This is a genomic window from Methanocorpusculum sp. GPch4 (genome assembly GCF_012062385.1).
Taxonomy (GTDB): Archaea; Halobacteriota; Methanomicrobia; order Methanomicrobiales; family Methanocorpusculaceae; genus Methanocorpusculum; species Methanocorpusculum parvum.
This window is the reverse complement of sequence record NZ_SIJA01000076.1, coordinates 1-55,708: the sequence shown is the minus strand read 5'-3', so window position 1 is coordinate 55,708 and position 55,708 is coordinate 1. Positions and strand designations below refer to the sequence as shown.

General features: G+C 52.6%; 56 protein-coding genes, 3 tRNA genes and 1 other RNA gene (1 of these 60 cut by a window edge). 31 read left to right on the top strand and 29 right to left on the bottom strand.

Annotation, left to right across the window (positions count from 1 at the left end; translation table 11 throughout):
- A protein-coding gene (locus tag EYA77_RS06820) for a DNA polymerase sliding clamp (RefSeq protein WP_042699802.1) crosses the window boundary here: on the bottom strand, positions 1 to 715 show its 5' portion. The gene continues 29 nt to the left of window position 1, outside the view; 715 of the gene's 744 nt are visible here — the first part of the coding sequence; its start codon is at positions 713 to 715; its stop codon lies off the left edge, out of view.
- Positions 716 to 820: 105 nt separating this feature from the next.
- On the opposite strand from EYA77_RS06820, the gene EYA77_RS06815 reads away from it, so the two are divergent.
- The 4 genes from EYA77_RS06815 (at position 821) to EYA77_RS06800 (ending at position 4,503) form a co-directional block, all read left to right on the top strand.
- Positions 821 to 1,432: an RlmE family RNA methyltransferase gene (locus EYA77_RS06815; RefSeq protein WP_042699799.1), complete on the top strand. Its 612-nt coding sequence runs from the start codon at positions 821 to 823 to the stop codon at positions 1,430 to 1,432.
- On the top strand, positions 1,407 to 2,372 hold the full coding sequence (moaA, locus tag EYA77_RS06810; RefSeq protein WP_042699796.1) for a GTP 3',8-cyclase MoaA: 966 nt from the start codon (positions 1,407 to 1,409) through the stop codon (positions 2,370 to 2,372). Before EYA77_RS06815 ends, moaA begins: the two co-directional genes overlap by 26 nt.
- 187 nt (positions 2,373 to 2,559) lie before the next feature.
- Complete coding sequence (locus EYA77_RS06805) at positions 2,560 to 4,248, top strand: AMP-binding protein (protein WP_095642097.1); 1,689 nt, start codon at positions 2,560 to 2,562, stop codon at positions 4,246 to 4,248.
- 170 nt (positions 4,249 to 4,418) lie between these two features.
- Positions 4,419 to 4,503 (top strand) — tRNA-Leu (locus EYA77_RS06800).
- An 82-nt stretch (positions 4,504 to 4,585) separates the two neighbouring features.
- On the opposite strand, the gene EYA77_RS06795 is transcribed toward EYA77_RS06800, so the two are convergent.
- The 3 genes from EYA77_RS06795 to EYA77_RS06785 are packed head-to-tail and all read right to left on the bottom strand — an operon-like array spanning position 4,586 to position 8,681.
- The gene (locus EYA77_RS06795; protein WP_245241216.1) at positions 4,586 to 6,460 is read right to left on the bottom strand and encodes an ABC transporter ATP-binding protein; all 1,875 of its coding nucleotides are present in this window, start codon (positions 6,458 to 6,460) and stop codon (positions 4,586 to 4,588) included.
- A gap of 44 nt (positions 6,461 to 6,504) precedes the next feature.
- Entirely contained in the window at positions 6,505 to 8,241 is a 1,737-nt protein-coding gene (locus EYA77_RS06790; RefSeq protein ID WP_167816293.1) for an ABC transporter ATP-binding protein, read from the bottom strand.
- Positions 8,238 to 8,681, bottom strand: coding sequence for a MarR family winged helix-turn-helix transcriptional regulator (locus EYA77_RS06785; protein ID WP_042699787.1), 444 nt, complete (start codon positions 8,679 to 8,681; stop codon positions 8,238 to 8,240). Before EYA77_RS06785 ends, EYA77_RS06790 begins: the two co-directional genes overlap by 4 nt.
- A gap of 732 nt (positions 8,682 to 9,413) precedes the next feature.
- On the opposite strand from EYA77_RS06785, the gene EYA77_RS06780 reads away from it, so the two are divergent.
- Entirely contained in the window at positions 9,414 to 10,187 is a 774-nt protein-coding gene (locus EYA77_RS06780; protein WP_167816292.1) for a hypothetical protein, read from the top strand.
- 696 nt (positions 10,188 to 10,883) lie between these two features.
- On the opposite strand, the gene glnA is transcribed toward EYA77_RS06780, so the two are convergent.
- Entirely contained in the window at positions 10,884 to 12,269 is a 1,386-nt protein-coding gene (gene glnA / locus EYA77_RS06775) for a type I glutamate--ammonia ligase (RefSeq protein WP_167816291.1), read from the bottom strand.
- A 118-nt stretch (positions 12,270 to 12,387) separates the two neighbouring features.
- Here glnA and EYA77_RS06770 point away from each other — a divergent pair, with 118 nt between their 5' ends.
- The 6 genes from EYA77_RS06770 to EYA77_RS06745 all read left to right on the top strand — a co-directional run bounded on the left by EYA77_RS06770 (position 12,388) and on the right by EYA77_RS06745 (position 16,765).
- Positions 12,388 to 12,789, top strand: a complete 402-nt coding sequence (locus EYA77_RS06770; RefSeq protein ID WP_167816290.1) for a pyridoxamine 5'-phosphate oxidase family protein — start codon at positions 12,388 to 12,390, stop codon at positions 12,787 to 12,789.
- A 132-nt stretch (positions 12,790 to 12,921) separates the two neighbouring features.
- Positions 12,922 to 13,563, top strand: coding sequence for a DUF2150 family protein (locus EYA77_RS06765; protein ID WP_167816289.1), 642 nt, complete (start codon positions 12,922 to 12,924; stop codon positions 13,561 to 13,563).
- Positions 13,560 to 14,012, top strand: a complete 453-nt coding sequence (locus tag EYA77_RS06760; RefSeq protein ID WP_052320001.1) for a DUF5814 domain-containing protein — start codon at positions 13,560 to 13,562, stop codon at positions 14,010 to 14,012. Before EYA77_RS06765 ends, EYA77_RS06760 begins: the two co-directional genes overlap by 4 nt.
- A gap of 85 nt (positions 14,013 to 14,097) precedes the next feature.
- Entirely contained in the window at positions 14,098 to 14,607 is a 510-nt protein-coding gene (locus EYA77_RS06755) for a hypothetical protein (protein ID WP_167816288.1), read from the top strand.
- A complete protein-coding gene (locus tag EYA77_RS06750) occupies positions 14,604 to 15,791 on the top strand; it encodes a M20 family metallopeptidase (protein ID WP_167816287.1) in 1,188 nt (395 codons plus the stop codon). Before EYA77_RS06755 ends, EYA77_RS06750 begins: the two co-directional genes overlap by 4 nt.
- Positions 15,791 to 16,765: an archaeosine biosynthesis radical SAM protein RaSEA gene (locus EYA77_RS06745; RefSeq protein ID WP_167816286.1), complete on the top strand. Its 975-nt coding sequence runs from the start codon at positions 15,791 to 15,793 to the stop codon at positions 16,763 to 16,765. The genes EYA77_RS06750 and EYA77_RS06745 overlap by 1 nt, the downstream gene beginning before the upstream one ends.
- 474 nt (positions 16,766 to 17,239) lie before the next feature.
- Here the strand turns inward: EYA77_RS06745 and map are convergent, their stop codons facing one another.
- On the bottom strand, positions 17,240 to 18,115 hold the full coding sequence (map, locus tag EYA77_RS06740) for a type II methionyl aminopeptidase (protein ID WP_167816285.1): 876 nt from the start codon (positions 18,113 to 18,115) through the stop codon (positions 17,240 to 17,242).
- A gap of 4 nt (positions 18,116 to 18,119) precedes the next feature.
- Entirely contained in the window at positions 18,120 to 19,253 is a 1,134-nt protein-coding gene (locus EYA77_RS06735) for a Xaa-Pro peptidase family protein (RefSeq protein ID WP_167816284.1), read from the bottom strand.
- A 65-nt stretch (positions 19,254 to 19,318) separates the two neighbouring features.
- Between EYA77_RS06735 and EYA77_RS06730 the strand changes: the two genes are divergently transcribed.
- The 7 genes from EYA77_RS06730 (at position 19,319) to EYA77_RS06700 (ending at position 23,560) form a co-directional block, all read left to right on the top strand.
- Positions 19,319 to 19,675 (top strand): hypothetical protein, encoded by a 357-nt coding sequence (locus EYA77_RS06730; protein ID WP_167816283.1) that lies wholly within the window; start codon positions 19,319 to 19,321, stop codon positions 19,673 to 19,675.
- The gene (locus EYA77_RS06725; protein WP_042699760.1) at positions 19,675 to 19,977 is read left to right on the top strand and encodes a hypothetical protein; all 303 of its coding nucleotides are present in this window, start codon (positions 19,675 to 19,677) and stop codon (positions 19,975 to 19,977) included. Before EYA77_RS06730 ends, EYA77_RS06725 begins: the two co-directional genes overlap by 1 nt.
- Positions 19,978 to 20,022: 45 nt before the next feature.
- A tRNA-Asn gene (locus EYA77_RS06720) sits at positions 20,023 to 20,095 on the top strand.
- 175 nt (positions 20,096 to 20,270) lie between these two features.
- Positions 20,271 to 20,342 (top strand) — tRNA-Ile (locus EYA77_RS06715).
- A 194-nt stretch (positions 20,343 to 20,536) separates the two neighbouring features.
- The gene (locus tag EYA77_RS06710) at positions 20,537 to 21,763 is read left to right on the top strand and encodes a M23 family metallopeptidase (RefSeq protein WP_167816282.1); all 1,227 of its coding nucleotides are present in this window, start codon (positions 20,537 to 20,539) and stop codon (positions 21,761 to 21,763) included.
- A gap of 506 nt (positions 21,764 to 22,269) precedes the next feature.
- Positions 22,270 to 22,582: signal recognition particle sRNA (ffs, locus tag EYA77_RS06705), an RNA gene on the top strand.
- A gap of 18 nt (positions 22,583 to 22,600) precedes the next feature.
- The gene (locus tag EYA77_RS06700) at positions 22,601 to 23,560 is read left to right on the top strand and encodes a malate dehydrogenase (RefSeq protein ID WP_042699757.1); all 960 of its coding nucleotides are present in this window, start codon (positions 22,601 to 22,603) and stop codon (positions 23,558 to 23,560) included.
- A 5-nt stretch (positions 23,561 to 23,565) separates the two neighbouring features.
- On the opposite strand, the gene radB is transcribed toward EYA77_RS06700, so the two are convergent.
- Together radB and larC are read right to left on the bottom strand one after the other, a co-directional pair.
- A complete protein-coding gene (radB, locus tag EYA77_RS06695) occupies positions 23,566 to 24,270 on the bottom strand; it encodes a DNA repair and recombination protein RadB (RefSeq protein ID WP_095642336.1) in 705 nt (234 codons plus the stop codon).
- On the bottom strand, positions 24,255 to 25,418 hold the full coding sequence (gene larC, locus EYA77_RS06690; protein ID WP_167816281.1) for a nickel pincer cofactor biosynthesis protein LarC: 1,164 nt from the start codon (positions 25,416 to 25,418) through the stop codon (positions 24,255 to 24,257). The genes radB and larC overlap by 16 nt, the downstream gene beginning before the upstream one ends.
- 437 nt (positions 25,419 to 25,855) lie before the next feature.
- Between larC and EYA77_RS06685 the strand changes: the two genes are divergently transcribed.
- From EYA77_RS06685 to EYA77_RS06675, 3 genes are read left to right on the top strand one after another with little or no spacing between them, the layout of a single operon-like run.
- Complete coding sequence (locus tag EYA77_RS06685; RefSeq protein ID WP_167816280.1) at positions 25,856 to 26,899, top strand: flippase-like domain-containing protein; 1,044 nt, start codon at positions 25,856 to 25,858, stop codon at positions 26,897 to 26,899.
- Between the two features lie 36 nt (positions 26,900 to 26,935).
- A complete protein-coding gene (locus EYA77_RS06680) occupies positions 26,936 to 27,979 on the top strand; it encodes a flippase-like domain-containing protein (protein ID WP_042698621.1) in 1,044 nt (347 codons plus the stop codon).
- On the top strand, positions 27,972 to 28,793 hold the full coding sequence (locus tag EYA77_RS06675; protein ID WP_167816279.1) for an FkbM family methyltransferase: 822 nt from the start codon (positions 27,972 to 27,974) through the stop codon (positions 28,791 to 28,793). The genes EYA77_RS06680 and EYA77_RS06675 overlap by 8 nt, the downstream gene beginning before the upstream one ends.
- Before the next feature lie 23 nt (positions 28,794 to 28,816).
- On the opposite strand, the gene EYA77_RS06670 is transcribed toward EYA77_RS06675, so the two are convergent.
- Both EYA77_RS06670 and EYA77_RS06665 read right to left on the bottom strand, forming a co-directional pair.
- The gene (locus EYA77_RS06670; protein WP_042698268.1) at positions 28,817 to 30,079 is read right to left on the bottom strand and encodes a hemolysin family protein; all 1,263 of its coding nucleotides are present in this window, start codon (positions 30,077 to 30,079) and stop codon (positions 28,817 to 28,819) included.
- Between the two features lie 91 nt (positions 30,080 to 30,170).
- Positions 30,171 to 31,013 carry a sugar phosphate isomerase/epimerase gene (locus EYA77_RS06665; RefSeq protein WP_042698271.1) on the bottom strand — a complete coding sequence of 281 codons (843 nt, stop codon included), beginning with the start codon at positions 31,011 to 31,013 and terminating at the stop codon, positions 30,171 to 30,173.
- A gap of 42 nt (positions 31,014 to 31,055) precedes the next feature.
- Here EYA77_RS06665 and xseA point away from each other — a divergent pair, with 42 nt between their 5' ends.
- Positions 31,056 to 32,432: an exodeoxyribonuclease VII large subunit gene (gene xseA / locus EYA77_RS06660; protein WP_167816278.1), complete on the top strand. Its 1,377-nt coding sequence runs from the start codon at positions 31,056 to 31,058 to the stop codon at positions 32,430 to 32,432.
- Entirely contained in the window at positions 32,429 to 32,638 is a 210-nt protein-coding gene (gene xseB, locus EYA77_RS06655; RefSeq protein WP_042698274.1) for an exodeoxyribonuclease VII small subunit, read from the top strand. The genes xseA and xseB overlap by 4 nt, the downstream gene beginning before the upstream one ends.
- Here the strand turns inward: xseB and EYA77_RS06650 are convergent.
- A complete protein-coding gene (locus EYA77_RS06650; RefSeq protein ID WP_167816372.1) occupies positions 32,604 to 33,032 on the bottom strand; it encodes a DUF371 domain-containing protein in 429 nt (142 codons plus the stop codon). The genes xseB and EYA77_RS06650 overlap by 35 nt on opposite strands.
- A 118-nt stretch (positions 33,033 to 33,150) precedes the next feature.
- On the opposite strand from EYA77_RS06650, the gene EYA77_RS06645 reads away from it, so the two are divergent.
- Positions 33,151 to 33,732 (top strand): HVO_0476 family zinc finger protein, encoded by a 582-nt coding sequence (locus EYA77_RS06645; protein WP_052319952.1) that lies wholly within the window; start codon positions 33,151 to 33,153, stop codon positions 33,730 to 33,732.
- A gap of 54 nt (positions 33,733 to 33,786) precedes the next feature.
- Here the strand turns inward: EYA77_RS06645 and EYA77_RS06640 are convergent, their stop codons facing one another.
- From EYA77_RS06640 to EYA77_RS06630, 3 genes are read right to left on the bottom strand one after another with little or no spacing between them, the layout of a single operon-like run.
- Positions 33,787 to 34,533: an MIP/aquaporin family protein gene (locus tag EYA77_RS06640; RefSeq protein WP_167816277.1), complete on the bottom strand. Its 747-nt coding sequence runs from the start codon at positions 34,531 to 34,533 to the stop codon at positions 33,787 to 33,789.
- Positions 34,533 to 34,745, bottom strand: coding sequence for a DUF2180 family protein (locus tag EYA77_RS06635; RefSeq protein ID WP_095641812.1), 213 nt, complete (start codon positions 34,743 to 34,745; stop codon positions 34,533 to 34,535). Before EYA77_RS06635 ends, EYA77_RS06640 begins: the two co-directional genes overlap by 1 nt.
- Positions 34,746 to 36,245 carry a DUF2193 domain-containing protein gene (locus EYA77_RS06630; RefSeq protein WP_167816276.1) on the bottom strand — a complete coding sequence of 500 codons (1,500 nt, stop codon included), beginning with the start codon at positions 36,243 to 36,245 and terminating at the stop codon, positions 34,746 to 34,748.
- 412 nt (positions 36,246 to 36,657) lie between these two features.
- Between EYA77_RS06630 and EYA77_RS06620 the strand changes: the two genes are divergently transcribed.
- Both EYA77_RS06620 and aglJ read left to right on the top strand, forming a co-directional pair.
- Positions 36,658 to 37,866, top strand: a complete 1,209-nt coding sequence (locus tag EYA77_RS06620; protein WP_167816274.1) for an argininosuccinate synthase — start codon at positions 36,658 to 36,660, stop codon at positions 37,864 to 37,866.
- Positions 37,867 to 37,869: 3 nt separating this feature from the next.
- A complete protein-coding gene (aglJ, locus tag EYA77_RS06615) occupies positions 37,870 to 38,799 on the top strand; it encodes an S-layer glycoprotein N-glycosyltransferase AglJ (protein ID WP_306463693.1) in 930 nt (309 codons plus the stop codon).
- Between the two features lie 6 nt (positions 38,800 to 38,805).
- On the opposite strand, the gene EYA77_RS06610 is transcribed toward aglJ, so the two are convergent.
- On the bottom strand, positions 38,806 to 39,456 hold the full coding sequence (locus tag EYA77_RS06610) for a hypothetical protein (protein ID WP_042698294.1): 651 nt from the start codon (positions 39,454 to 39,456) through the stop codon (positions 38,806 to 38,808).
- 135 nt (positions 39,457 to 39,591) lie between these two features.
- Here EYA77_RS06610 and EYA77_RS06605 point away from each other — a divergent pair, with 135 nt between their 5' ends.
- Together EYA77_RS06605 and EYA77_RS09955 are read left to right on the top strand one after the other, a co-directional pair.
- Positions 39,592 to 40,071 carry an Hsp20/alpha crystallin family protein gene (locus EYA77_RS06605; RefSeq protein ID WP_095641808.1) on the top strand — a complete coding sequence of 160 codons (480 nt, stop codon included), beginning with the start codon at positions 39,592 to 39,594 and terminating at the stop codon, positions 40,069 to 40,071.
- 91 nt (positions 40,072 to 40,162) lie between these two features.
- Positions 40,163 to 41,701 carry a CBS domain-containing protein gene (locus EYA77_RS09955; protein ID WP_306463692.1) on the top strand — a complete coding sequence of 513 codons (1,539 nt, stop codon included), beginning with the start codon at positions 40,163 to 40,165 and terminating at the stop codon, positions 41,699 to 41,701.
- Positions 41,702 to 41,721: 20 nt separating this feature from the next.
- Here the strand turns inward: EYA77_RS09955 and EYA77_RS06595 are convergent, their stop codons facing one another.
- The 10 genes from EYA77_RS06595 to EYA77_RS06550 are packed head-to-tail and all read right to left on the bottom strand — an operon-like array spanning position 41,722 to position 48,739.
- Positions 41,722 to 42,837 (bottom strand): endonuclease Q family protein, encoded by a 1,116-nt coding sequence (locus EYA77_RS06595; RefSeq protein WP_167816273.1) that lies wholly within the window; start codon positions 42,835 to 42,837, stop codon positions 41,722 to 41,724.
- A gap of 5 nt (positions 42,838 to 42,842) precedes the next feature.
- Positions 42,843 to 43,601 carry a proteasome assembly chaperone family protein gene (locus EYA77_RS06590; RefSeq protein ID WP_167816272.1) on the bottom strand — a complete coding sequence of 253 codons (759 nt, stop codon included), beginning with the start codon at positions 43,599 to 43,601 and terminating at the stop codon, positions 42,843 to 42,845.
- On the bottom strand, positions 43,589 to 43,750 hold the full coding sequence (locus tag EYA77_RS06585) for an RNA-protein complex protein Nop10 (RefSeq protein ID WP_081406651.1): 162 nt from the start codon (positions 43,748 to 43,750) through the stop codon (positions 43,589 to 43,591). The genes EYA77_RS06590 and EYA77_RS06585 overlap by 13 nt, the downstream gene beginning before the upstream one ends.
- Positions 43,751 to 43,764: 14 nt before the next feature.
- Positions 43,765 to 44,538, bottom strand: coding sequence for a translation initiation factor IF-2 subunit alpha (locus tag EYA77_RS06580; RefSeq protein ID WP_042698303.1), 774 nt, complete (start codon positions 44,536 to 44,538; stop codon positions 43,765 to 43,767).
- A 17-nt stretch (positions 44,539 to 44,555) separates the two neighbouring features.
- Positions 44,556 to 44,744: a 30S ribosomal protein S27e gene (locus EYA77_RS06575; RefSeq protein ID WP_042698306.1), complete on the bottom strand. Its 189-nt coding sequence runs from the start codon at positions 44,742 to 44,744 to the stop codon at positions 44,556 to 44,558.
- A 5-nt stretch (positions 44,745 to 44,749) separates the two neighbouring features.
- Entirely contained in the window at positions 44,750 to 45,028 is a 279-nt protein-coding gene (locus EYA77_RS06570) for a 50S ribosomal protein L44e (RefSeq protein ID WP_042698309.1), read from the bottom strand.
- Positions 45,029 to 45,069: 41 nt separating this feature from the next.
- Positions 45,070 to 45,762: a hypothetical protein gene (locus EYA77_RS06565; RefSeq protein ID WP_042698312.1), complete on the bottom strand. Its 693-nt coding sequence runs from the start codon at positions 45,760 to 45,762 to the stop codon at positions 45,070 to 45,072.
- On the bottom strand, positions 45,763 to 46,905 hold the full coding sequence (locus tag EYA77_RS06560; protein WP_167816271.1) for a DNA primase small subunit domain-containing protein: 1,143 nt from the start codon (positions 46,903 to 46,905) through the stop codon (positions 45,763 to 45,765).
- Complete coding sequence (locus EYA77_RS06555; RefSeq protein ID WP_167816270.1) at positions 46,902 to 48,464, bottom strand: tRNA uridine(34) 5-carboxymethylaminomethyl modification radical SAM/GNAT enzyme Elp3; 1,563 nt, start codon at positions 48,462 to 48,464, stop codon at positions 46,902 to 46,904. The genes EYA77_RS06560 and EYA77_RS06555 overlap by 4 nt, the downstream gene beginning before the upstream one ends.
- Before the next feature lie 11 nt (positions 48,465 to 48,475).
- Positions 48,476 to 48,739 carry a UPF0058 family protein gene (locus tag EYA77_RS06550; protein ID WP_081406652.1) on the bottom strand — a complete coding sequence of 88 codons (264 nt, stop codon included), beginning with the start codon at positions 48,737 to 48,739 and terminating at the stop codon, positions 48,476 to 48,478.
- A 230-nt stretch (positions 48,740 to 48,969) separates the two neighbouring features.
- On the opposite strand from EYA77_RS06550, the gene EYA77_RS06545 reads away from it, so the two are divergent.
- On the top strand, positions 48,970 to 49,836 hold the full coding sequence (locus EYA77_RS06545) for an ADP-ribosylglycohydrolase family protein (RefSeq protein ID WP_209315030.1): 867 nt from the start codon (positions 48,970 to 48,972) through the stop codon (positions 49,834 to 49,836).
- A gap of 13 nt (positions 49,837 to 49,849) precedes the next feature.
- Here EYA77_RS06545 and EYA77_RS06540 read toward each other — a convergent pair whose 3' ends face one another.
- Together EYA77_RS06540 and EYA77_RS06535 are read right to left on the bottom strand one after the other, a co-directional pair.
- Entirely contained in the window at positions 49,850 to 50,308 is a 459-nt protein-coding gene (locus tag EYA77_RS06540; RefSeq protein ID WP_042698326.1) for a UPF0179 family protein, read from the bottom strand.
- A 3-nt stretch (positions 50,309 to 50,311) separates the two neighbouring features.
- On the bottom strand, positions 50,312 to 51,394 hold the full coding sequence (locus tag EYA77_RS06535) for an NAD(P)-dependent glycerol-1-phosphate dehydrogenase (protein WP_167816269.1): 1,083 nt from the start codon (positions 51,392 to 51,394) through the stop codon (positions 50,312 to 50,314).
- Between the two features lie 14 nt (positions 51,395 to 51,408).
- On the opposite strand from EYA77_RS06535, the gene EYA77_RS06530 reads away from it, so the two are divergent.
- The gene (locus tag EYA77_RS06530) at positions 51,409 to 52,245 is read left to right on the top strand and encodes a DUF63 family protein (protein WP_042698332.1); all 837 of its coding nucleotides are present in this window, start codon (positions 51,409 to 51,411) and stop codon (positions 52,243 to 52,245) included.
- Between the two features lie 116 nt (positions 52,246 to 52,361).
- Complete coding sequence (locus tag EYA77_RS06525; RefSeq protein WP_042698335.1) at positions 52,362 to 53,540, top strand: NDP-sugar synthase; 1,179 nt, start codon at positions 52,362 to 52,364, stop codon at positions 53,538 to 53,540.
- A 9-nt stretch (positions 53,541 to 53,549) separates the two neighbouring features.
- Here EYA77_RS06525 and EYA77_RS06520 read toward each other — a convergent pair whose 3' ends face one another.
- Positions 53,550 to 54,674 (bottom strand): tetratricopeptide repeat protein, encoded by a 1,125-nt coding sequence (locus EYA77_RS06520; protein WP_209315029.1) that lies wholly within the window; start codon positions 54,672 to 54,674, stop codon positions 53,550 to 53,552.
- Positions 54,675 to 55,708: the final 1,034 nt, after the last annotated feature.

Below are 55,708 nucleotides of genomic sequence, written 5' to 3'. Positions count from 1 at the left end.
GATAGCCCACACTTCCTTTGCCGCCTGCATAGACGAAGGAAAACTGGACAGGATGATCAGTCCCCAGACGGATCTGCACCTTGTCCGCACGGCTGATGGATTTGCCCATATCCTTCAGATAGTCCAGAGAGAACAGGGATTTTGCATCGGCACAGGTGATATAATGGACATCTTCGCCGGCAAGCTCGCGTTTGATCCGGTCGGAATCACCGTCGGCATTCATCGTAAAAACGCAGGTCTCGGCAGAAACGGCAAGGGAGATCTTATCAGAAACCATCGCTGATGCCTTGATCGCATCATAGAACATGATGCCCGGTATCTCGAAGGTGGCAGGGAGGTTCAGGTTCGGCGCGTTCGGGTCTTTTCTGATGGTCTTTGTATCGAGGAGGGTTATTGAATATTCATACCCGCCGAAGCTGATCTTAAGTTTTTTGCCTGAGTCATCGAGTTCAAGAGAGACGATATCCGTCTTGCCGATCATCGACATCATCGATCTGATCTTTTCTATATCGAGACCTATTTCACAGGGTTCTGCCGCAAATGTGAGAAACGCCGACGCAGAGAGCTCTAATGAAACCATGGCCACATTGGACGTATCCACCGTGATCGTTCTGATTCCCTTCTCGTCAACGTGAAGACGGCATTCGTTTACCAGTGCTGAGACCGCATCGATGGTCTCCCGGAAAATATCTGCTTCGATTGTTGCTTTTAACATCAGTATAACCCCTTGACACACTCTCTTATACCAGCGTGACAAACTTTAATAGTATAATTATATCCGCGCTCATATAAGATATACGTTAAGTTGGGAGGAAAACACATGGGATCACAATGGACAAAAGATAATGTATATAGAAAAGCCATGCGGGATGGATATAGGGCCCGCTCGGCATACAAACTCATCGATATCAATGAACGATTCAACGTTATCCGGAACACGGACAATGTGGTGGATCTCGGCGCGGCCCCGGGAAGCTGGCTTCAGGTCTTAAAAACGATGACCGAAGGTCAGCTCTGCGGAGTTGACCTGAACCCGATCATCTCACTGGAAAATGTCATAACCATTACCGGGGATTTCACCGATCCGGCCGTTCAGGCAAAGGTCAGAGAAGCGATGCCGCTTGTGAATGTGGTGGTCTGCGATGCCTCACCCCACCTTTCCGGAGCAAAATCCTATGACCAGGCACGGGTCATGGGTCTGAACGAGGAAGCCCTCAACTTTGCCTCCACCCTGCTCAAACAGGGAGGGAATCTGGTCATGAAATCCTTCCAGGGTTCGGACTTCAACGAGCTTCTTGAACTGGTGAAAGAGAAGTTCTACTCGGTGCGGGTCATCCGTTCCACGGCGACCCGCCGGGGAAGTACCGAATGTTATATCATTGCAAAGAACTTCATTGGGGAAGGAAATGACGACAGAAAGAGACGCGAGTGAGATCCTAACTGACTCATACAACCGAACGATTTCAAATGTCAGGATAGCCGTGACCAGCGCGTGTGATCTCCGGTGTATCTACTGCCACAGAGAGGGGGAGGGGGACAACGGATGTACGCGGGATGAACGGACCTCCCAGATGACCCAGGAAGAGATCGCGGAGCTTATCGGCGTTTTTGCCGAACTTGGCGTCAGGACGATCAAACTCACCGGCGGAGAGCCGCTTCTCCGCCCCGATCTTCTGGATATCATCCGCTCCATCCCCCCCCACATCGAGTCGTCGCTGACAACAAACGGCACGCATCTTGCAAAACTCGCAGATCAGCTGAAAGCAGCAGGTCTTTCCCGGGTGAATGTAAGTCTTGACACTATGGACCGGGAAACCTACAAAAAGATCACCGGGCGTGACCGGCTGAAGGATGTTCTTGACGGGATCGATGCGGCACTCGCGGCAGGCCTCACACCGGTAAAACTGAACATGGTCGTCTTAAAAGGTATGAACGATCAGGAGATCGATGAGTTCCTGGCCTTTGTGCGTGCACGCGGGGAGAATCTCATTCTGCAGATCATCGAACTCATGGATATCAACGGATGGACCGACGATATGGATCCTGCCGTCCACGGAAATGCTCAACTCGTTGCCGATCTTGAAAAAGAGTTCGCCAAACATTCCTCGCAGGTGACGACCCGCCATATGCACCACAGGAGAAAATATCTGGTGAACGGCGCTCTTGTTGAGGTCGTCAGGCCGATGCACAATCCGGAGTTTTGTGCAAACTGCAACCGGCTGAGGGTGACCTCGGACGGGCTATTGAAGCCCTGCCTTCTCAAAACCGGAAACGAGGTCTCTATCCGCGGGCTGCACGGAGACGAGCTCAAGGCGGCGATCGGCGCTGCAGTGAAAAACCGCAGTCCGTATTTTTGTCCAGAAGAGAGCTGAGCTCTTCTTCTCTGTTTTTTCCAAAATCCTCTGCACGTGACGGGTTGAAGATCCGACAGTCAATACCAATCCACAGATGCTTACCGGTATCCAGTCTAAGAACTGACCCGCAAAAACTATGCCAAAACGCGTTTTTTCATCCATGCGTTAATTACGGGATAACGCAAATATTATTATAGATATCGCTATGACTGAAGAAAAAGGCAACATTGGAGACTACGAGGAAACCTACAAAACCTTCTCCATCGACGTCCCCAAACATTACAATTTTGCGTTTGACGTCATTGACGCCTGGGCAAAACGCGACCGCAACCATCTTGCGATGATATGGACCAACCAGGACGGTGAAGAGAAAAAGTTCACCTTCTGGGATCTGATGATCCACTCAAACGAAGCGGCCAATATCCTGATGAAGTTCGGCATCCAGAAAGGTGACCGTGTTCTTCTGATGCTGCCGCGTGTTCCCGAGTGGTGGACCCTGGTCCTGGGCATCATGAAGCTCGGCGCGGTGTTCAGCCCGTCACCCCACATGCTTACTGTCAAAGATATCGCCTACCGTATGAAGGTCGGCGGATTTAAAATGGTCATCACCGACAGTGAGAATATGGCAAAGGTGGATGAGGTCGCGACCCAGTGCCCCCACCTTCAGCTGCGAATGACCGTGGATGATAAACCCGGCCAGAAACTTCCCGGCCAGTGGATCGGCTACCAGAACGAGCTCAAATACCCGGCGCCCGTCTCGACAAAACTGGTCAGTTCGACCGGACGCAAGGTCCTCTCGACCGACCCGATGCTGATCTACTTCACGTCAGGTACTACAAAAGACCCGAAGATGGTTCTTCACGATTATGCCCATCCGCTCGGACAGATCGTGACCGCAAAGTTCTGGCATGATCTCACGGAACATGACGTCCATTTCACCGTCTCGGATACCGGCTGGGCAAAATGCGGCTGGGGAAAGATCTACGGTCAGTGGATCTGCGGCGCCTGTATTTTCGTCTACGATTACCGGACGAAGTTCCATGCGACCGAGCTTCTCCCGCTCATCGAACGCTACGGGATCACCTCGTTCTGCGCGCCGCCGACGATCTACCGGATGCTGATCATCGCCGATCTGAAGAAGTTCTCGTTCTCTGAACTCAGGACATGCACAAGCGCCGGCGAACCGCTGAACCCCGAAGTCATCAGGATCTGGCGTGAGGGAACAGGCATCACGATCCGCGAAGGCTACGGACAGACCGAAACCTGCTGCTGTATTGCGACCCTGCCCGGAATGGAAGTAAAACAGGGATCGATGGGAAAACCCGTCCCCGGCTGGCACATCCAGCTCCAGGACGATGACGGACATGAAGTGGTGCAGGGAGATATCGGCAAGATCGCGGTCTCACTGAACCCGCGACCGGTCGGACTTATCAAGGAGTATCTGAACAATCCTGAAGAAAACGCTGCGATGTTCGTGAACGGCTGGTATTACACCGGAGACAAAGCACGTCTGGATGAGGACGGATACTTCTGGTTCGTCGGAAGAAATGATGATGTGATCAAAAGTTCCGGATACCGTATCTCCCCGTTCGAGGTGGAATCTACCCTCCTTGAGCACCCTGCAGTCAAAGAGAGCGCAGTCGTCGGATCGCCCGACGAGATCCGCGGCATGGTGATCAAGGCATTCATCGTTCTGCATTCCGGGTATCAGCCTACCGAGAAACTCGCCAAGGATATCCAGGAGTACGTGAAGCGGACGACCGCGCCGTACAAATATCCGCGTCTTATCGAGTTCGTTTCCGATCTGCCGAAGTCATTTTCGGGAAAGATCAAACGCGGCGAACTCCGCGAACGCGAGATGAAACGGTTCGAAGAGGAAAACACCGATCAGTAAGAAACAAACCAGCGGGTATTCGCGTGAGACGGATATTCCCCTGTCTTTTTTTCCCGGGACGGGGCGGTTCTCCGCGAATAAAACCGCATGTATATTTAGCAGAACGTCGAATATGTAAAAGCACGTCTGTGCAATGGTCCCTTTGTGAAGTCAAAGGAGTCTGATCACTTGCGAAGGTAGCCAAGCCAGGTTAAAGGCGCCAGCTTCAGGGGCTGGTCTCGTAGGAGTTCTGGGGTTCGAATCCCTTCCTTCGCACTTGTTTTTTTAACACGTTCTTTAGCATGAGAGCGGAGTGTTTCGATCTTAAAAAAAGGATTTTCCCAGCCGGGAAAAATACTCATTCCAGCTCAAACGCGCCGGAATACAGCTGATAATACCGTCCGCCTTCAGCGATCAGCTTTTCATGACTGCCCCGCTCGATGATCCTGCCTGACTCAAGGACCATGATCACATCAGCATTATGCACCGTTGAAAGCCGGTGGGCGATCACAAAAACCGTGCGTCCCTTCATCAGGGAATCCATGCCTGCCTGGACAATAGCCTCGGTTCGCGTATCGATACTCGACGTCGCCTCATCCAGGATCATCACCGGAGGATTTGCCACCGCGGCCCGTGCGATGGAAAGAAGCTGGCGCTGCCCCTGGGAAAGCGTTCCGCCGTCCCCTTCGAGTATCGTATCATACCCCTCCGGAAGACGGGAGATGAAGTTGTGGGCGTTGGAAAGATGCGCGGCGGCATACACCTCCTCATCAGTTGCATCCAGCTTTCCAAATCTGATATTTTCCCGGACCGTTCCGGTAAACAGATTCGTATCCTGCAAAACGATCCCAAGCGACCTTCGCAGATCCGCCTTTCTGATCCGCCGGATATCGATCCCGTCATAGAAGATCTCCCCTTTCTGCACATCATAAAACCGGTTGATCAGATTGGTGATCGTCGTTTTTCCCGCCCCCGTTGCGCCGACGAACGCGACCTTCTCGCCAGGACGGGCATACAGCGTCACATCATGCAGAACATCCTTGTCCGGCGCATACCCAAACGTGACCCCGCGAAGCTGAACATCCCCTTTCAGCTGCGTATAGACCGGACGGCCGTTTTGTATCTCCTTCCAGGCCCAGACTCCCGTATAAACGGATGATTCCGTCAGGGCCGCGCCTTCTATCTCCGCATTGACCAGCGTTACATCGCCGGTATCCTCCTCAGCCGGTTCATCCATCAGCTGAAAGATCCGCTCTGCTCCCGCCAATGCCATGACAACCGAACTGAGCTGCTGGGAGACCTGACTGATCGGCATCATGAAACTTTTACTCAGCTGCAGGAAGGCCGCGATCGCTCCAAGAGTCAGACCGCCTACCCCGCTGATTGCCAAAGCTCCGCCCAGTACGGCCACCAGAACATACTGGATATTTCCGAGATTTATGACGATCGGCATGAAAATATTCGCAAACGTGTTGGCGGATGCCGCATGCCCGCGCAGTTCATCGTTCATTGCGTTAAACTCAGATTTGACCGTGTCTTCGTGACAGAACACCTTGACGACCTTTTGCCCGTTGATCATCTCTTCGATGTAGCCGTTTACTTTTCCGAGGGATTTCTGCTGGCTGACAAAATAGGTCGCGCTTTTCCCGCCGATCTTTTTCATTACAAAGAACAGGATGACCACCATGAATACAACAAGGATCGTCAGGATACTGCTCGTATAGATCATTGCGGCGAAGACGAAAATGATGGTCACGACCGAAGAAAACACCTGCGGGACACTTTGCGAAAGCATCTGGTGCAGGGTCTCGGTATCGTTTGTGTAATGACTCATCGTATCGCCGAATTTATGCGTGTCGAAGTACCTGACAGGCAGCTTCTGCATATGGGCAAACAGTTCGTCCCGTATCCTCTTCATGACCCCCTGGGAAATGATGACCATGAGCCGGCTGTAGATCAGCGTCGACAAAATACCGCAGAGATAGATGAGCCCCATGAAAAGGATCGCCTGGAGTAATGAGGTGAAGACCGGATTTTCCATACCAAGAAGCGGCGTGATGTAATCATCGATCAGCACTTCGAGGAAGAGCGATCCGATCACTCCGGCAAGGGTGCTTAAAAGGATACAGACGACGACGACACCAAGCGTTATCTTATACATCCCCGGCAGATAGGAGAGAAGACGGCCCAGGGTCTTTTTTACATCCTTGGGTTTGTTTCCGACTACCGGCATTCCCGGACGTTTGGATCGTGGGGAGGGAGGTCCCATCGGCGGCATTACAGCTCACCTCCCTTCATCTGGGTCGCATAGACCTCCCGGTAGATCGGGTTGTTTGCCATGAGTTCGGCATGGGTCCCGACCGCATTTATGTGACCTCTGTCCATCACGACGATCTTGTCCGCATCCTCTACCGAAGAGATCCGCTGGGTGATGATGATCTTCGTGGTGCCGGGCAGTTCGGAGAAGAGCGCCTGTCTTATCTGCGCATCCGTTTTCGTATCCACGGCGCTTGTTGAGTCGTCCAGAATAAGGATCCTCGGTTTTTTCAGCAGAGCGCGGGCGATGCAGAGTCGCTGTTTCTGGCCGCCGGAAACATTCGAACCTCCCTGTTCGATCCTTGTGTCGTATCCGTCGGGAAACTTTTGGACAAACTCATCCGCACAGGCGAGTCTGCTGACGCGGATCATCTCTTCGTCGGATGCGTCGGGATTGCCCCATTTGAGATTGTCACGGATCGTTCCTGAGAAGAGCACATTTTTCTGCAGGACCATGGCAACCTGATCACGCAGCGTTTTGATGTCGTATGCTCTGACATCGATCCCGCCGACCAGTACCGAGCCGCCGGTCACATCATAGAGCCGGGGGATGAGCTGGACGAGGGTGGTTTTGGAACTGCCGGTCCCCCCGAGGATGCCGACCGTCTCGCCAGACCTGATCTCCAGATTGATCTTCTGCAGACAGATGCGTTCGGCAGCTGAGGAGTAACTGAAGTCAACATCACGGAAGCTGATATCACCGTTTTTGACAAAAAATACGGGGTCTTTCGGGTTATGCAGATCGCTTTGCTCGTCGAGGACCTCGACGATCCGTCCGGCGGATGCGCGCGACATGGTGATCATGACGAAAACCATCGCCAGCATCATCAGACTCATCAGGATCTGCATGGTGTAGGCAAAGAGACTGACCAGCTGACCAGTTGTCAGGGTCTCGGCAACGATCAGCTGGGCGCCGAACCAGGAGATGAGAAGGATGGCCAGGTAGATGACAAACTGCATCAGCGGGCTGACAAAGGCGAGCAGTTTTTCCGCTTCCGAGAAGTAGCGGTAGATATCCTGTGAAACGCCTTTGAACTTGGCGGTCTCGTAGTCGTCACGGACATAGGATTTTACGACCCTGATCCCGCGGAGGTTTTCCTGAACGACTTTGTTGAGTCGGTCAAATGTTTTGAACACCTTTACAAATATCGGCTGGACCCTGGTGATGATAAGATACATCCCAACCCCCAGGATCGGGATCAAAAACAGGAAGATCAGCGAGAGCTGGGGATTGATCCCGATGACCATGATGTAGGATAAGATCAGCATCAGCGGGCAGCGCATCGCGACCCGTATGATCATCTGATAGGCATTCTGGACATTGGTAACATCGGTGGTCAGCCGGGTGATGAGGCTTGATGTCTGGTATTTGTCGAGGTTGGCAAACGAAAAGTTCTGGATCGCGTAAAAGATGTCCTGCCTGAGGTTTTTTGCAAATCCGGTTGAGGCGGACGCGGCATATCTGCCAGCGAGAACGCCAAACAGAAGTGATAGGAGGGCGGAGATGAGTAACGCAAGGCCGAGCCGAAGGATAACGCCCATATTCCCGCCGGTGATCCCGTCGTCGATGAGACTGGCAAGGATCAACGGGATGAGAACTTCCATGACGACTTCGAGTCCGACGAACACGGGTGTAAGCAGACTGTCTTTTTTATACTCGCGGATCGAGCCTGCAAGGCGTTCTACGGTGCGGTTCATGTCATCTTCTCCAGATTGTTCAGCATTTTCCAAAGAACCGAACGAACTGCTTCGAGTTCTTCTGCGGGGATGTCTTTTGTCAGATGTTTGTCGAGATCAGAGACATTGCGTTTTGCCTGCCGGCTGACTGCCAGGGCTTTTTCTGTGAGCAGGATCTTTTTGAGCCGGGCGTCATAGTCGACCGGTTCTCTGATGATGAGATCGTTTTTTTCCATCAGCTGGAGTATCCCGGTGGCCGTAGACCGCCGGATGGAGAATTTTGTCTCGATGTCTTTTTGGAAGACGTCGCGGGTTCCTGCGTGGCGGATATAGCCGATTATCTGGATCTGGGTGCCGGTGAGATTTTTCAGCGGCCCCTGGGAAGCGGTATTGTCCAGGTTTCGTTTGATATGGTTTGCCAGGATCCTGATCAGGATCGCCGCAGGGGGTCTGTCTTCCATGTATGAAATAGTTAGGGGGCTAACAATATATACGTTTTCAAGAGCGGGGTGAGCTGCAAGGCTCGCCCTCAGCTGAGCAAGTCGATAGACTTGCGATTGCGGATCGACGGCGCAGCCGGAGATCTTAGCGGAGGCGGGGTGAGCCGCAAGGCTCGCCCTCAGCTGAGCAAACCGATAGACTTGCAACCAAGTTTTCAAAGGAAACTTGCGAGCGGGTCTTCTCCACTCCGGAAGAACTACTTTGAAACAAATATGGGTCTCAGAAAATAGGATATCCCGCCGCGGGCCGCTCCGCGCCAGATCGCAAATCAAAGATTTGCTCAGCTGAGGCTGCCCCTGCGGGGCAGCCCGTAGTCACTTCCCGCACCCCGAATCAAAAAATATCTCCCGTTACTCCGCCCCTGTCCCCCTTTTCGTGAATTTCGTTGGCGGGTTGGACACGGAACGCGGACAAACTCAGCAGAGGCGGATTGACGGCGCAGCCGGAGATCTTAGCTGAGCAAGTCGATAGACTTGCGAGCAAATCTCTGATTTGCGTTATGTTTTCGTGAATTTCGTGTGATGACCGCAGTCGCAAATCAAAGATTTGCTCGCAAGTCTATCGACTTGCTCGGCTGAGCCCGCCCCTAAAGGGACGGCCCGCCTCAGCTAAGGGACCCAAAGGTCCCCGCCCCGCCAGCAGAACATATATCCACCCTCGCGATGATACGATACTACAAGGGTCATCCGGAAATGAAAAACAGACACTCACCCCTGAGTGAATGGAAAATACTCAGTGATCATCCTGCTTATGACAAAACAGCAGCCGTTCTCCGTGCGGGAAACATCACCTGGTACTGCGAATATACCGACACAACCGCCGGCCGTCATACGATCCTCTTTCTCCACCCGGCGTTTTGGAACACAGCCGAAAGCTTGACCGCATATCAGACGGATATCCTCATATCCCTCATCGGTCTTGCAGCTGACGAGCCGCGAGAATACTTCGATATGATCTCCCGATACCTCAGAACCGCGTTACAGACGGCTGAGGATCTCTGGTACAAACAGACGGAGTTCTGCCGTTTTTATTGTGGAACCGATGTCCTGGACGGCGGACCATGCGAATCATGCGATAGGTATTCTGCTCCCGGGGACACAAAAGTGTCCGCGGATCTGGAAAAATATCTCGAACGGAATGCAAAAGAGCTCCGTCGCCAAACGGCAGAGTTCGATACTTTGATCCGATCGAAAAACGCGGAGAAAACCATCGGCTGGAAGAAAATGTACCCGGGCGAAACCAGCCTGCCGGGATCATTTGAGGAGTATGCGGGTTTGTATTTTGAACGGAAAAACGCGATCCTTGCAGGCATCCAAGAAGTTCGTACGTTCCTTGCGGAGTTGCGGGAGGTCACAGACCTATTTGACGAAGGAAAATACAAAGACGTCAAAGGATTCTGCAAACTTGCCGATGAAAATGATTTGCGCCGAAATAACGGATCACTCGATCCTGTCAGGTATGTATAGAGGGGTTTCAGTACCATCATTCCGCCCTCAGGTATGTGTGTATATAGACATATGTGGTGAAAAAAAAGGATGGGGGGATAAGGACTACGTCCGTAAGTAAGTAAATACGGGAAGAAAATTGCTCATCAATCACTTTTTTTTTATAAGTATAGTACATAGTTTGTTTTGTACAGAAGAGAGAGAGAGAGAGAGAGAGGAAGTAAAAACGCATTTGTCTATGTGTGTATGTAAGTACGTCTTTCCTTACGTCCGGACGTAGTCGGGAGGGGGATATCGTTTTTTTTTCTTGTGTGTATGTAGGTACATGCGTAGATACACACGCAGTATTTCGCGGCATGCTCTCAATCCAATTCGGGATCCCGGGATCGTTTCCCCCGACGAAATTTTTTCCAGATTTCCACTCGCAAATAAGTATTTCTACTCCATTTTGACCTTCCGGCAATCATTTTTGACAGTTTTTTGATGGTGATTTTTCATGAGTAAATGTCGAAATCGCCAGCATTCGGCGTATATTCTCTTTGTGGCAGGATTTCTCCCCTCCCGAAAAAGGGTATTTTTGATCGGCGGACGGTCATTTTCGAATAGAAACGGTGGTTTTCGAGTGGAGACTGAGTAAAATGAGAGCTGTTTGGATGAGTCAGCTGAGGGGGGAAGGCTAAGCGTACCCCGTCAATGAAAAAAAGTATGGGGAATGTCTCAGTAGGTCGCGAGATAGCGTCTGATCTCCCAGTCGGTAATCGATTTGGAGAAGTCCGCCCACTCGAGTTCCCCGATCCGGTTGATCTGGGCAAGCACATGCTGCCCTAGAACACTGCAGAGAAGCGGATCGTTCATCAGAGCGGTGTTTGCCTCGTGCAGACTCCACGGAAGACAGCGGATGCCCTCTGCCGCCCGTTCGGCCGCGCTCATTCTGAAAATATTTTTATCAACACTCTCCGGAGGCTCGAGCTTCTGGATCACGCCTTCCATACCTGCCGCCAGCATAACGGCAAATGTCAGATACGGATTGCAGGTCGGGTCGGGGCTTCTGAGCTCCGCGCGGGTGCTTTTTCCCCGGGAAGAGGGGACACGGATCAGTGCGGAACGGTTCATTGCCGACCAGCCCACATAGACCGGAGCTTCGTATCCGGGGATGAGACGCTTATATGAATTCACCGTGGGGTTCGCGATCCGCGTGATCCCGTCGATGTGTCTGAGAATTCCTGCAATAAAATGGCGGCAGGTTTCAGAAAGCTGGTGTTCTCCTTCGGGATCGAAGAATGCATTTTTGCCGTCCTTCATTAAAGAACAGTTGACATGCATTCCAGAACCGTTGATGCCGTAGACAGGTTTTGGCATGAACGTGGCATGAAGACCGCGGTGGAGAGCCAGGGTTTTTGCCGCGAACTTAAAGGTCACGACTTTATCAGCCATAGAGAGGGCATTTCCGTAGGTGAAATCGATCTCGTGCTGAGACGGGGCGACTTCATGATGCGATGCCTCGATATCGAATCCCATCTCTGACAGAGAGGTCACGAGATCGCGGCGCACATCCTCTCCGGGATCGGTCGGGGTCTGATCGAAGTAGCCCCCGTGATCCTGAAGTTCCACTGAGGGGTGACCATTCACCATTCTGAATAAGAAGAACTCCATCTCGGGACCGACATTGAAGGTGTATCCGAGTTCTGCCGCCTTCTCAAGCTGCTGATGCAGAATATACCGGGGATCACCGGTGAAGTGTTCGCCGCGGGTCGTGTAAACACTGCAGATGAATCTCGCAACACGATACTTTTCATCCGACCATGGAATGATCTGATAGGTCTCCGGCTCGGGCCGGAGCACCATATCCGACTCTTCCAGTCTCGCAAACCCCTGGATCGAGGAACCGTCAAAACTGATACCGTCAGTTAAGGCTTTCCTCATCTGTTTCGTCGGAATCGCGACATTTTTCGGTTTCCCCTCCAGATCTGAGAACTGAAGAAGAACCGACCGTACATGGTCATTCTCAAGCTGCTTGAGAACTGCACCAATTAACTCCTCACGGTCGCCGCTCTTTGTTGCGGCAGGAGAGCCAAACGGACTTTTACGTTCGTCAGAAACCATGCACATATATGCGTGGTGATTGATAATAAATGTCAAGTTCACACCAGGGAAAAAAGGCAGATCAGACCCGGTTATAGGAGGAAAAGTTTGACATACCTATACAGCACAACTACTCCTTATGACACTACTTACTGCAGAACTCAAAGAACAGATCGCCAAAGTCGGCGTATGTCATCTGGTCACTGCATCGAAAGCCGGCGTCCCGAATGCAGCCCCGATGGGCGCGGTATGGGTCATGGAAAATGATGTGATCTGGATCGCAAATAATTTCATGAACAAAACCATTGCAAACATCAAAGAAAATCCCCAGGTATCCCTCCTTGTCTGGAGCAGGGATATCGGCAACTGTTTCCAGCTGAAAGGAACTGCCGCCGTCGAATCCGGAACCGCCGACCACAAAAAAATGAAGGAGCTCATGGAAGCAAAAAAACCCGGCCTTCCGGGAAAGGAACTGGTCAAAATCAGCGTGAAAGAGATTTTCACCTGCCTGCCGGGACCGGATGCAGGAAAAAAACTCTAACTTTTTTTTTATCTATCCTGTTTCAACGGGATAAGTCCCGGTATCTTTGAACTAAAGAGATGGGCATTTCACCCCCCATAATCAAACACAAGTTCTATTACCACACTCGACCGAACTATTCTGTACTTAAGCATGGCTGCCAAAAAAAGTAAGAAAACAGCTGAGCCGGAATCTGCTCCCAAACTCTTTTACATCTTCTACAATCAGGAGAGATGGGACAACTGGCTCAAGACCCTCGAGACGGCTGACTGGGCCGGGGATGAAGAATCTGATGAAATGCCGGAAGGATTCCGTATCCTCGACGGATTTTCCGATGACATCACGCTTGCCGTGATCAAGATCATCAGACTCTGTCAAAACGGCAGGATACCCCTGGAAGAGGCAAAGTCCAAACTCCGCAGTGTCGAAGAGATCGTCATGGCCGAGGTCCCGGGCGAAGAACTTGCAGAGATCGTTGGTTCAATGCAGGTCTCCCTTGTCGTCCTCTTTGCAGCAGGACAGAAGTATCTCGAAGAGATCCGCCCGCCGGCAGAAGAGGTCAAGAACCTGGTCAAAGAGGGACGCAAAGTCGTCACAAAAGACCCGGAAAAGGCGCTGGACATCGCATCATCCATCGGATCAGCCGTTATCAACGGAGCTTCCTGCTGCGGAAAATATGTCAAAGATACGGATGAACCGACCCTCTTTGACGAGTGGCTCGTTGAGGTCGAACGGATCGCCGACGCAATGAAATCGCTCAAAGACTTTGATGAGGAAGCCGGAGAATCCTCGTGATCGCGGGCAGAGCACGATTTCGTTACATAAAAAAATTACAGCGTGCTGCAGGTCACCGTCTGCCTGACGGAGCCTTTCACCCGGCAAATCTGGAAGCGATCACCGGGTCAATGAATATCGACGGCCTGGATCCGGGAACGCGGGACCAGATCCTCCGTTTTTTTAAGGATTTTCTGGAATGCACCTGCCGCGACTCACCGCTCTGCGGGTGTCCGGAACGTAAATTCGTCATCAGCATCCTGGAACTCAGAGAGATGGGGCTGAACCATAAAGAGATCCACCGGCACCTGATCGATGAGTACGGGATCGATCTATTTCCGGCGGATATCCTGAGTTTTCTTGAAGAATCCGTCCACCTTCTTGAAGCGATACGAAGCGTGGCCGATCTGGCAGGTCAAAACGAACTGGTCAGACGGGCCGATGACCACATCAGAGAGATCTCACGCTGATATCCTCCGTCAAATACCCGGGCATCACATAAGGGAACTTCCCAAAGCCCAACTCTTTTTGTCTTGCACACCTAACAAGAATAGTATGTTACTGGAGAAGAACGACTATTCGCAGCAGATCGAGTACCTCTATCGTAAATCCCTTATTCTGGAAACCACTTCCGAGATGGACCCGGTTTTGTATTTCTACTATATCGACACGATAGCGCATCTGGATTATACCCTATCTGCACTGGCATACAGCTCCGACTCGATAAAATGCACGATGACAGGGGAGTATCTCCGCCGCCGCGTGGACACGGCCAAAGAGGGAGATCATGCTCTCTTCCCGGCATTCATGGTCTGGCTGCGGGACAATCACAAAGAACAGTTCGAGGAGACGCCGATCCTCTGGCAGCTCGTGTATGATCCGGATGAGGTCTCCTGTTATCTCGGCTTTCGGATCGTGCTCGATCCAAACTCAAAGATACCCCTGCCGCCCCAGTTCTTCCATGACATGGCCGATGATCTCTTCGGCCTCAAGTTCCTCAGAAGCATCTATCCGGAGGGGACCCTTGGAAAACTCCTCGCGGAATTTAAAAGGAACAATGTATGAATGTTGCAAAACTCTGCTCTGATCTGATAAAGATCCGAAGTGACAACCCCCCGGGCGACACCAGGGAGGTCGCGGAGTACATCCGTTCTGTTATGGAAGGGATCGGGATCCCCTCAACGATCACAAACGGCCCAAACGGCCATGATAATGTCATATCGACCAGCCAGAAGGGACGTCTTCTTCTCAGCGGACATATCGATGTCGTGCCTGCGCTCAATGACGGCTGGACCTATCCGCCATACTCGGGCAAAATCGATGAGACCTGGGTGTATGGACGCGGGGCAACCGATATGAAGGGAGGGTGCGCCGCGATCCTTTCCGCAGTTGCCCGGGCAAAAGAGGCCGGAGACGAACTCCCCGTCTCTCTTGCATTCGTCTGTGATGAGGAGGGAGGAGGAAAATACGGGACCAGATATCTGCTGGAAAAAAATCTCATCCACCCGTGTGATGTTCTGATCGCCGAACCGACGCCGGCGCACGCTCCGGCAGTCGGACAAAAAGGCGTATGCAGATTCGATGTGGAGTTTGCCGGAACACCAGGTCATTCGTCCCTGTATCCGCTTTTTGGAGAGAGCGCGGTGACGCAGGCGATGGATTTTCTTGCCTGGATGAAAAAACTGCACTCCCGTGTCTACCAGCAGACCGCGGAGATGGAGGAACTGATCGAGCACTCCATACAGATCACCGGCGAAGGAAACACCGCGGATTACGGACCGATTTTCCGACAGATCATGTACAATCCCGGGGTCATTTCCGGGGGAGAACGGGTCAATATCGTTGCCCAGAAGTGTTCTCTTATGATGGATATGCGGCTCCCCTGGGGATGCGACTGTGATGAAGTCCTCGATGAGATCTGCAGCCATATCCCGAAATCAGCTGTTCTTACTCCGAAAACCAAGGCGAATGCTTCGCTTACCGCGAGTAATTCGTTTCTTGTCCAGAAAACCTGCGATGCGATCGGTGAGGTGTACGGGATCACCTCGCGTCCGATGGTCCAGTGGGCCGCGTCCGATGCCCGGGCACTTCGCCTGGCAGGATTTCGCGCTCTCGAGTACGGACCCGGGGATCTTTCGACCATGCACGGGCTCAATGAACGCGTCATGATCGACCAGCTGAAAAAATGTGAAGATATCTACTTCCGTCTTATTCAGAGTTACACAGATATTACCAAGGATACATTATAATGACAGATTTACGCAAACCTCTCGCTTCATGGAAAGGACAGGACAGATATTTCGGCGAGGTCCTCTCCTCGCTGACAGGGATTTTCCTTTCCGGCGGCTGTTCGTGGAACAGATGCCGGATGTGCGGATATAAAAATGACCGGGATACCTGCGCAAAGGATGAACTGATCGACCACATGAAAGGGCAGATCCTCTGGATGCAGGAAAACTATGCGCCCGAAGAGTATCAGCTTGGAAAGATCTTCACATCTGGCAGTGTTTTCGATGAGAAGGAGGTGCCCCTTCCGGTTCTCGACGCGTTCGGCGAGTTCTTCGCAGGAAAACCGCTGATCGCCGAGTCCAGATCCGAATACATTACGGAAAACGCGCTCGCCCGTCTGTTGAAAAGTCTGGATAAGGGTCAGGCCCATCCGCTGACGGTCGCGATCGGTCTTGAGACAACGAATGATTCCATCCGGGAAAAGTCGATCGATAAAGGAAACACGTTCGCCGATTTCATCAAAGCTGCCGAGACGGCGCATAACGCAGGCGTCGGCGTGAAGGCATATCTGATGATGAAGCCGCTCTTTTTAACCGAAAAGGAGGCGCTGGAGGATATGGAAAAATCCATCCGCGAGGTCGCGCCCTATGCTGATATGATCTCGATGAACCTCTGCACGATCCAGGGCAGGACTGAGCTTGAACACTACTGGCAGAAGGAAGGTTTCCGGCCGCCGTATCTCTGGTCCGCGGTGAAAGTTCTCCGGGAAGCGGATGTTCCCGTAGCGTGCGATCCGGTCGGCGGAGGATTCAAGCGCGGCCCGCACAACTGCGGAACGTGTGACAAGGAGATCGTTGCTGCGATCAATGAGTATTCCCTCACAGCCGATAAGGGTGTTTTGGATGATGTGTGGGAGATCCCCTGCGCATGCAAAAAAGAGTGGGAGTATGTTCTTGAGAACGAACGTTCGTGGAACATGCCTCTTACGAAATAATCTTTTTTATAGGACTTATGCGGTGTTATCCTCAATCCAATTCGGAAAGAGTATGACCGGGTATGGATACAAGAGATAAAACCAACCGCGAATCTCCGCGAATCCTCGCGAATCGCATTTTTCTTGCACCGCCGTGCTCTGCTCCGGCTGATCGCCTACGCAGGAATCGCACGCCGTCTGGAAAAATGCTATTGGAAAAACCGGCGTGCCGGTTTTTCTCTCCGTAAACTTCTCATTTGATGTAATCGAAAAAGAATGAATCAACAGAAAAACCCGCACGCGGGTTTTTCCTCAGCATTTTTCAAGAGAGGGTGCGATTCCTGCGTAGGCGATCAGCCGGAGCAGAGCACCCAAACGTAAGGAAAATGCGATTCGCGTAGATTCGCGATTATTCGCGGTGGGATTTCTCATGCGTCCACACTCAGTCACCCTCCACCTAAATTGGATCCATACCAAACCGCGTAAGTCCTATTTTTATCTGGTCGTTACCAGAGCGCCGTCTGCGGTCACGATGATCGTGTGTTCGAACTGAGAGACAAATGATTCAGGAACATCCGATAAACAGTGATACAGAAAGAGGTTCCCCTGACGAAGCAGGGTCGGAAGTGCCAGTTCAGCTTTTGGAACATTCAACCAGCGGCGGGCAAAAGGCATACCGTGCATCTCTTCCGCCTTTTTCATGATTTTCCGGCCGGCCGGAGATCTGACCGGGGCGTCCCCGACCACCTGATATATCTCGCCTCGCGGAGTCTCATGGGTCATACCGGAGCCGGTAGATGCGAAGGGTTCGATGGCAATAACCATATCTTCCCTTAATACTGCACTGCCGAATCTTCCCGTGTTGGGAATAGAGAGACCATGATGCGGGTTATAGCGGGCAATGCCATGGCCTGTCAGGTTGATGATCGGCTTGTAGCCAAATGATGTGATGGTTTCTTCGACGACCGCGCCGATCTCGCTGACCACTACTTCCGGCGCGACAACATTGATCGCAGCATCAAGAGCTGCGCGTGATGCCTCGCATAATGAAGCATGATCACCAAGATCTACCGTAACGGCAGTGTCCGCGATGTATCCATCAATATGTGTTCCGATATCCAGTTTTATCAGATCCCCTTCAGCAAATATCCGTTCCTCGTCCGGAGAGGCAGTGTCGTGAGCCGCACAGTTATTTAATGAGATATTCGGCGGAAATGAGTGGGAAACGCCGGCCGCTGAGATCTCATCCATGACCATATCAAAAATTTCCGCAAGACCAACACCCGGTTTTATCTCGGCAGCACATTTATGCAGAACGGTTTTTGCCACCCGGCCTGCCTCTATGTAGGTATCCAGTTCGTTATCGTTCATAATTCTATACTACTAATTTTTCTTCAAAGCACGTAAAGCTGTCAAATCCATCACTTGTTACGACACCCATATCTTCGAGCCTGACCCCGCCGATTCCCTGATAATAGAGACCGGGTTCAAGCGTGATGACATGCCCAACTTTCAGTTCGCCGCCGGACGGAGAAAGGGATGGAGCTTCGTGGATCTCCAGACCGACGCCGTGACCAAGACTATGCGTGAATCCCGAGGATCCGGCCGTTTCATAGCCGTTCTCCCGGAAAAATTCCACAACAGCAGAATAAACCGAAGCACCGGTCACTCCCGGCCGGATCATCGATACGGCGAGTTCTTTTGCTTTTTGTACAGCATCGTACATCCTGACGATCTCATCAGAGGGGACTCCTTTGGATACGGTCCTTGTCATATCGGCGAAATATCCTGTCAGTTCACTTCTCGGAAACACATCCATCACGATCGGCTGGTTTGCATACAGCGGGCCGGTGCCGCGCGCATGCGGCATGGAGGACGCTTCCCCGCAGGAGACGATCGTGTCGATGTCTTCGCAGTTGAAGGGCCGAAGCGCAAAGTGAATGATGTCCCGGACCCTTTCCGATGTAAGAGGAGCATCTTCCAGCATCAGAATCCCTCTGTCATCAGGCTCGGATTTTCGTATCGCATCAACGGCTGCGCGGGTGGCTATCTCATTTTTTTTCTGGACGTAGCGAATCTTTTCTATCTCGTCCTCGGTCTTGATGCTCCGGATCCCCGCGATCGTGCCTGAATCGATGATCACTTCGGCGACCTCGGTCAATTTCCGAGCAAATCCTACCGGCATCGAGGGGGGGATGAGGAGCCGCGGACCGGCAAAATTCCGGATCATATGAGCCGCGGCCAGCTCAGGATCAGGGTATTTTTTCAGGAGTTCCGGAAGGCCTGCAGAGATGCGTGTCACTATGCTACACGCTGACTCATAGCGCGCACGCGTTTCTTCCATGGAAGAGACGATCAGAGTCGATGCGCCGTCTTTTGAAAATACGTAGATATAGGGGTCCGATGCCAGAAAACCCGAAAGATACCGCATATCCGCATCGTCTGACGAGTCGTATGCAACATAGGCATCACATGCATGTTTTTCCAGTTCTTCCAAAAGCCGCTTCATACTTCCTCATTATTGGCGCTCTAAAGAGATGTAGTTTTTATCTTTGGGACACTGATGTACTTACAATGGATGAAACCGAGCGGACGCAGTTTAAGGGAAAATTTACGGTTCTCGTAGTTATCTTAAACATCCTGATATTTGCAGCAGCTGCGGCAATCATTGTATTCTTCCTGGTTCCTGACTCGATCTGGCTCAAAATACCGATCGTGATCCTCTGTATAGCCATTTCTATAATCAGTATTGCCGTATTTATTCCAAAATACCGCGCTACCAAAGCCTGGCTTGATGTCCACGGAACAACAAAAGAAGAACGTCTTGCCCAGATGCAGAAGGAACAGGAAGAATACCGTGCGCGTATCCGTGCAGAACTTGAAGAAGAGATGCGCGAAGAAGAATCGGCCTCGAAAAATGTGGAGAAATAATGCTTAGTAAAATCAATGGCGAAGTAGAGCTGCTCGAACGTCACCTGTCCGTCATGCGTGTTGTTGCACGCCAGGGTCCGATCGGGATTATGAAACTTACCGAGGAACTCAGCCAGCCTCAGCACAGAATACGGTATTCTCTGCGGGTTTTAGAGCAGATGCAGTATATCAAGGCGACTCCGTCCGGCGCTGTCGCCACGCCGAAGGCCCATGAGATGCTGGCAAACTTTGACCAGGATCTGGAGATGCTCGTTAAACATCTCGCTTCACTGCATCAGGAAAAAAAGACACATAAATCATAATCTTTAATACAAAGACCGGCACATGTAATTAGGCAACACAACTGTGCCGCCATAACTCAGTTGGTAGAGTGGCTGGCTGTTAACCAGCATGTCACAGGTTCGAGTCCTGTTGGCGGCGTTTCTTTTTGTTTTTTCTGTGATTTTTTCCCGGAATCCAAATTCCCGCTTTTTCCAGACATCAACAAACACCTTTATCTATCAGCATACCAAATATGATATGTTCTTCTGCAAGGGAACAAATTTTGAGGGCGCGTGGGTCAAACCACAAACCCGTTTTACGTACTTCTCTCTGCGGGCCTGTAGCTTAGTGGTGGAGCGCCCGGCTCATAACCGGGTGGTCGTGGGTTCGAACCCCTCCGGGCCCATTCTTTTTACATTTTCCAAACAAAATGTGACTGGAGCCGCCGTTGGAAGATAAACAATACCCTATTTTTCGTTTCACTGCCGCTGAGAAAAAGAACGCGCAGATCCGACAGTGATGATTTTTCTCCGCACATGAACATATCTGATAATGCATGTACTTTATCATTCAACACGGCAATTTGAAAATACGGTAATCATGTCAAAAACGTATCATATACCCCTTCTCTTATGCCTGATGCTGATCACCCTTCTGATCACTGCAGGCTGTCTTCAGCCGGCGGATCCGCTCCATCAGGCAGGAACGCCGGAGATCAGCATGACCATTCCGGTCCCCCCGATCCCGGTCGCCGGCAGTAACGGCATAAATCTGGCATATGAGATTGCGTTCGGACTGCCCGAAAACCAGACCTTCACGCCGGTAAAAATCGAGGTGATCGACCCTGCCAAAGGAAAGATCCTCTGGTCTGCCGAGGGAGATCTTCTCTCAGAACTCTGTCACCAGGTCAGTGACCCCCTGCCGACCGCAGAGGAACTGAAAAACGGCACGAGCAAATTGTCTCACCCGCGCATCTCGATCTGGTTCGCCGTCGGGGAGGACAGCGTTCCCGATTCGCTGACGCATCGGGTCACGTTCAGGACCGGGAGCGGGCAGGAGACCGCGGAGATAACAGGAGGAACGGTAAAGGTCCGCAAGGATCTTAGACCGGTAATCATTGGCTCCCCTGTCCGCGGACCCGGATGGATCGCGATCGAAACGAGCGAGCCTGTGACGCACCACTTCCTTGGCCAGATCACCCTGGACTCAGTGACCCGCGTTCCGCAGAAGTATGCGCAGGACTGGATCTATATCGATCCCGACACCGGATCCGCCGTAACCGGAGATGCATCCCTCGCAAAGAATTATCTGGGATATGGAAAAGAGATCTTCTCGGTTTCCAGCGGGACGGTAGCGGATGTTCTGGACGGGCTGCCCGATTATGAAGAGATCTATGCCCAGCGGAAGATAACCTTCGAAACTGCAGCCGGCAATTACGTTATCATCGATATGGGGAATGACAAGTATGCCTGCTATGCCCACCTGATCCCGGGCTCGATCACGGTCGCGAAAGGAGAGACGGTTACAGAAGGACAGGTGATCGGTCTGATGGGAAACAGCGGCAATTCAGATCTTCCGCATCTGCATTTCCAGGTAGTGACCGACAAGGCGTCGTTCCTTGGTGCAGAAGGCTACCCGCATGTGTACCGTTCCTTTGAGGTGATCGGGATGATCGACACCTCGCTTGCACAGAAGAGGATGGAGGACCCGGGATATACGATGACTCAGTTCTGGGGAGGGCTTGATGAATTTTTCGTGAGCAAACAGCCCCCGTCTGTCCGGCAGAACGTTCTTCCGACCGGCTGGGAGATCCTGAGAATGCCCTGACCGCACATTTTCGTGCCGCGGAGGAAACAGCGAATATTTTTTTTTATGCAGAACTACGCGAAATAATTGTGATATTTCGAAAGAGGAAGGTCGGTTCGGCTGAAAAACAGAGGTTTTTTCTGGGATGCTCTCGAGGGTTTCAAACTCCCGGGGCATTATTTTCTGCAGGTTGACGGCAGCTTGGGGACAAAGAGTCCGCAAAGACGGTAAAACTGTTTTGATCATCCCAAAGGTCCGGGAGAAGAGTATCTGTTCTGTTCTTTTCCCCTAAACTCAGAATAGGGCAGACACGTTTTCATTATTGCTGTTTTCCAGATCACGTCCGAAGGTGTTTTTCTCATCTTTTCGCGAAATTTTTTTCACGGATTTTGCGTGATGCCCGCTGGTGAAAAACAGGAAATGGAAAAACAACGTCGATGTACAGCCCCTATACCCGCGCAAGCAAGGAAAAGACAAAACCCCGTTTCATACCCTACATCATTTTATTCTCCGGGCATCCCATATATATTGGGACTAGTCCGGGTGGCTTGGCGTCACCTGTAACCTGAAACTGCCAATACGCAGGGGACGAAGTTTGAGGACGGCTGTGTCAGTCCTTCCAATGGTACGTATTCCAACGTTGATACCTTGTCCTGCGAGGTCAGCGGATGTGATGGATACATCCGGAGGGATGTATTATCTCATTGTTGTGGGCACCGGTTCAGGCCCGGAAGGGAGCAGACCTCACCGTAAACGCATGGCGCCCGCAGGGTTGCGGGGCGGAGAAGGGATATGTAACAGAAGTCGGATATGCGCTTCCTACCAAGAACGTGTCCCAAATATCTTTTAAGGGTTCTTATGGCAAAAGTGACGATCGTCGGCGCAACCGGTCAGGTTGGTTCATATGTAGCACATGCAGTATCCCAGTTTCCCCATGTCCAGGAGATGTGCCTGTACGGAAGACCCGGGAATGAAACCTATCTGGATGGCCTTGCGCATGATATGATGGACTCGTTTGCCGCACGGGGAACAAATACCCGCGTAACGTTTGGGACCACGCCAAAAGATCTCCGGGGTTCAGATATAATCGTTCTTACGTCCGGCATTCCAAGAAAAGCTACTCAGACCCGTCTGGATCTGGCTCTTGAGAATGCACGGATTGTAAAAGGATATGCCGAACAGATCGGACGCATGGCGCCGGAAGCGATCCTCCTTGTCGTGACAAACCCGGTGGACATCATGACAACGGTCGCCCTGAAATACTCGGGAATGATGCCGCACCGCGTGTTCGGCCTTGGAACACACCTTGACTCGATGCGGCTCAAGGCATGCCTTGCGGAGTTTTTCAACGTGCATGTCAGCGAAGTCCATACACGAATAATCGGCGAACACGGAGACACCATGGTCCCTATGTGGTCCGCGACAACGGTCGGCGGTATCCAGATCGACAATCTTCTCGGCGTAGCAAGACTTCCGCGCGAAGAGATGATCCAGCGGGTCAAATCCAGCGGATCCTACATCATCCAGGCCAAAGGCGCAACCGTCTACGGACCGGGCGATGCGATCGCGACCCTGACCAGGACGATCGTCGAGGACGAAAACCGTATGCTCACCGTCTCGACCCAGATCCGCCGCGAGGTCTGCGGACATGAAGGGATCTGCGTAAGTGTCCCCGCACGGATCACCCGCGGAGGAGTGTTCCCGATCGCGGTAAAGTTTTCAGATGAAGAGGAACAGATGTTTGCCAAATCCGTTCAGCTCATCCGTGAAACCACCGATAAAGTCTGTGCAGTCCTCGATGCGGAATCCAGGCTGTAAAATAATCACGCTGTTTTTTCTGTATTCAGGCGGGGTTGCCGGTCTTTTGCTCCGGTACCGGTCAGGACAAAATCCCACGAGGTCCCTTCGGCCTGTGACCGGTGCTTGAAAAGAACCGCACGCCTGAAACCCTCATGTTTTTCCACCCGGACGATCGCCTTTGAGATATGCGAAAGCGCCGTGCCTCCAAGCCCGCTCAGCCGGTGATGATCGATATCCATAAACACCTGATTGGTAATGACCGCCGGAATATCATACCTCTTCGCAATGCCGAGAAGGACCATCATCTGGCGTGAAAGCATGGACAGGGCATCCTTCGTGTTCGTCTGCTCCACACGGTACAGAGCGGTCGCCGAATCCACAACGATCATCCCGGCCGCCCCTGATTTGATCAGCCGCTCCGACTCGGAGATCATCAGACCCTGTTCGGCAAAGGTCGACGGCTCAAACACAAACAGACGCTGAGCAAACTCATTCGTAGAATCCCCGGCGATCTGTGAGAATCGTTCGATGGAGAAACCCTCCGAATCGATGTATACGACCCCCCTGCCGCTTCGAAGAAGTTCAACAGCCGCCATCAGACAAAGCGTGCTCTTTCCCGAACCCGCCTCGCCAAAGAACTGGGTGATCATACGCGGCTCGATGCCGCCGCCGAGAAGTGAGTCAAGGCCGAAAGCGCCGGTCGGGAGTTTTTTTACTGCGTCTTCCATGCATCCTCCTCAACGATCCGCTTCACCGTCCGGACCGAAACGCCGGATGCATCGGCGATCCGCTGCAGATCATCAAACTCGGCTTTCCGGGAATATATCGCCCCGTCCATATATGCCGTCTTGACATTCACGGCAAATACCTTGTCATTGATCACGATATGCTCCTCTGCGATCGTCCGGTCGGCAATGAACCGGTGGACCATCGGGATACACCGGATCCCAAGACTGCCGGTCTCGCGTGCAAGGATCTTGGCAAGACGGCCTGAATCGGCGGGCAGAGAGATGACGCGGATCAGGTGACCGGGTCTCCCTTTTTTCATGACGATCGGAACGACCGAAGCGTCACGCGCTCCTTCATGCATCATGGTCAAAAGAACGGATGCGAGTAGTTCGCCGGAGACATCATCGACATTTGTTTCCAGCACATCAACTTCCGACCCTTTCTCTTCGGTATCGAGGATATAGGCCAGAAGAACATTGGGGTGATCCGCAGGATCGCGGGTCCCCGCACCGGAACCGGAGGCGATCAGCCGGCCGGTATGGATATGCGTTCCAAAGATCTCCTGGAAGGCTGCAAGAAGCGCAGCTCCTGTAGGAGTGCAGAGTTCGCCTTCAAACGAGCCGAGCGACACCGAAAGCGCGGACGCTTTCAGGATCTCTGCCGTAGCGGGCGCCGGAACCGGCATGATCCCGTGCGAACATTTCAGCGTTCCGGATCCGACGGACACCGGGAGAATATGTACGCCGTCCACCTGCAGGGATAAAAGTGCGGTGACCGACCCGAGGATATCTGATATTGCGTCGTCGGCCCCGACCTCGTGAAAATGAACATGTTCTGTCTGATGGACGTGCGCTTCTGCTTTCTGGATCCGGTAAAACACCTGTTTGGCGATCTCTTTTGCTTTTTCAGGAGCATCGGCCGCTGAGATGACTGCAAGGACCTCCTGGAGGTTCCGGGCGGATTTTCCAGTATTGGTCCTGATATAGGTCGCCGGAATACCGGCGCGGGTCACCTCGGTTATATCGGGTTTTGAGACGGTAGACACCGAGCGGAGGACAAAATCTTTGTCTGCACCAAGACTGAGAAGCGCTCCAAGGATCATATCGCCTGCAGCGCCAAAACGGGGATCAAGTACCAGAATACGCATAGAGTATATATGTATTATACCCCGGGTCTGAATAATTATCGCCTTAAGCACGAAGAGGATCTGTCCGGGGAAAAGTTTGATGAGGGGGGAGCTTGTTCAGAGAACATGAGATCAGACCGATATTCAGGAGTGTATGTTATCCTCCATGATCTCGGTGCTTCGCACCTCTCACTGTCGCAAGGCCTTCAGCCTTGCTCATGATCTCGGTGCTTCGCACCTCTCACTGTCGCAAGGCCTTCAGCCTTGCTTATGATCTCTGGTCTCCGACCCTCGACCGGTCGCAAGGCCTTCAGCCTTGCTCATGATCTCGGTGCTTCGCACCTCGACCGGTCGCAAGGCCTTCAGCCTTGCTCATGATCTCGGTGCTTCGCACCTCGATCAACTACAAAACATATATCGGATTCGGTCCAATGAGTAGTCATTCATCAGGGGTAACTATGGATAAATCACAAAAAAGGTGGCTGGTCATTTCTCTGGGCATCAGCTTTGCCGTTCTCTTTGTGATGCTGATCCTCACCTTCGACACCTCAACGCTTGACGAACTCCGGAAATGCAACCCCTGGATCATCCTCCTTGCCCTCGTCATGCACATCTTTTCCCTCGGATTTTGGGCACTGCGGATCAAATTCATGTGCAGATCACTTGGATACCGCGTCCCGTTCTTCCACTCATTCAATCTCGTCTGCTCCAACATGTTCCTCGCCTCGGTGACCCCCTCGCAGATCGGCGGCGAACCTGTCAGAGTGTATGAACTCACCAAAGCTGATGTCCCCGGCGGAGAAGCCACCGCCGTCGTCATTATGGAACGCGTCTTCGATGCCGTCGTTCTGGCGGCAGGAACCGTCATCAGCGTGTTTCTTCTCGGCATGTTTTTTGCCGACCTCGCCTTTCCCGAAGCCTACATGATCATTGCCTACATCGCGGCATTCGTCTTCGCCGCTCTTCTCCTCCTGTTCCTGATCGTCGCAAAAAACCAGGCATGGTCAAACAAAGTCATAAACAAACTTCTTCACCTCCTCGGCCGGAAAAAGTCGCCCGACATCATCCGTGAATACCAGAGAAAAATCGACATCCACCTGGAAAAATTCTATGCCACGCTCCGGCACTTCACCGGAAAATCAAAAGCCGGCATGTTCTACGGCCTTCTCTTCAGCGCGCTGTACTGGATCAACGAATTTGTGATTGCCTCCGTTCTCATGATCGGACTCGGTCTGCCGCCCAACGTCCTGCTCGCCTTCATCTTCATGATCCTCATCACCGTGATCATGATGATCCCCTTAACACCGGGCGGCGTCGGGATCGCCGAAGTCTCCATGGGAGGATTCTTTGCACTCATCATACCCACCTCACTTCTGGGGGTGTTTGTCCTGTTATGGCGGCTCATCATGTACTACTTCAACCTCGTCATCGGATTTGCAGCAAGCATGATTATCGTCCGCAGAGAGGCAAAAATCAAGAAAGACGACCCGGTGAACCTGTAAATATAAATTCTCAGCAACCAACGTTTAATGAACAGCATGGATGCAAAGCAGAAAAAATTCCTCTGGATCTCGATAGGACTTTCACTTGCCGTTCTTCTGATAGTCATACTGCTGACATTCGATGAAAACACCATCACTGCCATTCAGCAGTTGAACCCTGCATATCTTCTTCTTGCATTCATGATGCATATGCTGGCGATGGGATTCTGGGCAGCGAGGATCGTCGTTATGTGCCGGTCCCTTGGATACAAAGTGCCGTTTGGCCACTCCCTCAACATGGTCTGCGCCGGACAGCTGATCGCAGCGATCACTCCCTCACAGGTCGGCGGGGAACCGGTCAGGATCCATGAACTCTACAAGGCAGATATGCCGGTGGCCGACGCTACGGCCGTGGTCCTGATCGAACGGCTGATGGAAGCCGTCCTTATGGTTCTTGGCGTGATATTCGCCATGTCGATCTTTTCTTTTGTATACAGTGACGGCGTGATCCCGCAGGGACTGATCATCGCCGCATGGTGCGGTACCGCATTTTTTACCGGACTTCTGCTCCTTCTCGTCATTATAATGCGAAAACCCGCGCTCATCAAAAGAATCGCCCTAAAGGTCGGCGGGCTGTTCATGAAAAAAATGAATCCCGCCGCGGTCGAAAAGATCACCGGGCAGATCCTTGACGGGGTCGATGAGTTCTACACCACGTTCCGGCTTTTTGCCGGGAAAGCGAAGTGGGGATTGTTTATCGGATTTATCCTGACGTTTTGTCTGTGGGCCTGCGAATACTCGGTCGCTTCGATCATTCTGATGGGACTTGGGTATCCCCCGAATGTTCTTCTCTCAATAGTGTTTCAGCTGATCATCGCGGTCATCATGATGGTCCCGTTGACGCCTGGAGCTGCAGGGATCGCGGAGCTCGCCTATGCAGGATTTTATGCAACGATCATTCCAAGTTCGGTCGTGGGGCTTTTTGTCGTTCTTCTCCGAATGATCCTGTATTACTCAAATATTCTGATCGGCTTTATTGCCAGTTTCCTGATCGTCAAACGTGAAGCGGCAAATAAAAAAGTGATGCGCGAAGATGGATAACATTCCTTTTTTTGACAGGATCCGGTATCGGCTGACGAAAAATATCCGGTCTGAGGACTTTTACCGGCAGCAGTATCAGAAGATCTTCGAAAAATTCTATGTCGGGTCAAAAGACTGTCTGGAGATCGGGGGACTTCGTCTCCCTGTCCTCTCCCACGAGAGGCGTCCCACCCGTGAAGAAGCGTATTATGCGATGGAGATCGGCGATATCCTCTACCCGGCTCTGCTGGGCAGATATCATTACGCCGATGAAGGACCGTATGAATGGCAGGATGTCAGAATCGAAAAAGGCGATGTCGTGTTTGACTGCGGAGCAAATCTGGGCGTGTTTTCTCTTCTTGCCGCATCCAAAGGGGCTGAGGTCTACGCATTCGAACCGATCGGGGAGGCAAGAAAGATCCTGCAGAAAACACTTTCCCTCAATCCCGATCTCACAAAAAATGTCACGGTCGTCCCCTGCGGGCTCAGCGACACAACAGGGAGCGCCGCATTTACGGTCCTGCCCGACACGCTTGTCGGCTCCTCCATGATCCTGAAGCAGCAGGGCAGAAAGGAAATTGTCCCTGTCACCACCATCGACGCATTCTGTGCCGAAAATTCCCTAACCGCGGACTTCATCAAAGCGGATATCGAAGGGGCGGAACGGAAAATGCTCGCCGGCGGACAAGAGATCCTTGCAGAACATGGACCAAAAATCGCTGTATGCACGTATCATCTGCGGGACGACCCGCAGGTGATCCGGGATCTTCTTCTCACGGCAAATCCGGGTTACCGGATCGTGGAAAAGTGGAAGAAGATCTATGCGGCAGTATAAAAGGAGAGTAAAAGGAGAGCGGGTCATTCCCCGCTGATGTCCTGATCATCGTAATCCACAGACGGGAGGATCATTTTTATCTTCAGGATCTGTCTGCCCCGCATCTTGGTTACGACCAGCGTGATATGTTCATGGGAAAGCGGGATCGATTCGCCGAGACGGGGGATATGACCCAGCTGGGAGAAGACCAGACCGCCGATGGTCTCATAATTTCCCGGATCTTCAGGAAGGGAGATGTCGAACCGGTCGTTCAGCAAAGCGACCCTGACCTGCGCATCGACCAGGTACATCCCGTCGCCGAGAGGAATGATGTCTGAGACCTCGTCACCGTCGGATTCGTCCATGATGTCGCCGACGAGCTCTTCGAGAATATCCTCAAACGTTACAACGCCGGAAAAACCGCCGAACTCGTCTAAGACGATCGCCATATGGACACGCCGTACCTGAAGTTCGCGAAGAAGAACATCGATCTTCTTTGACTCCGGCACGCAGTAGACATCCAGCATCAGGGTTTTGACCGATGCTTTGCGGTTGTCGGTGGAGTAGGCATTGAAGAGATCCTTGAAGTTCAGGGTACCGACGATGTTGTCGGTATTTTCATGATAGACCGGGACACGGGAGAATCCGGTTTCCCTGAAATGCGCTACCGCCTGTTCAAGGGTCGCCGTGTCCGCTATAACCGCGACATCGGGTCTTGGCGTCATGATCTCTTTTGCCGTCGTATCGTTGAACCGGAGGACCGAGTAGATCATCTCCTTCTCCTCCTCTTCTATCGCTCCTTCCATCTCACCGACATCGATCCATTCACGGATCTCCTCTTCTGTCACCGAAGGGGAGGTATCCTTCCTGCGGAACCGGTCATAGATAAAGAAGAACGGCGATAGGAGGGCGGTGAGAAACGAGATGGGCGTTGCTACAAACAAAGCGACACGCTCCAGATGACGGTTTGCATAGGTCTTTGGGCCGATCTCGCCGAAGATCAAAAGCAGGAGCGTTACAACTCCTGTTGCCACGGCGACTCCGGCATTGCCGAAGATCTGCAGGGATATAGCCGTCGCCAGAGCTGAAGCTCCGACATTGGCGATATTGTTTCCTATCAGGATCGTGATCAGGAAATGATCCGGATTATTTTTTAATTTTTCCAGCCGCTTTCCCCGTTTGCCGGTGTCGGAAAGAGCGCGCACCTTCGCGCGGCTGATACCGATAAGGGCAACCTCAGAGGCCGAAAAAAATGCCGAACAGATCAGCAGTATAATAAAAATGATGATATTCGTATAATCTACCATAACGTCCACGCCGCATCTGCGGCAGATCTATTTTTATGTCTGGGAACAGCCATTGGTTAAAATCTCTATATTAATTTATACGTACCTTTTCTTAAATACATCGGCAAACCGAAAACTCCTCTACTTCACGCGTCAGGACCGCGATCTTTTCCTCATAAGATAACGGACGGGGACAAAGCGAACCTGAATGCGGCATAAAACTCAGATCTTCCAGTTCAAAGGTCATCAGACCCTGATACCGCATAGCTGAAAGAACGGATTTCAGTTCATCCGCCTCGGGTGTTCCGGCAAGAGGCGAGTGCATCGCGTGACGATCGCCTTTACTTGTATGGATGTTGACGATCCGCTCGCCGCATTCCCGGGGGAAGGAAAACGGATCTCCCGTCAGGCATGCATGCGCATAATCCCAGGTCAGCGAAAGCCAGCCGTACTCATCAAGAACAGAACGAAGTTCGTCTGCCTTTACCATATGGGCATTCACCGCAGGCGGCATATTTTCGAGAGCGACGGTGACCGAGCTCCCGACGGCGGCATTTCCCACCCGTTCGATATAACGAACGAACCGTTCCTTGTCGATCGGGCTTATAGGCCGTTTCGCCGTTCTTTTTCCGGGATGGATGGTAAGAACGCCGCCGCCGAGCTGCTCCAGAATATCCATGCAGGCCAGTGTGTATTCTGCGGCGAGATCCGCGATTTTGGGATTGAACGAGCAGGGATTCAGTTCGAAAACCGGACCATGCATCGCGATCTTGCCAAAATGCGGGTAGCGGGTCAGGAGATCGGCAAGTTCTGAAACATGCGCTCCCCGCATCCAGAAGGTCGGCGTTTCCATCCAGAACTCGATCGTATCGGCTCCGGCGTTATCTACTGCGGCAAAAATCTCCTGAGGTTCATATTCGTGCAAGAACATCGATGACGCGGCAAGTCGGATCATTAACCGTTATATTTCTCATGTCAGCAACTAAATGTATGCTATATGGCAGGAAAGAAGCGGACCGCTCAGCAAAAGACCCTTACATTTGACAGTGAAGAGTCAGAGCCCGCGTTTCTTACTCCGGTTACGGAAAACTCAACGCTTGGAACTTCAGACACCACGCTCAGCGTATCTGAACTGGCAAAGCGGATACGCGAAGTTGTTGACTGTCCGCTCTTAACCGATATCGTCGTCAGAGGGGAGATCACCGGCTATCGGCCCAACGCGTCCGGACATCTCTACTTCTCTTTGACAGAGCAGGGGGACGATCCGGCATCCATTTCCTGCGTGATGTGGAAGTATGCGGTGAAAAACCTCCCGTTCTCCGTAAAAGACGGACTGCTCGTTCAGGCAACAGGTCTTGTTGATTTTTATCCGGCAGGAGGCCGCCTGCAGTTCATCGTCAAAAAGATGGGGCCTGCGCTTTTTGGAAGGGCGGGTCTGTATCTTTTGAAGGAACAGTGGCGAAAAGAGCTGGAGGCAAAAGGCATCATCCCAAGACCGCAGTCAGAGATCCGCGACCCGCCGCTTTTTCCGCGAAACATCGGGGTCGTCACCTCAAAAACAGGATCGGTCCTGCAGGATATCAAAAATGTGATCAGCCGGCGGTATCCTCTCCCGATCCTGCTTGCAGGCACTTCCGTTCAGGGTGACGGAGCGGAAAAAGGCATCGTCTCGGCGATTTTGTCCCTGCAGGACAAAGCGGATGTTATTATTATTGCAAGAGGAGGGGGAAGTTTTGAGGATCTGTTCATCTTCAACCACCCGGACGTGGTGACCGCGATCCGGAACTCGGCCGTCCCTATCATCAGCGCGATCGGCCATGAAACCGACACGACTCTTTCGGATTTTGCTGCTGACCGGCGTGTCCCGACCCCTTCGGCGGCGGCCGAGACCGTCGTTCCGGACCGTTCCGTTCTGCTCGAAAAACTTGAAAAGGATCGAAGATCCATCCATGACAGAATGGTCAGGCTTCTTTCGGATGAGAAGAACCGGGTCGCCGAGATGAAGATCAGAGTGGATCCGAGCCGTCTGACCCGGAAACTGGATCAGATGCATCTGCAGACGGCCGAACTGGAAGAGCGGATCAGGCGGGCCGCAGTTCGCCGGGTGGCGGTTGAACACGAGGCATGCCGTTCATGGGAGGCTATGATCCAAAAGGGTGTGAAAAACCGGATCACGACGGCCCGCCTCGCGTTTCTCGCGCAAAAAGAGATCATTCTCAGCCGCGATCCGTACAAACCGCTTGAACGCGGCTACGCTCTTGTCTGGAAAGACGGGGCCGTTGTCCGCTCCGTGAAAAAGATCGCCAAAGATGACCGGCTCAACCTGAAACTTGCCGACGGGGAGATTACCTCGATCGTGGAGAGTATCAAATGACCACAAAAGAACCCGAACCAACCTACGAAGAGATGATCGCCGAACTGCGTGAAATCGCAAAACAGCTGGACGATCCGAACACGCCGATCGAAGATGCGGTAAAACTTCATCAGCGAGGCATGCTGCTCATTCAAAAATGTGAGACATTTTTACAGAAAGCGGAACTGACGATCACTGAGGTCCCTCAACCTCCAGAATTACCGTAAGGTCTGCCCCGCGCTGCAAGGCAGCCACCAGTTCCCGCGGGAGAAGAGACGCAGTGTGATCACTGTACACCGCAATCGTCCTGGGACAGACAAAACTGCTTCTCCTCCATACGAGATCCGCAGGATGCGTCAGCGTTATGCCTGACGCGCCCTGAGACAGGATCGTAACGGAAATTTCCCCGCATGTAAGGGTTGTGTGAAGAACCGCCGAGTCATCCGCAATTGCCTGACGGAATGCGGGAGACAGATCGGCAGCTCCTTTGTCAGCTCCAACAGCGATGATACAGTCGCCTTTTGGCGAGAGTTCGGTCTCTTTGGTGATCTCAAACGTGGTTTTGTGCAGGCCGCGTATATTTGTATGCCCGTGACAATGGATGATTTCGGTTACTGACATGCGCTTGAGGTACGTGTTGTATGTCATATCAGATATAACGTGTGCAGGAGAGGATCCAAAGCCAGGACCACATGTCCGGAGGGTGTGCTTATCTCCTTGAAAATGCAATATATGATGTATGGATAATGATATGATACTACTCGACTGTCCTGTCTGCGGCGAGGAGACAGACTTTGAGATTCTTAAAGATCCACCCGAAGCAGTGGTGAAATGTACTGTCTGCGGACATGTTATGCGGGTCACGTTGAAAGAGCCGCGGGTCCTGACCGTAAAGGCCGTCGTCAGTTACGGAAATGATTCACACACCGGCTCGATCGATCTGGTCGAAGGAGACATGATCACGGTCGGCGATTATCTGGTTGCCGAGGTCGGTGAGGATTCGTTCAGCGTCGAGGTCACCTCTATAGAAGAGAACAATGCACGCAGACAAAAACTGCCTGCGGAAAAAATCGATGTACTTTGGACCAGGCTCGTTGACCAGGTCATCATTCGTGCATCGCTGAATAAAGGCGCCGTGACGATCCCCCTGTATGAAAATGTCGACGGAAACAAAGTCTATACCATCGACCACATAACATCGGTCGCCGGAAGACAGTTCCGCATAACAAGGATCAAACTCCGGAAAGGAAACGTTATCACCAGAAAAGACAAAACCGCCGAGGCCCACGAGATCAAACGGATCTACGGGGAACGGTCATAACTTTTTTTTATCAGAATACTTTGCGGGTGAATGGAAAAAAGAGGTGATCAGTGATCACTCGGGTCTTCCCGCCACAAAGATGTAGAAAAACGCAGCCAGCACGGCGCCGATGACCGGGCCTGCGATATAGATCGGGAACGTGGTCCAGAGCGCGTCTGAGCCCGAAACGATCAGTCCCATTAAGTCAGGACCAAAGGTACGTGCAGGATTGATCGAGCCGCCGGAGATGTTTCCGGTTGCAACGATGACCGCGGTCACGGCCGCACCGATCGCAAGACCGGCGAATCCCGCGGGCGCTTTTTTATCAACAGCGACCCCCATGATCACGAGCATCAGGACAAACGTCCCGACGATTTCTGCCAGGAGAGCCTGCCAGAGAGAGATCCCGGGAAACGGAGCAGTTGCGCCAAGTCCGCCGACGCTGAGTGATTCCGGACCAATGATCAGAAACAGCAGAGCTGCGCCGAAAAATGCGCCGATACACTGAGCGATGACATACACGACCGTATCTTTCACCGGGAACTTCCGGATCGCGCAGAGAGCTATGCTCACTGCCGGATTTATGTGAGCTCCGGACACGGTTCCCAGGGCATAAATTACGACGGTAACGGCCAGACCGAAGGCTGCACTGATGCCAAACCAGTCTCCCATCCCGCCAAGCGCTCCGATACCGATGTTAAATGAGCTTGAAGGGGTGGTGCCTGCCGCAAGCATCAGCATCATCACAACCGAGCCGCAGCCGATGAACACAAGGATCATCGTGCCGATGAGTTCTGCAAGCGAGCGTTTAAAGAGATCCATTACTTGTCACCCTTAAATGCCTGGCTGCACTCGGGGCAGAGGATCCGGGGGATCGGATGCTTCAGTTTCTTTGAGGGGAAGGGATACCCCCCTTCCCATATCTCAACATCGGAACGAACCATATGCTCCGTGCAGAGACCCATCCCGCACACGATACAGACACCGGTCGCTTCCCGGTCAATCCCCAGCTGTTCACACACGTAACATTTCATTTACACAGCCTCACGGTACTGGCAGTACTGGTGCCGGGACCCGATCAGGCATGCGGTCGCGCAGCTCTTGCACGAACGAACCGGCGCTGCCGCCGTCTTTTTGTCAAGTGCAATGATGTTCGTCATCATCGTGGCCGTGATCGGTTCGCTTGTCAGAAGACACGGATAGTCGGCAAGGCGCATAAGAGCCGAAGCGCGAACCGTGATAGCGCATGCCGGATATGCATAGCGCTGAGGGTTCATCAGAACCTCATTCTCATGGATCGGGGAGAGATCGATCGGGATGCCGTCGACTTTTGGAACGAGCGGTTTGCCCGATCCGTTCTTGATCCTCTCGGCTTTGTCAAGGATCTTCCAGCCGCGGTAGATCATATCCATGAAATCGCAGTTATGCAGTTCGGCGGCTGCCCCTCTTGTCGGATTGATCATCACAAGGTTGTGATACCTCTTCGTCAGAAGATCCACAATCATCGGAGCATTGAATGCATCAAGCTCCAGAAGATACTCAGTTGCCGCGGCAGAAGCGCCGGTTGCAACATTCAGCAGCTGATAGGGTGTTTTGAAACTCGGAATCGCGGCAAGAAGCGTCTTTTCGATCACATTCGTTACTGCCTCGATCGTTGCCATCACCACATCATCCTTACACATGTTGTAGGTGGACTGGGAGATGTGGTGGGAGACATCACCAACACAGTAGGCAGGGATCGTAGCGATGTTTCCGTAATGAACACCGTCATCAATCGCCGCTTTTACGGTTTTTTCCATGCCTTTGCGGTAGTTCTCCATATATCTCCTTGCGGAGAAGGACTTCATGCCGGCTCTCTGCATGAGCTTGGACTGGGCATCCACCGGGTTCCGGTAAAGATCCTGAAGCTGACGGACCTCCTTTCTGGATGCTTCGGCAAGAGTGTCGCCGGCTTCGATGCGTTTTGCAAAGAGATCGCCAATACCGTATGAGGTGTTCATACCCCAGGATTTTGCGGCAAGGATCGCCTGCTTGTGGGCAACAGGGATCTCGGTTTTTGTCAGGACCTGGTTGACGACATTGCTCGTTGAACCCGGCATAAGAGCAAAGTCAACGACACAGGTCGGCCCATAGAAACCGGCATAACAGCGTGCTGCCTCTCTGCCGATGATCGCCTCATGGGTTTTGATCGAGTCGGCAAAGGTCTCCAGACTCTTTGCAAACTTCGCATCCTGATCACGGAGGATCTCTAAAATAACAGGGGTCTGATAATGTTCGACAAAGGGATCGTCTTCAGGCTTTACATGTCTGGTCAGACCCGAGAGAACATTGAAGTGGGTCTTTACCGAATCTTTGTGCAGATTGATGACCGAGGCGCTCTGTTTTGGACCCACGGTCATCTTTTCCACCGCTTCAACGTACGGGCGGGCATCCTTGAGAGTGAAATGCTTTCCACGTCTCGCTTTGAGGACTTCGACATCAGCATGCTGTGCAGCCATTGCCTCATCGATCATTTTTTTGTAGAGTTCGGACATTTTTTTTCTCCAAAAGGTTTAATTTATTGATTTATCCCTGAGGCAATAAAGGTATGCATAAAGGATATTTATTGCGAAAAAAGCGGAATGCCGCAGGTATTTTCAGAAAAAAAGGAGGGAGAATCGGCTTTGTCACGTGTATAAACCGTGGCAGGGCATCTCCTCGACATCCTCATCAGGTCAGCCCGAAACATTATCCGCACCCTGATCTCAGGGTATTTTCACCTCCCGTCAGCAGAAAAGATCCCGATCCAGAAAACCGCCGATTCGGCACACCGACCCGGTATCATCCGCGCCCTGAAGTATCCCCCGCTGCACGCTTCAGTTTTGATTGGGCCGCATATCTTTTGGAATCAGCAGTATTGAATATCTCCGGCACACAAATACTATTCAGTATTTATCGGAGATCCGCATGACAGATACAACTGAGAAAACAGGGAAAGGCACTGTTGTCCTCGCCTTTTCCGGAGGTCTTGACACCTCGATTTGTGTTCCGATTTTAAAGAACATGTACGGATACGACCGTGTGATCACGGTCGCGGCAGATGTCGGCCAGCCCGAAAGCGAAGTAAAAATGGCGACCGACAAAGGAAACCTCATCGCAGACAAACATTTCACCCTTGACCTGAAGGACGCATTTGTCAAAAACCATGTGTTCCCGGCAATCAAGGCGAACGCACTCTACGAAGGCTATCCGATGGGCACGTCCCTCGCCCGCCCGATCATCGCAGAAGAGATCGTAAAGATCGCAAAACAGGAAAATGCAGCCGCGATCGGTCACGGATGCACGGGAAAAGGAAATGACCAACTTCGGTTCGACTACATCTTCCGCATGCACGGATTTGACATCGTCGCTCCGATGCGTGAACACAACATGACCCGTGAATGGGAGATCGATTATGCCGAGCAGCACAACATCCCCATCCCGGTAAAAAAATCCACCCCGTGGAGTGTTGATGAAAACATCTGGTCCCGCAGCATCGAAGGCGGCCGCCTCGAAGAGCCCGACTACCACCCGCCCGAGGAGATCTACCACTGGACGAAAGCATTGAAGGATGCGCCAAACGAGCCGGAGATCGTCACCATCGGATTTGAAAACGGTGTGCCGGTATCCTTAAACGGCAAAAAAATGGCCGGCGTCGAACTGATCGTCGCGCTGAACAAACTTGCCGGAAATCACAGTGTCGGAAGAAACGACATGGTCGAGGACCGTGTTCTTGGCCTGAAAGCCAGAGAAAACTACGAACATCCGGCAGCCACCGTCCTTATCGCGGCCCACAAAGATCTCGAAAAACTGGTCCTGTCCAGAGCCGAACTGAAGTTCAAACACATCGTCGATGACCAGTGGGCGGAACTTGCCTACATGGGACTGATCCACGAACCCCTGTACCATGACCTGAATGCATTCATCGACGAAACGCAGAAACGCGTCACCGGAACAGTAGACATCCAGCTGTACAAAGGAGGAATGCACATTATGGGAAGATCATCGCCAAATGCCATCTACTCTATGGACATGGTATCCTTCGACTCGACGACCATCGACCAGCGTGACGCGATAGGCTACTCCAAATACTTCGGCATACAGGGAAGAATGCTCTGGCAGCTGAAAAATAAATAATCGATGATGAATAAAGACGATGTCTGCGTGTTGATCCCGACACTCAATGAGAAAACGACCATCGGACCGCTCATCCGTGAACTGCAGAGTCTCGGCTATACCAAAATCCTGGTGGTCGACGGACATTCCACGGACGGTACGCCGGTGATCGCCGCAGAACTTGGAGCGAAAGTCCTTACCCAGACCGGCAAAGGGAAAGGGGCTGCGATGATCGAAGCATTCAGGCAGATCACCGAACCCTACATTCTGATGATGGACGGGGACGGGACCAACCCCCCAGAATTCGCCGACTCGATGATCGAACCGCTCGTATCAGGGCGGGCAGACCATGTGATCGGCGACCGGCTGGGGAGCTTTGATCACGGAGCCCTCACCCGTTTGAACCGTCTGGGTAATATAATAATGAATAAATATTTCAAATGGGCGCACGGCGTCTATATGACAGACATCCTCTCAGGATACCGTGGGTTCACCAGAGATTCGATTCAAAAAATGAATCTCTCCCAGACCGGATTTGAGATCGAAACGGAGATCAGCTCCGCAGTCGTTCACCATAATCTCAGATTTGAAGTCGTCCCGACATATTACAAAAAACGCCCCGGATCCCCCACAAAACTCAATCCCTTTCGTGACGGATACAAGATCATCAGAGCGATCAACCGTTACGGAAAAATGAACAACCCCCTGTTCCATTTCAGTGTTCTTGGAGTTATTCTCGGTCTCGCCGGGTTTTTCACCGGCATCTATGTTCTTTTTGAGTGGTTCAAGGGGATCGAACATCTTCCGCTGACGATCCTGACGATGCTTCTGATCGTGACCGGCATTCTGACTTTTATGATCGGACTCATCAGCGATATGATCCTCGCTTACCACAGAGAGCAGATCCTTGAGCTGGAAAAGATCCGTGCCGAACTGGAAGATTTAAAAAAGTAAAAAATATTAGCTGGTTGTTAAATAACCAACCATTTTGATATCTATTGTGTCCGAGCCGTACTGCAGAGTCAGATTGTCCGCGGTTTTCTCGGTTACAACACATATGCGGTATGCTTTTGCGGCTTCCTCATTTTCATTGAGATAATCGACGGTAATGAATACCCTGTCATCAACGTTCGTATCAGCGAAAACCAGGCCGGCGGTCTCGGTTTCTTCCTTAGTCATCTGGTAAGCGAGATCAGAGCCGGAACCGGCAACGGTCCTGCTTTCTCCCGGCACAAGACCGATAACGCCGGATGAGATCTGGTTGAACTCTGTTGGATATACGACAAACGGATATTCATATCCGTCAACGGATACGTACAGAGACTGGTTGACCTCCGAACCGGCAAAGAATCCCATTGCGTTCTCGAAAACGGCAGATCCGCCGATGTTCATCGTGTAATTGACATATACGGGATTGCCGGACACTACTGCGCCGGTACCTGCTGCACCGTTCCCATTGATGAGATTGCCAATAGCGTTGGGCAACCCGCTGAATGATACGATGCACATAATCACTATCAGGACACAAAAGCCGATCACGCCTACCTGCGTCCAGTTTATATTCTTCTTCGGACCTTTCTCCTCAGATTTGGACTTCGTCTGTACTGCCATTTGTGAGTAATATGGGGATGTGATATCATAAACACCTTCTCTTCCGATGCGTATTCTGCTTACAGTCAACTATATATACAATCATGACTTACTTAATGTAAACATCATTCGATGATGCTGTAAAGGAGGTACAATATGCCAATCAGATTCTGCCCGTTCAGCTTTGGAACACTCGGTTCCGAACTCGACACGTTTTTTTCCGAAATGGAAGGACGTGCCGAAAATCTTGCATCGCGCTCCGAGAGCTTAAAGACCATCGCAAAAAATGCCGTACCGCGGATCACCGGCGACTTCCATGTGGATCTTTGCGAAACACCAGGCGAGATCATTATCACCTGTGATCTCCCGGGGATCGAAAAAGAGGACGTCTCGGTAAAACTTCTGAATGAATCCTCACTGCTGATCAAAACGAAGTATGACCGGGAAGTCTCGCAAACGGATGCTTCCGGCATCTATCATTTACGTGAGAGGAGAGCCGGCGCCGGCGAGAGGGTCATCCGTCTGCCCGCCGAGGTCAGTGCAGAAGGAGCAAAAGCCTCGTTCAAAAACGGCATCATGGAGATCACTCTCCAAAAAACTGCCCAGGACACCGGCGTCCCGATCGATATCGAGTGACCCGGCCTGGCGCCGGCCCGGGATCATCCCCCGCAAATCCTTATTTTTAACAAGATTGATGTTCTTGAATCGCAAATACTAGGTTTAAGCGATGGAGAAAAAACAGGTCCGCGACTACATGACGCATGATGTTGTAAGCATCGATGCATCCGGAACGGTAGGTGATGTGATCCGCCAGATCCACACAACAACGCATGACGGTTTTCCAGTCCTCAGACTTGGAAAAGTGGTCGGATACATCTCCGCACGGGACATCATCGGCGAACTCCCTTCAACAAAAGTCGAGCTGCGGATGACTCGCCACCCAATAACCGCACGGCCCGATGTGACGATAACCGAGGTTGCGCGGCGGATATTTCGGACCGGGATCCAGAAACTGCCCGTTGTCGGCCCCGAGAATGAGCTTCTGGGCATCATATCCAATATGGACGTGATCCGGTCCCAGATCGAACGGGTGACCCCCGAGAAGGTATTCAATTTTATGCGGGCGCTTCACTCATTATACGGAGTGGAGACCCACCTCAAACGCGAACCGGTCCGGGTCAAAGCTATTCAGCCGACACAGAGTTCGGTCCATCAGGATGAACTTGAAGGAAGGACCTATGAACTCCGGAAACATCTCGCCGAACCGGTGATCGTGGTGAAATCCGGAGCCAGGACCATCCTGGTGGACGGCCACCACCGGGCAGTTGCTGCAGAACGGCTCGGCATAACCGAACTGGATGCATATGTTGTCTATCTGGATGCCGATATTGAACTTGGCCTGGAAAAAACCGCACACTCCATGAAAATATTCCGGATCAGCGACATAAAAATCGATGATAATCCGGAAAGATCGGTAGTGCGCCCCACACACCCGAAACTTATCCCGACCGAGAAGAAGCTCGTAAAAGAGTACATGACGACCAATGTGATCAGTCTTGACGCCGGAAAGACCGTGAAGGATGTCATCGGACTTATCCGGACAACGACACACGACGGGTTTCCCGTCCTTTCCAATGGAAAAGTCGTTGGTCTGATCGCGGCAAGAGATATCATTGATGCAAAAGCGACCGACAGTATCGCACCCCTTATGCAGCCGGTGATCCTGAAGACCCACCCGGATGAAGGAATGACCGATGTCGCACGGAAAATGTTCAGATTCTGCGTCCAGAAACTTCCGGTGGTTGATCCGACAGGAAAGTTTGTCGGTATCATTACGAATGCAGATGTGATCCGATCCCAGATCGAACGGGTGACGCCCGAGAAAGTGTTCGATTACATGACCACGCTCAAGACCCTCTACGGACTGGACCCGCTGCTCTCACGCGGAATGGTGTCTGTTAAAAATCTGATCCCCACCCAGTCCAAAGTGTATATGGATGAACTGGACGGGAGAGCGTATGAGATCAAAAAAGGGCTTGCCGAGCCGCTTATCGTCGTGCACAGAGGAGACAAATACATCCTGATCGACGGACATCACCGGGCGGTCGCGGCAAACAGGATGCGTGTCCAGGAGCTGGAGGCCTATCTTATCGAGATCGACTCGAACACCGAACTCGGTATCGAAAAGACCTCGCGGAACATGCGTCTGTGGTCACTTGACGATGTCCAGATCATGGACGAGTCACGATGTGCGTTTCTCGCATAACCTGCCGGATGCATTTCCCGTCAGAGCGTGAACGAACCGTATTTTCCGCCGCCGCCCGGAATAAGGGTGAGGCGGCCTTCCCGCATCGAGATGACCGCACGGGCGGCCGGAGCTGAAACTTCCGCGAGCTCTGCATACGGTATTTCAAGGAGAATGCTGATCTCGTTATCGAACGCCTCGATGAACGCAGAATACAGTGCCCGCGCTTTTTTGGTGTTTGGCGAGGAGACTCCCAGTACGCGGGCGATGACCTCCCCAAGCGGGATCATCTTCAGATAAGGCGGACGATCCGTCGGCGGTATCGACGAAAGTTGTTCCGCACGTTCCTTCACGCCGAGTTTTATCCTGCCTTTGTCATGCGGACATTTCCAGTGAAAATGTTCCGCTTCGGCAAGGGAGAACTGGGAATAACACCGCGTGCAGGCCGTCCTGTTGTATTTTCCCTCCTCGGGGAAAAATCCGGCGTTCAGCACGATCGAACCTTTTTTCACCGCTTCAAGGATCCCCCGCACCGAAAGGGATGCCAGATCCATCCGAGTGAACTCGCGGCCGAGTTTCTCCGGCGCCGCACTGTGGGCATCCGAGTTCGATAAAAATGGAACGCCTGCAAACTCTTCGATGCCTGCACCGTAGGAAGAATCAGCTGAAAGTCCCAGCTCGCAGAACTCGATAGACTCTTCGCCGTAACAGTCGGAAGGCCGGTCAAAAGCGGCAAAGAGAGACGTCCACGGGGTGAACGCATGGGCCGGACCGATCAGTCCGCCAAGATCATGTACCTCGCGGGCGATCTCTTCTCCCGTCAGGTGAAGATGAGGGCGGCCTGCCGTCATCAGATGACCGCAGGCGGAGGCGAACCTCTGCTGAAGTTCGGCAAACTGATCGAACGTCTCCATCAGGATCAGGTGATGGACGCGGGAGGAGTCTTCAACTTCGGTCTGGGGAACGACCGTGATACCATGATCGTTCTCCAGAAAAGGCACCCACATCTCCCGCCAGACCGGGTGAAGAGCATCACCGGTCCCGACGACCCGGATGCCCTTTGTCCGGCAGCCGGCAAGGATCTTGTCCGGAAGCATCTCAGGCGAGGTCGCCATCGAAAAACAGGAGTGGAGGTGGAGATCCGCGTTGCACTGCATAGCGATTATCCAATATAACTCAGGTCGTCTGCATTGTTTCTCTGGATCGTGGAGGCAAGCGCCGAGACCTCGGTCATCATCTGGGATGCGAGCTCGGCAAGCTCGGTCCGGTCCGCCGTGATGCCGGTGAGTTTTTCCAGCACATCCAAAACGGCAGTCGAACTGACCGGATCCACCAGATACCCGGACGTCTCGCCGAGGAGAGCGACTCCCTCCATGCCGGCAAGACGGCCAAGCGTGATCAGAAGACCCGCGGCCCCGATGATCCCGCCGACCGGCTCTTCTTTATTCAAAACAGCTCCTGCTGAGAGGACCTCGTCCTTTAACGACGCAGAGGAAAGCGCCGCAAGAATCTGCGGGGTCTCCACCATTCTGCCGACCCCGTAGCCGCCGAGCGTGTATATCCGTTTGACGCCGAGCAGTTCGAAGACGCGTATATACGCATTTCCCAGAATGTAATGTCCCTCGGGCGTCGTGCTCTGACAGTCACCTGCCAGGAGAAGGATCCCAGGAGAACTCGCGGACCCCGGTGCAAAAAACACCTCGTTTCTCGGCATCCGAAGGACCGCGTCTTCCGAGAGATACATCTGCGGAGGAAAAAGGGTGGAGGTGATCTCGGCAACCTTCACCGCTGAAAGGACGTGAACAAGATGGTCGACAACAAGTTTGCCGACATGTCCGACACCGGGCAGCCCTGCGATCACTACCTGAGCGGAATGCGCTGCCACATCCTCAACATACCATCTGACGTTTACCTGTTCCATGCCTTAACCATCCTTCGATATTTACCATAGGGATCCTCTGGTGAATATCTTGCCGGATGGGCAGAAACCGTAGAAGATCCGCATTTTTGGCAGATCGTAAAAAGAGTGTAGGTGTTGCATTCAGGGCATCTACGAATATGACCCGTCATAAAAACACCAGATATTACTTCTGTTTCCGGATGAGTTTGCCGGAACCTTCAGCGCGTTCCATCACACCGATCGCTGCTTCGGATGCTTTGACCAGTGCTTTTTCTGCAGTTTTGTAGTCAGGAGCGACGACTTTTACCCGGTAGTGCGGGGCTCCGAGATAGAGAAGTTCGATCTCGGCGCCGTCCACTTTCGGTTCAGCGCTTCTGAGTGCACGGCGGATGATGTTGACACCGTCGGGTTTGGTGGAGGTAAGCTCAAGGATTGCACTCACGGTGACTTTTGGAACTTTCACATTTTCCGCGGCGACTTTTGCGAGAGCAAGGGCCCCCTCTGCGGGAAGGGAGAATTTAGCGAGAGTAGCGTCACCGTATAAAGCAATGGCCTCGAACGCCGCATAAAGCGAACCAAACTCAGCATACATCGCCTCTTCGAACGTCTTGATCTCGACGTTCGACTCGGTCGAAGCAAACTGGATCCACTTATGTGCCTTCTGCTCATTCTTCCAGTCCTGGATCTTTTCCCGGCGCTGGTGTTCGTTGACATCTTTCAGGGAAAGATCGATGTGGCCGCGGCGTTCATCCACGTGAAGAACTTTACAGACAACTTTCTGTCCTTCACGGATGTAATCCCGTATGTGTTTGATCCAGCCGCGGGCGATCTCTGCAATAGGGATCAGCCCCTGCCGTCCTTCATATTCATCCAGGTTTACAAATGCCGCAAAGTCCTTGACCTCTGTAACACTACAGACGACAAGTTCTCCATCTATTGGCCAATCTCTTTCACTCATCAGATAATTTTCCAGATTTATTCAAATGTTGCTACGACATCTGCTTTGATAACAGCCTTGCCGCCGGTCGGCTCTGCAAGGACGCGTCCGCAGACGGTACATTCAACAACGGAGGTTGCTTTCTCGAATACGAGCTGTTCGTTTTCACAGTCCGGACATTTTACCTTCAGGAACTTGCTCCGGGTTTCTCGGGATGCTTTTACCATATTACTTACTCCGTAAGTTCGAATTTACCTGCACGGTACCCTTCTCTTAAGTGGGCTTTACCGCAGATCTTGCACCGGTAGCGCATGTTGATCTTCTTGGTCGGTTTGTCTCCTCCCGGAACTTTACCGAATTTACCACGGTTGCCAACTTTGCTGCGGCGTGCTTTCTGACGGTCAATCCAGTGGAGACCGGTCGTCTTGCCTTTCTTTACCCTCTCAACCTCGTGCTCGGTGTGTTTCCGGCAGTATGGGCAGTAGGTGTTAAATTTTACTGGTTTCTTCATGAATATTTACCCCTTTGAAACGGGAATACCAAATACCATACTTATTTGCGAAGCCTGATACTTAAGGCTTTGTTGTCTTTACACAGAACATCTGCCATCTGGGGTGGCAGCGATACGACATCTCCTGGCGAAAGAGCGTAAATTCGTCCGCTATAATCCTGAAATTCTGGAAGATTTTCATATACCGCGATCACGCGGTATGACTCGGGAGCAGGGGCATCGGCGGACGTTACGTTCACTTCATCTGCGCACTGCTTATCCGGGCTCTCGTTCACAGGCGTCAGCGGGACCGGAGCTTGTTCGGCTGAAACCTCTGCGGGAACGAAATGGTATGCAGTGGTCTCTAATGTTGGTTTCCCATCTAAAAGAGTCTTTCTGCAGGAGGAGGCGGATTCATACACAACATCGAAAAGCATACGCTCGCCCGGGACCATCATCCGGATCTCTTCCCGGTTGATTTCTTCGCCGTTTGCACGAGCGAGGGCAAGAGCGAGGATTTTCCGGGTCCGGACCCCGTACAGATCGCGAATGTATTCGCGCAGACTTTCGCGCTCCTTCAAAACACTCTGCGCGCCTTCGCCGAACGGGTCGTCGTGCGAAGCGGCCTGTTTATACAGGGCAAGAATATCCGCATGGACCTCTTCATACAGGGTAGCCGGGATCTCGGCAAGAGAACCCAGATTTCGTTCATCGATCAGATACCCGTGCAGATCGGAGGTGGTGATCCTTCCCATCTACAGCCCCCCTGAATACTCGGCGATGCCCCGGCAGCAGAGGAATACTCCAAGTGCCTCGGGCACGGTGTTGCGGCCGGCGGTCAGCGCGTAGGTATTTCCAAGGATCGGCATGGACATATTGAACGCGCAGTCAACGGAGACGCTGCGCTCCCCAAAAACGACCGCGTCGATCAACGGATCGAACCCATCCAGCTGATCAGCCGGGATCGGGACCACGCGCATACCCGAGCCCCCGTGAAGAGAGCCAGGATGACGAATGAGGCGTTTGACGTCCGTCGTTACCGGTTCGTCTGCCTGCGCGGCCCTTGATAGGACCCCTGCCTGGAAGGGGGCGTTTTCTGCATTGGCGATTGCCCGCACCACCTTGTTTTCAAGAAGCTTTTTTGGATCGTTGTCGAGAAGCGTCTGGGCGGCCGCGATATTTTTCAAAAAACCCGCGGCAAACTTTTCCGTGATCCCGGAAAGTCCGGAAAGATATGCGAGTGCATCCTCCGGAGGCAGAACCGCGATCCGGGAAAGTTCATCTGCCAGCGCGTAGTGATACCGGACCGGCCAGCCGGACTTCTGTGATGAGGCCAGCATGCTGTCGAATGAAAGACCGGTTCCGGAGACGTAATTCACCAGTTCCCGGCGCTCCGCCGTGCTCCACCCGCGGACGCAAAGAAGCGGGAGATGGACATGATATCCGCGTCCTCCGGAAAAGTTGATGCGGAGATCCCGCTTTGCAAACCCGAGTTCGCCAGTCAGCATATCGATCAGTTTGAAAAGCTCCTCTTTTACCCGGGCAAGCATGACATCGTACGGCGCACGGACGATGTGATCTGCATCTAAATCGAAGATCACATCGGCCCCGAGCCACTCTTTGTCCGCCATCTGGGCGGCCCCCGGATGCGTATAATATGCGGTCGAGTAATACACATGGGCCGGAACCATGTTCTTCAGATACGCGTTCAGCTCCTCCTGAGACGTGAACGAGATGTGCCGCCGCATGCCTGACCGCGGATTTTCGGTGAAGAAAAGAAACCCCCACTCACGTTCGGTAAGGGACTCGGGAACATACCCTGCCCCCGCTCCCGGAATGGCCCCGTTGTAGTAGGCAGAAAAACGTTGCCTGAGAAATTCGAGCGTGGCAGGTTTCATAGATTCTTAATCATATATGGACCTGTACGCTGATATCCCTGTCTATGATAGTAAGGTCTGACCCCGACACCGCTCATTACGGCGACCTTCGAATACCCGGCTTCACGCGCGGTTTCTTCGGCACGCTTCAAAAGCTGCTGGCCATACGACCGGTGCTGGCGCTTGTCTCCCGAGCCTGATTCGCCAAGCGGGACGATTTCTCCATAGACGTGGAGTTCACGCACCAGAGCGGCTCCCTCGAGTTCCGGCCTGAACACCGTACCCGGAAACCGCAGACGGACAAATCCGATCAGCGACTCGCCGGCGACCGTCGACAGGAAATGCTCTGTCCCGCCGCAGCAGGAATAGACCTGGCTCTTCTCCTCCACGACCGCGCTGCTTGGCCGGCGGCCGATCTCGCGGCACCGGATACACCGGCAGCTCCCCCCCTGTTCTTTCAGTCTGGCCGCCGCCATCTGACGGATGTGTCCGTGGATCGATCCGGAGACGATGAGTTTTGCCGGGATATCCCGCTGGACACGCTGGAGCCTGACATACTCGGGCAGCCGGCTTTTTGCATAGGCGAGCAGATCGACAAGTTCATCCTCATCATACGTGACGTACTCGCCCCGCTTCCAGAGCTCTTCAAGCTCTGCGCCGGGTGTAACCAGCGTCGGATAGATCTTCAGGAAATCCGGGCAGAACCGCGGGTCGGTAAAAAGCGCATCGAACATCTCGCGGTCACGCGGAATTGTGCTTCCGTACAGATTCGGCATGACATGGAACCCCACTTTGATGCCGGCATCCCGGAGGAGGGTGTTTGCACGAACACTATCCCCGACCGTATGGCCGCGTTTGTTTTGCAGCAGAAGTTCATCCTCGGTGTGCTGGAACCCGAGCTCGACCTTGGTCACCCCGAGATCGAGCATCTTATTGATATGCTCCTTTCGACACCAGTCAGGCCGGGTCTCAAAAGTCGTCGCAATACAGCGGACATCGGCTTTTTCATTCTCGAGCATCAGCTCATCCACCGATCCGGCAGCGGACTTATTTCCGGAGAACTCGTTCATCGCCCGAAGGCACTCCGAAACGAACCATACCTGATACGCATCATCGCGGGCGGTCATCGTCCCGCCCATGACGATCAGCTCGGCTTTATCGACATGATGACCCAGACGTTTGAACTGACCCAGACGTGCGGTCACCTGCCGGTACGGATCATACTCGTTCTGGCGTGCACGCAGAGCCGCCGGCTCCTCTCCCGTATAACTCTGCGGAGACTGAAACACATGATCCGGACCGCCCGGGCACGGCAGACATTTCCCGTGCGGGCATGCACAGGGAGATGTCATAACCGCGACCGGAGCGACGCCGGAAAGGGTCCGGGTCGGTTTTACCATAAGAACCCGGCGGAGAGCCTCATACTCTTCAGGCTTGGCAGCTCCAAGGATCGCCGAGTTCTTCGGCATCACGTCAAGAGCATACCTGCGGCAGATCGAGAGTTTGATATGCTGGATATCCGGCTCCGGGTCGGAAAAAATGCGTGAGATGATCTCACGATAAACGGCGTGCTCGTCCATCTGTGATAAGATCAGTGTTCTGCTACGATACTCTGGCTTGGTTCCTGAGTAAAGGGAGTCTGGGCGGCCTGAGTTGCGTTCATATCTGAAACGATCTCATTTCCCAGAGTGAGAAGAGCGACGCGGTGCAGATTCTTATTTTTATGAATGTGAATCGGCGATATCTGCAGTGCGTCGTATTCAGCGGTCTGAACATTGTTTCCGGATACTGATTCATAATACTTCTTGACCTGGACCATCAGCATGTGCAAATGGAGTAACTCTTCTTTCTGCATTATTTTCTAACACCTCTTATAAAAAAATCTTCCTTAATCTTGTCTATCATATCGGCACATATAGGTTACTCGTCATATTTATATCAGAGTTCGTTTCACGACGGTTTTTTCGGGAGTTGCGGCGGAATAAAATCCCTCATTGAACGCAGATTTGAAAAATGCCCCGCAGATGTTCCCGGATTTTTTGCGCGAGAGTGTTTTGCAAAGAACATCATCAGACAGCCTTATATGTGAGAACAGTACAGCTGATCACAGGAATGAATGAGCTGAGGGCAAGGATCATCGGAGGACTGTTCGGCTGTGCGGCGGGCGATGCTCTTGGAGCGTCGTATGAAGGAACGTGCCGGGATGAGAACAGAGAGGTCTGCATGGCGGGCGGAGGGCAGTTCGGCCTGAAAAAAGGCGGGGTCACCGACGACACGCTGATGACGCTCGCTCTCGCGGAAACCTACTGCGAGACGGGGGCGTTCGACCGGTCGGTATTTCTGCGAAAACTCATCCTCACGCTCCGGGACGATGCGTCGACGTTCGGGCAGACGACCCGGACCCTGGCTTCGCTTCTGGAACAGGGATGTGATCCTGAAAAGGCTGTCTGCGCCGTCCACACGGCCCGCGGAAGCAGAACCAACGGCAGTGTTATGCGGACCATACCCGTCGGACTCGTTATGGAGGAAGATCCGGAGCAGACCGCCCGCATCGTTTCGGGCTTCACGCATTATGACAAAGACGCCGCTGACTGCTGTGCAGCATTGGCAAAAGCCGCGGCAGGACTGACAGCGGGAAAATCAAAAGCCGAGGTCCTGGCGGAGGTGCCGGCGGTCTACCTCACCGGTGAGCTGGTGCCTTCGCTTGACCCGGTCGAGACGACCAGATGCGCATTTATCTGTTTCAGGGACGGATCGGCGTATGCGGACGTGGTGTGCCGTGCATGCGTCCTCGGCGGAGACACGGACACGATCGCATGCATCGCCGGAGGACTGGCCGGCATTCTCTGGGGAGTGCCGCAGACCTGGATCGATTCGCTGCTGCCAAAGGACAGGATAGCACAGACCGCGGAAAACCTCTGCAGAAAAATCCGGGAACGTCAGAGAAGCTGACTCGTTTGAACCTTCAGGTCGGAACGGAACGCATCTCGACGAGTTTCAGATTCTTCACACCCTTCGGACACTCCGAGTAGGGACCCAGGACCTCAAGGACCACATATCTGCCCTTCTCCGTCAGCCCGTCCGGGTGACAGAACGCATACCCTTTACAGAATACATCATCACAGACCGGCGTATACGTGATCCGGGTCCTGCGGGTCGCCTGACTCGTCGGGATCACGGCAGTGATGATCGTCTCTTCAACTTCTACGGCCTTTGCTCCGCCTTCGTGAACGGCGCAGTCATGTTTGGTTTTTCGGACCGAAACGACACGGTACCGTTTTCCTTCCCTGAGTTTTGCGTTGTGACAGACCTTGACGATCTTGCATGATTCACACTCTGGCGCTTTTCCTGCATAGACGAACTCGGCCCCCTCCTGGGCATAGACCGAGCCGACGATGGTTATTATTGTTTCTTCCTTGTCCATAGCTTACTCCTCATATAACCGGGCAACCAGGGAGGCCGCCAGATCCCGGGTGATCTCCTCATCAAAGATGGTGTAGCGTTCCGGCCGGATCTCTTTTGCCCGAAGGATCGCTTCGATAACGATCTCGTCAGAGATATCCAGCTCTTTGGGCGTTACCGGAGCGCCGATCGTTTTGAGCGATCTTCTGATCTTCTGCCAGTCGCCTTTGTGCAGGATCATGCTGATGATCGTGCCTATCCCGCAGGCTTCCCCGTGAAGGGCTTTTCCCGGAGCGAGCCGTTCGAGCATGTGGGCAAACTTATGTTCGCCGCCCGATGCCGGCCGGGAACTTCCGGCAATACTCATGGCGACACCGGATGCAAACAGCGCCTTCATGACGATCCATGCGGCTTTTTCATCGAAGGCTTTCACGTTCTCTGCATTCTCCACCATCAGTTCGGCCGTGATCATCGAAAGCGTCATCGCATACTCGCTGACCTGCTCCCCGGTTTTTTCTTTCGAAAGATCCCAGTCGAGGACCGCGGTATAGTTGGCGACCATATCGGCATATCCGGCGGCCATCAGCCGGCGGGGAGCGGCCGCAAGAATGCCGGTATCGGCCACGATCGCGAGGGGAGGGTGAGCCGCCACGCTCACGCTTCCGTCCTCCGTCATGACAGAGGCACGGGACGAGGCGATACCGTCGTGAGAAGCGGCTGTCGGGACACTGATGAACTGGATGTCGAGATTGTAGGAGACGACCTTTGCCGTGTCGATGACCCGGCCGCCGCCTGCCGCGATGATCAGAACGATGCCGGCGGCCTGGGCCAGTTCCTCGATCCTCGCGATCTCCTCATAGGTGATCTCCCCGACAACGGCGGAGACGACCTGCCTGCCCTCCAGCAGACGCAGGATCGCCGAACCCGTCGTCTGCATGGTCGTTTTTCCTGAAAGAAGAAGAAGCGGACCGGTGATGCCGAGATCGGTGATCACGTTCGGGAGCTGGAGCAGAGCATCATGTCCGGCGATCACATCCCTGGGCATCTGGATCCATCGGGATTTGTCAAAGGTTTTATCCTTGAGTATCCTATTATTCTTAGTTTTCATGATCGTGGTCCCCTATGTTAAATGAATTATATAAATGGATAGTCGAACTGGAAGGCTCGACATATACGGTCTTCCAGACGATATTGTATGCTCTATTAGTGCTCTTAGGACTGTATATACTTTACCGCTGTCTGAAAAAGGCCGATATTCCTATCGACACCCCGCTCATCCTTACCGGTCTTTCCTACATAATCCTGGGCGGTCTGCTTCGTGTCGTCGAGGATACGGGCATGGTTCCCGGCCCCTGGTGGATCCTTTTCGTAACTCCCCAGGTGTATATTCTGACGCTGATCTTTGCCATTGTAATGCTGGTTATCTCGTATCAGCTGCAGAAGAACAAGATCGTCGTCTCCTACACGACGCCGTTTATGCTCGGCGGCGTGATCTCATCGCTGATCACTGCCGGATTTTTGATCTGGTTCGGTTTTGCACGGGCGGCCGAGGTGGATATCCTTGCCGGACTCTGGGTCTTTTTGATCGCGGCGGCGGCGTCAATAGCTCTCTGGGCAGTTCTCCGGTACCTGTTCCGCTTTGAATATATCAACGAACCGCTCTACCTGGTTTTGATCGCCGGCCATATGCTGGACGCTTCGGCGACGAGTTATGCTCTGGAATTCAAGGGATACATCGAGCAGCATGTTCTGGGAAGCACGCTGATCGAGCTTACGGGAACGCCGTACGTGATGTTCGCTCTCAAGATCGTTGTACTGATCCCTGCCATATGGGTGCTGGAAAAATTCCGGAAAGAGGAGGGGATGGAGAGCATCTGGCATCTGGTGCTTTTGGCAATGATCGTTGTGGGTCTTGCCCCGGGTCTTCGGGACGTGCTGCGGATGGTCCTTGGGATCTAGGATCCCGGCATATAGTCTTCTCACTTTTTTTCTGCATATTTCCTGATCTCGGATCCGTTTTTCCGGATCGCCTCACCCCACAATACTCATAACTCCCTAAAGCAAATATAGACAGAATGAAAGCATGCATTATGTGCGGCGGAGAGGGCACCCGTCTTCGTCCGTTAACATTTGAGCGTCCAAAACCCTGCATCCCGATAGCCAACAAACCCTCTATCGTGCATTTGGTAACGCATCTTGCCAACCTCGGGTTTACTGACATCGTTTTGACCATAGGGTATATGGGCGACGACATCCAGAAAGCGCTCGGCGACGGGTCGCTCTACGGGGCAAATATCACCTATGTTCCCGAAGAGATCAAACTCGGGACCGCCGGCAGTGTGAAAAACGCCCAGAAGTATCTGGAAGACGCCCCGTTCCTTGTGGTCGGCGGCGACCATATGACCGATCTCAACCTTCTGGAGTTCTACCGGGACCATATGAATTCTCCGGCGATCACCTCGATAGGTCTGATCAGTATCGAGGATCCCCGCGAGTTCGGTATCGCCGAGATCGATGCATCCCTTCGGATCCGGCGGTTCAGGGAAAAACCGGCGCCGGGAGAGATCTTCTCGAACCTTGCGAGCACCGGCATCTATGTCTGCGACCCGGAGATCTTCGGGTTCATTCCGGAAAACACCAAGTTCGACTTCGCCAAAGATCTCTTCCCGCTGCTTATGGAGAAGGGGTATCAGCTCAACGGCTGGCTTGCCCGCGGGAACTGGACGGATGTCGGCAACCCGGCGATGCTGCGTGCCGCCGAGAAGTGGATCCTGCAGGAAAAGACCGTGACGAGCGTGTCGGGAACACTGAATATCAAAGATGCCCACATCACCGGACCCGTTACCTTCGGCGACGGGATCACGCTTGGGGCCGGTTCGCGGATCGTCGGCCCGGTTCTTGTCGGAAACGGGGTGATGATCGGGGATAATGTTATCGTCGGCCCGTACACAAGCATCGGAGACAACTGTGTGATCAAGACCAATGCGAAGATATTTTCCTCGTCGATCTATAACGGCGTGGTGGTGGGGTCCGGGACCACGATCTCGGGAAGCATCGTGGATGTCGGGACAAATATCGGGGATGAATGTTCCGTGGAGCACAATACCGTGATCGGGGCGCGTTCGATCCTGCAAAATGACGTGACCATCCATTCAGGCACCCGTCTGTGGCCGGAAGTGATCGTGAAGGAGGGGTCGGTCGTGAAGATCCATCTGCTGAACCCGAAGTTCGATTCACGCTTTGAAGGTTCGTAAAAGAGTTTTTTATGCTGACCGGGCGGCCTGTTCCTTGGCCTCCCGGCATTTTTTGATAAGTTCGCGGTCGTTTGCGTCGGCAAAGGAGAGAGCTTTGTCTAAAGACTCGGCGGCGTCCGCATATTTTCCAAGAAGCAGCTGCTCGTATCCTTTGTTGTACCAGGCGTCCGGGTTGTTCGGCTGGGCGATGAGGACCCGCCGGAAACAGTCGTATGCCTCGTCATGTTTTCCAAGGATGCTGAGCGCCATGCCTTTGTTGTTCATGGCTCCGGTCATGGACCGTTCATATTTCAATGCTTTGTCATAGTAGAAGACGGCTTCTTCATATTTATTGAGGGAGGAGAGGGCGTTTCCGCAGTTGAAGTAGCTTACCGCATGGCCCGGGGCGATGGTGAAGGCGGCTTTGTAGCAGGAGACGGCGTCTTCCATTTTGCCGCAGTCGTACAGCATGGTGGCGCGGTTGAACCAGTGTTCGGGACCCCGCGGTTCGAGGTCGCAGACGCGTGCCATGATCTCTTCGGCTTCCCGGTATTTTTTTGCCTGGGAAAGCATGCGTGCATGACTGGTGAGGAAGACGACGTCATCGGGTGAGAGGGAGAGGGCTTTTTTGAAGCATTCGTCCGCTTCGGCATATCGGCCAAAGGAGGCGAGGGCGTCTCCTTTGTTGTGATAGTAGACGGCCGAGCCGGGACGGAGTTCGATCGCCCGGTCGTAGCAGGAGATGGAGGCCTTTTCTTCGTTTACGAGAGCGAGGATGCGGCCTTTTTCATGCCAGGCGAGAGGGTTTTCCTTATCGCAGGCGATCGCTTTGTCAAGGCAGTGAAGAGCGTCGGTGAAGCGTTTGAGCCGGATGTATGATTGGGCCTGGGCAAGCCACATTGCGGAGTCGGCTTTTTTTAACGGAGCGCCGCCCTGTTTTCTGAATGTGTCGAACAATCCCATGGAGTAATAAACCAGTTTGCGTTGAAAGATGATGAACGATTCGGAAAATGATGGAGAGGAGGGGGAATTGCCAACTGTGAATGGCAGGATGGAGATGTCGATTCCGTTCTTTTTCAGCGAAGATCCAAAGGTGAAGGTGATAGGGATCCGGAGGGGGAAATGAAGGGGGTGGCTCAGCGGAGCAAATCTCATTTTTTTGCATCGTAAAACCCCCTCCTCACTCAGTGACCACATCGTTTTCGCTAAAATCGGGGGCATTATCGCATCGCAAATCAGAGATTTGCTTGGCTGAGGTCGTCGACTTGTTCACAAACCTTTGGTTTGTTCTCCGACTCGGGCTTACAGCCCTCGCTTGTTCACAAACATTCGGTTTGTTCTCCGCTTCGGGTCTTCGACCCTCGCTTGTTCGTCAACCCGCCACCGCGCGGTCAGGGGTATATATATTCTAAGATCGAATTTAGTTAGTGAGGACAGGAGTACTGCCTAAGATGACTCTCCTGCCCGAATTGTCTAGCAGATTGAGGTGAAATTTTCTTCGCGGTGCAGGTAAAAAACCGTTTTCTCTGGTTTTAGCTTGCCGCCCTCCCCTTCCCTAAGTTTGGGGGGGGAAGGGGGAATCTTTTTTTATGGGCATGTCCTTTGATTTCGTGTATTGTGAGATGAGCTGCCTGAATTCTCACGTGGTCACGTTCGATCACTGGAATATCTGGGTTGGGATGGAGTTGGCTGGGTGCGGATGTATGAGATAGCCCGAAGCGGAGAGCAAATCTCTGATTTGCGGTTCGCGGTTGGTTTTTCTCATGCATCCACACCTAACAAACTCCATCCCGAATTGGATCGGCTGTTCCGATATCGTTTTTGAGACTCCTTTCCCGTGATCAATTTTCGATCATTTTTCGCAAATCAAAGATTTGGTCGTAAGTTCTCACTTCGTTCGAACTTGCTCAGCTGAGGGACCTAAAGGTCCCCGCTTCCACTCGCAAATAGGTGTTTCGATTCCAAAATCACCTTCCGCCGATCAATTTTGACCATTTTTTAATGATGATTTTTCGTGGGTAAAAATCAAAATCGGCAGGATTCGGCGTATTTTCTCCTTTATGCAGTCATAGTATATAAATCAATAGGGAGGCGCCTGGAAAAAACGATACCCCCGGAATAACTACCTACCTAGTGCGTTACTAATTTATATAGTAGTAATTTTCATTTTGGTTTTTTTCTTTCCTTTT

Excerpts from the sequence above, each read along its gene's own strand:
- EYA77_RS06815 (WP_042699799.1), top strand. The coding sequence starts at position 821 with ATGGGATCACAATGGACAAAAGATAATGTATATAGAAAAGCCATGCGG.
- moaA (WP_042699796.1), top strand. The coding sequence starts at position 1,407 with ATGACGACAGAAAGAGACGCGAGTGAGATCCTAACTGACTCATACAAC.
- EYA77_RS06805 (WP_095642097.1), top strand. The coding sequence starts at position 2,560 with ATGACTGAAGAAAAAGGCAACATTGGAGACTACGAGGAAACCTACAAA.
- EYA77_RS06795 (WP_245241216.1), bottom strand. The coding sequence starts at position 6,460 with ATGCCGGTAGTCGGAAACAAACCCAAGGATGTAAAAAAGACCCTGGGC.
- EYA77_RS06790 (WP_167816293.1), bottom strand. The coding sequence starts at position 8,241 with ATGAACCGCACCGTAGAACGCCTTGCAGGCTCGATCCGCGAGTATAAA.
- EYA77_RS06785 (WP_042699787.1), bottom strand. The coding sequence starts at position 8,681 with ATGGAAGACAGACCCCCTGCGGCGATCCTGATCAGGATCCTGGCAAAC.
- EYA77_RS06780 (WP_167816292.1), top strand. The coding sequence starts at position 9,414 with ATGAAAAACAGACACTCACCCCTGAGTGAATGGAAAATACTCAGTGAT.
- glnA (WP_167816291.1), bottom strand. The coding sequence starts at position 12,269 with ATGGTTTCTGACGAACGTAAAAGTCCGTTTGGCTCTCCTGCCGCAACA.
- EYA77_RS06770 (WP_167816290.1), top strand. The coding sequence starts at position 12,388 with ATGACACTACTTACTGCAGAACTCAAAGAACAGATCGCCAAAGTCGGC.
- EYA77_RS06765 (WP_167816289.1), top strand. The coding sequence starts at position 12,922 with ATGGCTGCCAAAAAAAGTAAGAAAACAGCTGAGCCGGAATCTGCTCCC.
- EYA77_RS06755 (WP_167816288.1), top strand. The coding sequence starts at position 14,098 with ATGTTACTGGAGAAGAACGACTATTCGCAGCAGATCGAGTACCTCTAT.
- EYA77_RS06750 (WP_167816287.1), top strand. The coding sequence starts at position 14,604 with ATGAATGTTGCAAAACTCTGCTCTGATCTGATAAAGATCCGAAGTGAC.
- EYA77_RS06745 (WP_167816286.1), top strand. The coding sequence starts at position 15,791 with ATGACAGATTTACGCAAACCTCTCGCTTCATGGAAAGGACAGGACAGA.
- map (WP_167816285.1), bottom strand. The coding sequence starts at position 18,115 with ATGAACGATAACGAACTGGATACCTACATAGAGGCAGGCCGGGTGGCA.
- EYA77_RS06735 (WP_167816284.1), bottom strand. The coding sequence starts at position 19,253 with ATGAAGCGGCTTTTGGAAGAACTGGAAAAACATGCATGTGATGCCTAT.
- EYA77_RS06730 (WP_167816283.1), top strand. The coding sequence starts at position 19,319 with ATGGATGAAACCGAGCGGACGCAGTTTAAGGGAAAATTTACGGTTCTC.
- EYA77_RS06725 (WP_042699760.1), top strand. The coding sequence starts at position 19,675 with ATGCTTAGTAAAATCAATGGCGAAGTAGAGCTGCTCGAACGTCACCTG.
- EYA77_RS06710 (WP_167816282.1), top strand. The coding sequence starts at position 20,537 with ATGTCAAAAACGTATCATATACCCCTTCTCTTATGCCTGATGCTGATC.
- EYA77_RS06700 (WP_042699757.1), top strand. The coding sequence starts at position 22,601 with ATGGCAAAAGTGACGATCGTCGGCGCAACCGGTCAGGTTGGTTCATAT.
- radB (WP_095642336.1), bottom strand. The coding sequence starts at position 24,270 with ATGGAAGACGCAGTAAAAAAACTCCCGACCGGCGCTTTCGGCCTTGAC.
- larC (WP_167816281.1), bottom strand. The coding sequence starts at position 25,418 with ATGCGTATTCTGGTACTTGATCCCCGTTTTGGCGCTGCAGGCGATATG.
- EYA77_RS06685 (WP_167816280.1), top strand. The coding sequence starts at position 25,856 with ATGGATAAATCACAAAAAAGGTGGCTGGTCATTTCTCTGGGCATCAGC.
- EYA77_RS06680 (WP_042698621.1), top strand. The coding sequence starts at position 26,936 with ATGGATGCAAAGCAGAAAAAATTCCTCTGGATCTCGATAGGACTTTCA.
- EYA77_RS06675 (WP_167816279.1), top strand. The coding sequence starts at position 27,972 with ATGGATAACATTCCTTTTTTTGACAGGATCCGGTATCGGCTGACGAAA.
- EYA77_RS06670 (WP_042698268.1), bottom strand. The coding sequence starts at position 30,079 with ATGGTAGATTATACGAATATCATCATTTTTATTATACTGCTGATCTGT.
- EYA77_RS06665 (WP_042698271.1), bottom strand. The coding sequence starts at position 31,013 with ATGATCCGACTTGCCGCGTCATCGATGTTCTTGCACGAATATGAACCT.
- xseA (WP_167816278.1), top strand. The coding sequence starts at position 31,056 with ATGGCAGGAAAGAAGCGGACCGCTCAGCAAAAGACCCTTACATTTGAC.
- xseB (WP_042698274.1), top strand. The coding sequence starts at position 32,429 with ATGACCACAAAAGAACCCGAACCAACCTACGAAGAGATGATCGCCGAA.
- EYA77_RS06650 (WP_167816372.1), bottom strand. The coding sequence starts at position 33,032 with ATGTCAGTAACCGAAATCATCCATTGTCACGGGCATACAAATATACGC.
- EYA77_RS06645 (WP_052319952.1), top strand. The coding sequence starts at position 33,151 with ATGGATAATGATATGATACTACTCGACTGTCCTGTCTGCGGCGAGGAG.
- EYA77_RS06640 (WP_167816277.1), bottom strand. The coding sequence starts at position 34,533 with ATGGATCTCTTTAAACGCTCGCTTGCAGAACTCATCGGCACGATGATC.
- EYA77_RS06635 (WP_095641812.1), bottom strand. The coding sequence starts at position 34,745 with ATGAAATGTTACGTGTGTGAACAGCTGGGGATTGACCGGGAAGCGACC.
- EYA77_RS06630 (WP_167816276.1), bottom strand. The coding sequence starts at position 36,245 with ATGTCCGAACTCTACAAAAAAATGATCGATGAGGCAATGGCTGCACAG.
- EYA77_RS06620 (WP_167816274.1), top strand. The coding sequence starts at position 36,658 with ATGACAGATACAACTGAGAAAACAGGGAAAGGCACTGTTGTCCTCGCC.
- aglJ (WP_306463693.1), top strand. The coding sequence starts at position 37,870 with ATGATGAATAAAGACGATGTCTGCGTGTTGATCCCGACACTCAATGAG.
- EYA77_RS06610 (WP_042698294.1), bottom strand. The coding sequence starts at position 39,456 with ATGGCAGTACAGACGAAGTCCAAATCTGAGGAGAAAGGTCCGAAGAAG.
- EYA77_RS06605 (WP_095641808.1), top strand. The coding sequence starts at position 39,592 with ATGCCAATCAGATTCTGCCCGTTCAGCTTTGGAACACTCGGTTCCGAA.
- EYA77_RS09955 (WP_306463692.1), top strand. The coding sequence starts at position 40,163 with ATGGAGAAAAAACAGGTCCGCGACTACATGACGCATGATGTTGTAAGC.
- EYA77_RS06595 (WP_167816273.1), bottom strand. The coding sequence starts at position 42,837 with ATGCAGTGCAACGCGGATCTCCACCTCCACTCCTGTTTTTCGATGGCG.
- EYA77_RS06590 (WP_167816272.1), bottom strand. The coding sequence starts at position 43,601 with ATGGAACAGGTAAACGTCAGATGGTATGTTGAGGATGTGGCAGCGCAT.
- EYA77_RS06585 (WP_081406651.1), bottom strand. The coding sequence starts at position 43,750 with ATGACGGGTCATATTCGTAGATGCCCTGAATGCAACACCTACACTCTT.
- EYA77_RS06580 (WP_042698303.1), bottom strand. The coding sequence starts at position 44,538 with ATGAGTGAAAGAGATTGGCCAATAGATGGAGAACTTGTCGTCTGTAGT.
- EYA77_RS06575 (WP_042698306.1), bottom strand. The coding sequence starts at position 44,744 with ATGGTAAAAGCATCCCGAGAAACCCGGAGCAAGTTCCTGAAGGTAAAA.
- EYA77_RS06570 (WP_042698309.1), bottom strand. The coding sequence starts at position 45,028 with ATGAAGAAACCAGTAAAATTTAACACCTACTGCCCATACTGCCGGAAA.
- EYA77_RS06565 (WP_042698312.1), bottom strand. The coding sequence starts at position 45,762 with ATGGGAAGGATCACCACCTCCGATCTGCACGGGTATCTGATCGATGAA.
- EYA77_RS06560 (WP_167816271.1), bottom strand. The coding sequence starts at position 46,905 with ATGAAACCTGCCACGCTCGAATTTCTCAGGCAACGTTTTTCTGCCTAC.
- EYA77_RS06555 (WP_167816270.1), bottom strand. The coding sequence starts at position 48,464 with ATGGACGAGCACGCCGTTTATCGTGAGATCATCTCACGCATTTTTTCC.
- EYA77_RS06550 (WP_081406652.1), bottom strand. The coding sequence starts at position 48,739 with ATGCAGAAAGAAGAGTTACTCCATTTGCACATGCTGATGGTCCAGGTC.
- EYA77_RS06540 (WP_042698326.1), bottom strand. The coding sequence starts at position 50,308 with ATGGACAAGGAAGAAACAATAATAACCATCGTCGGCTCGGTCTATGCC.
- EYA77_RS06535 (WP_167816269.1), bottom strand. The coding sequence starts at position 51,394 with ATGAAAACTAAGAATAATAGGATACTCAAGGATAAAACCTTTGACAAA.
- EYA77_RS06530 (WP_042698332.1), top strand. The coding sequence starts at position 51,409 with ATGTTAAATGAATTATATAAATGGATAGTCGAACTGGAAGGCTCGACA.
- EYA77_RS06525 (WP_042698335.1), top strand. The coding sequence starts at position 52,362 with ATGAAAGCATGCATTATGTGCGGCGGAGAGGGCACCCGTCTTCGTCCG.
- EYA77_RS06520 (WP_209315029.1), bottom strand. The coding sequence starts at position 54,674 with ATGAGATTTGCTCCGCTGAGCCACCCCCTTCATTTCCCCCTCCGGATC.